Origin of the sequence: Pseudovibrio exalbescens DSM 16456 (assembly GCF_000422785.1) — a bacterium.
Lineage (GTDB): Bacteria > Pseudomonadota > Alphaproteobacteria > Rhizobiales > Stappiaceae > Pseudovibrio > Pseudovibrio exalbescens.
Window position 1 is genome coordinate 115,343 of record NZ_AUGS01000009.1, and the last position, 48,657, is coordinate 163,999.

General features: G+C 57.3%; 53 protein-coding genes, 1 tRNA gene, 2 rRNA genes and 1 riboswitch (1 of these 57 running past the window's edge). Of the genes, 26 read left to right on the forward strand and 30 right to left on the reverse strand.

The window, feature by feature from the left end; genetic code table 11:
• Window positions 1–26 carry the 3' portion of a DeoR/GlpR family DNA-binding transcription regulator gene (locus tag G512_RS20460; RefSeq protein WP_162143367.1) on the forward strand. 805 nt of this gene lie to the left of the window's left edge, so the window shows 26 of its 831 coding nt (coding positions 806–831); the start codon falls outside the window, past its left edge; it ends in the stop codon at window positions 24–26.
• Between the two features lie 232 nt (window positions 27–258).
• Here the strand turns inward: G512_RS20460 and G512_RS0108790 are convergent, their stop codons facing one another.
• The 3 genes from G512_RS0108790 to G512_RS20465 are packed head-to-tail and all read right to left on the reverse strand — an operon-like array spanning window position 259 to window position 3,224.
• Window positions 259–1,194: a prephenate/arogenate dehydrogenase family protein gene (locus tag G512_RS0108790; RefSeq protein ID WP_028481403.1), complete on the reverse strand. Its 936-nt coding sequence runs from the start codon at window positions 1,192–1,194 to the stop codon at window positions 259–261.
• A gap of 12 nt (window positions 1,195–1,206) precedes the next feature.
• Window positions 1,207–2,310 carry a histidinol-phosphate transaminase gene (gene hisC, locus G512_RS0108795; RefSeq protein WP_028481404.1) on the reverse strand — a complete coding sequence of 368 codons (1,104 nt, stop codon included), beginning with the start codon at window positions 2,308–2,310 and terminating at the stop codon, window positions 1,207–1,209.
• A gap of 5 nt (window positions 2,311–2,315) precedes the next feature.
• A complete protein-coding gene (locus tag G512_RS20465; protein ID WP_051269149.1) occupies window positions 2,316–3,224 on the reverse strand; it encodes a chorismate mutase in 909 nt (302 codons plus the stop codon).
• 171 nt (window positions 3,225–3,395) lie between these two features.
• Between G512_RS20465 and metX the strand changes: the two genes are divergently transcribed.
• Together metX and metW are read left to right on the forward strand one after the other, a co-directional pair.
• Window positions 3,396–4,613 carry a homoserine O-acetyltransferase MetX gene (gene metX / locus G512_RS0108805; RefSeq protein WP_028481405.1) on the forward strand — a complete coding sequence of 406 codons (1,218 nt, stop codon included), beginning with the start codon at window positions 3,396–3,398 and terminating at the stop codon, window positions 4,611–4,613.
• Window positions 4,614–4,676: 63 nt separating this feature from the next.
• Complete coding sequence (gene metW, locus G512_RS0108810) at window positions 4,677–5,288, forward strand: methionine biosynthesis protein MetW (RefSeq protein WP_228130493.1); 612 nt, start codon at window positions 4,677–4,679, stop codon at window positions 5,286–5,288.
• Between the two features lie 24 nt (window positions 5,289–5,312).
• Here the strand turns inward: metW and G512_RS20470 are convergent, their stop codons facing one another.
• Window positions 5,313–6,113, reverse strand: a complete 801-nt coding sequence (locus G512_RS20470; protein WP_051269150.1) for a methyltransferase domain-containing protein — start codon at window positions 6,111–6,113, stop codon at window positions 5,313–5,315.
• 175 nt (window positions 6,114–6,288) lie between these two features.
• On the opposite strand from G512_RS20470, the gene gloB reads away from it, so the two are divergent.
• The 4 genes from gloB (at window position 6,289) to G512_RS0108835 (ending at window position 10,665) form a co-directional block, all read left to right on the forward strand.
• Window positions 6,289–7,062 (forward strand): hydroxyacylglutathione hydrolase, encoded by a 774-nt coding sequence (gene gloB / locus G512_RS0108820; RefSeq protein ID WP_028481407.1) that lies wholly within the window; start codon window positions 6,289–6,291, stop codon window positions 7,060–7,062.
• Entirely contained in the window at window positions 7,062–7,478 is a 417-nt protein-coding gene (locus G512_RS0108825; protein ID WP_028481408.1) for a cupin domain-containing protein, read from the forward strand. Before gloB ends, G512_RS0108825 begins: the two co-directional genes overlap by 1 nt.
• A 467-nt stretch (window positions 7,479–7,945) precedes the next feature.
• Window positions 7,946–9,172, forward strand: coding sequence for an argininosuccinate synthase (locus G512_RS0108830; protein WP_178378239.1), 1,227 nt, complete (start codon window positions 7,946–7,948; stop codon window positions 9,170–9,172).
• A gap of 143 nt (window positions 9,173–9,315) precedes the next feature.
• Entirely contained in the window at window positions 9,316–10,665 is a 1,350-nt protein-coding gene (locus G512_RS0108835; RefSeq protein ID WP_028481410.1) for an anti-phage deoxyguanosine triphosphatase, read from the forward strand.
• A gap of 81 nt (window positions 10,666–10,746) precedes the next feature.
• On the opposite strand, the gene G512_RS0108840 is transcribed toward G512_RS0108835, so the two are convergent.
• Together G512_RS0108840 and G512_RS0108845 are read right to left on the reverse strand one after the other, a co-directional pair.
• Window positions 10,747–11,184 (reverse strand): glyoxalase superfamily protein, encoded by a 438-nt coding sequence (locus tag G512_RS0108840; RefSeq protein ID WP_028481411.1) that lies wholly within the window; start codon window positions 11,182–11,184, stop codon window positions 10,747–10,749.
• Between the two features lie 264 nt (window positions 11,185–11,448).
• On the reverse strand, window positions 11,449–12,639 hold the full coding sequence (locus tag G512_RS0108845; RefSeq protein WP_028481412.1) for an O-succinylhomoserine sulfhydrylase: 1,191 nt from the start codon (window positions 12,637–12,639) through the stop codon (window positions 11,449–11,451).
• 82 nt (window positions 12,640–12,721) lie between these two features.
• A riboswitch (SAM riboswitch) is annotated at window positions 12,722–12,800 on the reverse strand.
• 181 nt (window positions 12,801–12,981) lie between these two features.
• On the opposite strand from G512_RS0108845, the gene G512_RS0108850 reads away from it, so the two are divergent.
• From G512_RS0108850 to G512_RS22060, 3 genes are all read left to right on the forward strand, one after another.
• A complete protein-coding gene (locus G512_RS0108850; RefSeq protein WP_028481413.1) occupies window positions 12,982–14,076 on the forward strand; it encodes a 2'-deoxycytidine 5'-triphosphate deaminase in 1,095 nt (364 codons plus the stop codon).
• A gap of 14 nt (window positions 14,077–14,090) precedes the next feature.
• A complete protein-coding gene (locus G512_RS0108855) occupies window positions 14,091–14,639 on the forward strand; it encodes an IMPACT family protein (RefSeq protein ID WP_028481414.1) in 549 nt (182 codons plus the stop codon).
• Between the two features lie 208 nt (window positions 14,640–14,847).
• The gene (locus G512_RS22060; RefSeq protein WP_051269151.1) at window positions 14,848–15,228 is read left to right on the forward strand and encodes a hypothetical protein; all 381 of its coding nucleotides are present in this window, start codon (window positions 14,848–14,850) and stop codon (window positions 15,226–15,228) included.
• A 20-nt stretch (window positions 15,229–15,248) separates the two neighbouring features.
• Here the strand turns inward: G512_RS22060 and ggt are convergent, their stop codons facing one another.
• Entirely contained in the window at window positions 15,249–16,844 is a 1,596-nt protein-coding gene (gene ggt, locus G512_RS0108865) for a gamma-glutamyltransferase (protein ID WP_028481415.1), read from the reverse strand.
• 116 nt (window positions 16,845–16,960) lie between these two features.
• Here ggt and G512_RS0108870 point away from each other — a divergent pair, with 116 nt between their 5' ends.
• Window positions 16,961–17,395, forward strand: a complete 435-nt coding sequence (locus G512_RS0108870; RefSeq protein ID WP_028481416.1) for a GlcG/HbpS family heme-binding protein — start codon at window positions 16,961–16,963, stop codon at window positions 17,393–17,395.
• 128 nt (window positions 17,396–17,523) lie between these two features.
• Here G512_RS0108870 and phaR read toward each other — a convergent pair whose 3' ends face one another.
• On the reverse strand, window positions 17,524–18,135 hold the full coding sequence (phaR, locus tag G512_RS0108875; protein WP_028481417.1) for a polyhydroxyalkanoate synthesis repressor PhaR: 612 nt from the start codon (window positions 18,133–18,135) through the stop codon (window positions 17,524–17,526).
• A gap of 289 nt (window positions 18,136–18,424) precedes the next feature.
• Here phaR and G512_RS0108880 point away from each other — a divergent pair, with 289 nt between their 5' ends.
• On the forward strand, window positions 18,425–19,609 hold the full coding sequence (locus G512_RS0108880) for an acetyl-CoA C-acetyltransferase (RefSeq protein ID WP_028481418.1): 1,185 nt from the start codon (window positions 18,425–18,427) through the stop codon (window positions 19,607–19,609).
• 112 nt (window positions 19,610–19,721) lie between these two features.
• A complete protein-coding gene (gene phbB, locus G512_RS0108885; RefSeq protein ID WP_028481419.1) occupies window positions 19,722–20,450 on the forward strand; it encodes an acetoacetyl-CoA reductase in 729 nt (242 codons plus the stop codon).
• A gap of 142 nt (window positions 20,451–20,592) precedes the next feature.
• Here phbB and rpmF read toward each other — a convergent pair whose 3' ends face one another.
• The 3 genes from rpmF to G512_RS20485 all read right to left on the reverse strand — a co-directional run bounded on the left by rpmF (window position 20,593) and on the right by G512_RS20485 (window position 22,555).
• A complete protein-coding gene (rpmF, locus tag G512_RS0108890) occupies window positions 20,593–20,778 on the reverse strand; it encodes a 50S ribosomal protein L32 (RefSeq protein WP_028481420.1) in 186 nt (61 codons plus the stop codon).
• Between the two features lie 137 nt (window positions 20,779–20,915).
• Window positions 20,916–21,632, reverse strand: coding sequence for a monofunctional biosynthetic peptidoglycan transglycosylase (mtgA, locus tag G512_RS20480; protein WP_036489156.1), 717 nt, complete (start codon window positions 21,630–21,632; stop codon window positions 20,916–20,918).
• Window positions 21,629–22,555: a hydrogen peroxide-inducible genes activator gene (locus G512_RS20485; protein ID WP_051269153.1), complete on the reverse strand. Its 927-nt coding sequence runs from the start codon at window positions 22,553–22,555 to the stop codon at window positions 21,629–21,631. Before G512_RS20485 ends, mtgA begins: the two co-directional genes overlap by 4 nt.
• Before the next feature lie 249 nt (window positions 22,556–22,804).
• Here G512_RS20485 and G512_RS0108905 point away from each other — a divergent pair, with 249 nt between their 5' ends.
• Together G512_RS0108905 and G512_RS0108910 are read left to right on the forward strand one after the other, a co-directional pair.
• Window positions 22,805–23,356, forward strand: a complete 552-nt coding sequence (locus G512_RS0108905; protein ID WP_028481421.1) for a peroxiredoxin — start codon at window positions 22,805–22,807, stop codon at window positions 23,354–23,356.
• Between the two features lie 93 nt (window positions 23,357–23,449).
• Window positions 23,450–23,971, forward strand: coding sequence for a carboxymuconolactone decarboxylase family protein (locus G512_RS0108910; RefSeq protein WP_028481422.1), 522 nt, complete (start codon window positions 23,450–23,452; stop codon window positions 23,969–23,971).
• A 76-nt stretch (window positions 23,972–24,047) separates the two neighbouring features.
• Here G512_RS0108910 and G512_RS0108915 read toward each other — a convergent pair whose 3' ends face one another.
• The gene (locus tag G512_RS0108915) at window positions 24,048–25,295 is read right to left on the reverse strand and encodes an SAM-dependent methyltransferase (RefSeq protein ID WP_028481423.1); all 1,248 of its coding nucleotides are present in this window, start codon (window positions 25,293–25,295) and stop codon (window positions 24,048–24,050) included.
• A 181-nt stretch (window positions 25,296–25,476) separates the two neighbouring features.
• Between G512_RS0108915 and G512_RS0108920 the strand changes: the two genes are divergently transcribed.
• Entirely contained in the window at window positions 25,477–26,382 is a 906-nt protein-coding gene (locus G512_RS0108920) for a polyprenyl synthetase family protein (RefSeq protein ID WP_028481424.1), read from the forward strand.
• Here the strand turns inward: G512_RS0108920 and G512_RS0108925 are convergent.
• Complete coding sequence (locus tag G512_RS0108925; RefSeq protein WP_051269154.1) at window positions 26,379–27,041, reverse strand: alpha/beta hydrolase; 663 nt, start codon at window positions 27,039–27,041, stop codon at window positions 26,379–26,381. The two genes, G512_RS0108920 and G512_RS0108925, sit on opposite strands and share 4 nt — an antisense overlap.
• Before the next feature lie 16 nt (window positions 27,042–27,057).
• Entirely contained in the window at window positions 27,058–27,699 is a 642-nt protein-coding gene (locus G512_RS0108930; RefSeq protein WP_028481426.1) for a DNA-3-methyladenine glycosylase family protein, read from the reverse strand.
• Between the two features lie 81 nt (window positions 27,700–27,780).
• Between G512_RS0108930 and gluQRS the strand changes: the two genes are divergently transcribed.
• Window positions 27,781–28,638: a tRNA glutamyl-Q(34) synthetase GluQRS gene (gluQRS, locus tag G512_RS0108935; RefSeq protein ID WP_028481427.1), complete on the forward strand. Its 858-nt coding sequence runs from the start codon at window positions 27,781–27,783 to the stop codon at window positions 28,636–28,638.
• A 4-nt stretch (window positions 28,639–28,642) separates the two neighbouring features.
• Here the strand turns inward: gluQRS and G512_RS0108940 are convergent, their stop codons facing one another.
• Both G512_RS0108940 and G512_RS0108945 read right to left on the reverse strand, forming a co-directional pair.
• Entirely contained in the window at window positions 28,643–29,680 is a 1,038-nt protein-coding gene (locus tag G512_RS0108940; protein WP_208974982.1) for an AEC family transporter, read from the reverse strand.
• 90 nt (window positions 29,681–29,770) lie between these two features.
• The gene (locus G512_RS0108945; protein ID WP_028481429.1) at window positions 29,771–30,373 is read right to left on the reverse strand and encodes a 2-hydroxychromene-2-carboxylate isomerase; all 603 of its coding nucleotides are present in this window, start codon (window positions 30,371–30,373) and stop codon (window positions 29,771–29,773) included.
• 132 nt (window positions 30,374–30,505) lie between these two features.
• Here G512_RS0108945 and G512_RS20490 point away from each other — a divergent pair, with 132 nt between their 5' ends.
• Window positions 30,506–31,327: a phosphatase PAP2 family protein gene (locus G512_RS20490; RefSeq protein WP_143181354.1), complete on the forward strand. Its 822-nt coding sequence runs from the start codon at window positions 30,506–30,508 to the stop codon at window positions 31,325–31,327.
• Window positions 31,328–31,337: 10 nt separating this feature from the next.
• Here G512_RS20490 and G512_RS0108955 read toward each other — a convergent pair whose 3' ends face one another.
• Window positions 31,338–31,811 (reverse strand): low molecular weight protein-tyrosine-phosphatase, encoded by a 474-nt coding sequence (locus G512_RS0108955; RefSeq protein ID WP_028481430.1) that lies wholly within the window; start codon window positions 31,809–31,811, stop codon window positions 31,338–31,340.
• Between the two features lie 300 nt (window positions 31,812–32,111).
• On the opposite strand from G512_RS0108955, the gene G512_RS0108965 reads away from it, so the two are divergent.
• The gene (locus tag G512_RS0108965; protein ID WP_051269156.1) at window positions 32,112–32,402 is read left to right on the forward strand and encodes a 4a-hydroxytetrahydrobiopterin dehydratase; all 291 of its coding nucleotides are present in this window, start codon (window positions 32,112–32,114) and stop codon (window positions 32,400–32,402) included.
• A gap of 6 nt (window positions 32,403–32,408) precedes the next feature.
• On the opposite strand, the gene G512_RS0108970 is transcribed toward G512_RS0108965, so the two are convergent.
• Entirely contained in the window at window positions 32,409–32,636 is a 228-nt protein-coding gene (locus tag G512_RS0108970; protein ID WP_028481432.1) for a sulfurtransferase TusA family protein, read from the reverse strand.
• Window positions 32,637–32,763: 127 nt separating this feature from the next.
• Between G512_RS0108970 and G512_RS0108975 the strand changes: the two genes are divergently transcribed.
• The 3 genes from G512_RS0108975 (at window position 32,764) to G512_RS0108985 (ending at window position 35,333) form a co-directional block, all read left to right on the forward strand.
• A complete protein-coding gene (locus G512_RS0108975) occupies window positions 32,764–33,312 on the forward strand; it encodes a DUF924 family protein (RefSeq protein ID WP_028481433.1) in 549 nt (182 codons plus the stop codon).
• Window positions 33,313–33,648: 336 nt separating this feature from the next.
• The gene (locus G512_RS0108980) at window positions 33,649–33,987 is read left to right on the forward strand and encodes a P-II family nitrogen regulator (protein WP_028481434.1); all 339 of its coding nucleotides are present in this window, start codon (window positions 33,649–33,651) and stop codon (window positions 33,985–33,987) included.
• Window positions 33,988–34,013: 26 nt separating this feature from the next.
• Window positions 34,014–35,333, forward strand: coding sequence for an ammonium transporter (locus tag G512_RS0108985; protein ID WP_028481435.1), 1,320 nt, complete (start codon window positions 34,014–34,016; stop codon window positions 35,331–35,333).
• Window positions 35,334–35,449: 116 nt separating this feature from the next.
• On the opposite strand, the gene G512_RS0108990 is transcribed toward G512_RS0108985, so the two are convergent.
• From G512_RS0108990 to ccmA, 7 genes are all read right to left on the reverse strand, one after another.
• The gene (locus tag G512_RS0108990; RefSeq protein WP_028481436.1) at window positions 35,450–36,337 is read right to left on the reverse strand and encodes a cation diffusion facilitator family transporter; all 888 of its coding nucleotides are present in this window, start codon (window positions 36,335–36,337) and stop codon (window positions 35,450–35,452) included.
• A 133-nt stretch (window positions 36,338–36,470) separates the two neighbouring features.
• Complete coding sequence (locus G512_RS20495; protein WP_051269157.1) at window positions 36,471–37,223, reverse strand: DUF1223 domain-containing protein; 753 nt, start codon at window positions 37,221–37,223, stop codon at window positions 36,471–36,473.
• Between the two features lie 109 nt (window positions 37,224–37,332).
• Window positions 37,333–37,932, reverse strand: coding sequence for a DsbE family thiol:disulfide interchange protein (locus G512_RS0109000; RefSeq protein ID WP_036489160.1), 600 nt, complete (start codon window positions 37,930–37,932; stop codon window positions 37,333–37,335).
• 4 nt (window positions 37,933–37,936) lie between these two features.
• Window positions 37,937–38,119, reverse strand: coding sequence for a heme exporter protein CcmD (ccmD, locus tag G512_RS0109005; RefSeq protein ID WP_028481438.1), 183 nt, complete (start codon window positions 38,117–38,119; stop codon window positions 37,937–37,939).
• Window positions 38,120–38,129: 10 nt separating this feature from the next.
• A complete protein-coding gene (locus G512_RS0109010; protein WP_028481439.1) occupies window positions 38,130–38,891 on the reverse strand; it encodes a heme ABC transporter permease in 762 nt (253 codons plus the stop codon).
• 119 nt (window positions 38,892–39,010) lie between these two features.
• On the reverse strand, window positions 39,011–39,670 hold the full coding sequence (gene ccmB, locus G512_RS0109015; RefSeq protein WP_028481440.1) for a heme exporter protein CcmB: 660 nt from the start codon (window positions 39,668–39,670) through the stop codon (window positions 39,011–39,013).
• Window positions 39,671–39,678: 8 nt separating this feature from the next.
• A complete protein-coding gene (ccmA, locus tag G512_RS0109020; protein ID WP_081657424.1) occupies window positions 39,679–40,359 on the reverse strand; it encodes a heme ABC exporter ATP-binding protein CcmA in 681 nt (226 codons plus the stop codon).
• 608 nt (window positions 40,360–40,967) lie between these two features.
• Here ccmA and acnA point away from each other — a divergent pair.
• A complete protein-coding gene (gene acnA / locus G512_RS0109025) occupies window positions 40,968–43,646 on the forward strand; it encodes an aconitate hydratase AcnA (RefSeq protein WP_028481442.1) in 2,679 nt (892 codons plus the stop codon).
• An 820-nt stretch (window positions 43,647–44,466) separates the two neighbouring features.
• Here acnA and G512_RS0109030 read toward each other — a convergent pair.
• Entirely contained in the window at window positions 44,467–44,751 is a 285-nt protein-coding gene (locus tag G512_RS0109030; RefSeq protein ID WP_028481443.1) for a GIY-YIG nuclease family protein, read from the reverse strand.
• Window positions 44,752–45,275: 524 nt separating this feature from the next.
• Between G512_RS0109030 and G512_RS22550 the strand changes: the two genes are divergently transcribed.
• The gene (locus G512_RS22550) at window positions 45,276–45,413 is read left to right on the forward strand and encodes a hypothetical protein (protein ID WP_155943655.1); all 138 of its coding nucleotides are present in this window, start codon (window positions 45,276–45,278) and stop codon (window positions 45,411–45,413) included.
• Window positions 45,414–45,415: 2 nt separating this feature from the next.
• Here the strand turns inward: G512_RS22550 and G512_RS0109040 are convergent, their stop codons facing one another.
• Window positions 45,416–45,859 (reverse strand): GNAT family N-acetyltransferase, encoded by a 444-nt coding sequence (locus G512_RS0109040; RefSeq protein ID WP_028481444.1) that lies wholly within the window; start codon window positions 45,857–45,859, stop codon window positions 45,416–45,418.
• 253 nt (window positions 45,860–46,112) lie between these two features.
• On the opposite strand from G512_RS0109040, the gene G512_RS22555 reads away from it, so the two are divergent.
• Complete coding sequence (locus G512_RS22555) at window positions 46,113–46,436, forward strand: hypothetical protein (RefSeq protein ID WP_143181355.1); 324 nt, start codon at window positions 46,113–46,115, stop codon at window positions 46,434–46,436.
• A gap of 73 nt (window positions 46,437–46,509) precedes the next feature.
• Here G512_RS22555 and G512_RS0109045 read toward each other — a convergent pair.
• Window positions 46,510–46,585 (reverse strand) — tRNA-Phe (locus G512_RS0109045).
• A 248-nt stretch (window positions 46,586–46,833) separates the two neighbouring features.
• Between G512_RS0109045 and G512_RS20500 the strand changes: the two genes are divergently transcribed.
• The gene (locus G512_RS20500; protein WP_036489165.1) at window positions 46,834–48,042 is read left to right on the forward strand and encodes a cation:proton antiporter domain-containing protein; all 1,209 of its coding nucleotides are present in this window, start codon (window positions 46,834–46,836) and stop codon (window positions 48,040–48,042) included.
• 286 nt (window positions 48,043–48,328) lie between these two features.
• On the opposite strand, the gene rrf is transcribed toward G512_RS20500, so the two are convergent.
• Together rrf and G512_RS0109060 are read right to left on the reverse strand one after the other, a co-directional pair.
• A 5S ribosomal RNA gene (rrf, locus tag G512_RS0109055) occupies window positions 48,329–48,443 on the reverse strand.
• A gap of 55 nt (window positions 48,444–48,498) precedes the next feature.
• Window positions 48,499–48,657, reverse strand: a 23S ribosomal RNA gene (locus G512_RS0109060); the annotation flags it as partial.

Sequence of the window (48,657 nt, forward strand, 5' to 3'; positions counted from 1 at the left end):
CAAAGACCATGCGGAGGACCTCATGAGAGATCCCTTGGGGCACCGTTCAGAAAACATCGTTTGGGCAAGCTCCAGCACCCGTGTCCACACCGACCGCCAGAGCCACAACCAAACCCGATTTCACACTCGAAGCTTCCCAGAGAAAGAGTAGATCATCCCCGGCTACCCTACCGCTGCTTCAAGTGGCGGACCTCTTCGAGTTTGTGAAAGGCGCCCAGACTTCCCGGTCTGGGCGCATCTGTTTTAGGCATTTGCGAGCTATTCGCCCGGCTCGCCTCGATCATTCTGACGACCGAAGTTCGGCGCCGCAGATTCCTGACCGGCTTCAATAAGCTGCCGACGAATGACACGGGTGCGAGTGAACAGGTCAAACAATCTATCCCCATCCCCCCAACGGATCGCCCGCTGCAGCGCTGAAAGATCCTCGGAGAACCTGGCAAGCATTTCCAGAATCGCTTCCTTGTTGGTCAGACACACGTCCCGCCACATGGTTGGATCCGATGCCGCCAGACGAGTAAAGTCGCGAAACCCAGAGGCCGAGTACTTGATGACCTCCGACTTGGTCACCGTCTCCAGATCATCGGCTGTTCCCACAATGTTGTAGGCGATGATATGCGGCAAATGCGAGACCACAGCCAGTACCAGATCATGATGCTCCGCATCCATGATCTCGACGCTGGATCCGCAGGCCTCCCAAAATGCGGTCAGTTTGGCAAGCGCCTTTTCGTCGGTCCCCAGTTCCGGCGTCAACACGCACCAACGGTTTTCAAAGAGCGATGCAAAACCGGCATCAGGGCCGGAGTACTCCGTACCGGCGATCGGGTGACCCGCGATGAAATGCACATTGTCGGGAATGTACGGCTTCATGGCCTTGATAACGGCTCCTTTGACAGAACCCGCATCCGTGACAATCGCCCCGGGTGCAAGGCCCGGTGCGATTTGTTCAGCCACAGCTTCACATGCCCCAACCGGAACACACACGATCACGAGGTCTGCACCCTCCACGGCCTCCCGCGCGTCGCGATAATATCGGTCACCAAGGCCCAGTTCCTCGGCACGGTCGAGCGTTGCCTGAGAGCGAGTGGAGATGACGATTTCTTCCGCGATGGTCTCGCGGCGCATGACGCGGGCAAGGGAGGAGCCGATCAGACCGATGCCAATCAGCGCCACCCGTCGAAAGGAGGGTTCAGACATTTATGCTTTCTATCAGTTGGTTTTAAGAAATTCCGTCAGAAGTGCCACAACCTGACGATTTGCTTCTTCAGATCCGATGGACATGCGAAGCGCGTTGTCAAAGCCGTAAGCCGAGACCTGACGCAGGATACATCCACGTTCCAGCAGATAGCGGTCGGCATCCGCAGCACGTTTCCCCGTTTCCTGCGGAAAGTGAATGAGAATGAAGTTGCAAACGCTGGGCGTAACCTCAAGGCCGATCTTGGTTAGCTCATCGCTGACCCAAGGCAGCCATGTGGAGTTGTGCTCGATCGCGGAGCGAACAAACGCCTGATCGCGAACCCCTGCAGCACCGGCCGCAATAGCCGCACTGTTCATGTTGAAGGGGCCGCGAATCCGGTTCAACGCATCTATGATATGCTCAGATGCATACCCCCACCCGATGCGCAGCGCAGCTAGCCCGTAAATCTTGGAGAACGTCCGGGTCATGATGACATTCTCGGCCGTTGAAACCAGCTCCAAACCCGCCTCGTAGTCGTTGCGCTGGACATATTCAGCATATGCTGCGTCCAGAACCAGCAAAGTGGTTTTGGGCAGGCCAGCGTGAAGACGGCGCACCTCATCAAACGGCAAGTAGGTGCCGGTCGGATTATTCGGGTTTGCCAAAAAGACCATTTTTGTCTTGTCGGTTACACGCGCCAGAATGGCATCCACATCCGCCGTATTGTTGGTTTCTGGGGCCACGACAGGCGTCGCTCCGGCCGCAAGAATGGCGATCTTGTAAACAAGGAAACCGTGCTGCGAATAAATCGCCTCATCGCCATCTCCAAGGTAGGCATAGGCGGCCAGGCTCAGGATTTCGTCAGATCCGCAGCCACAAATCAGCCGGTCCGGATTAAGGCCATGAACCTCGGCGATCGCCTGCCGCAATTCCATAGCCCCCCCATCCGGGTACAGCTCCAGCTTGTCCAGCGAACGATAGGCCTCAAGCGCGGCGGGGCTTGCGCCCAACGGGGTTTCGTTGGAGGACAGCTTATGCAGCTTTCCATGACCCAGCGCCTTCGACTTACCAGGCACATACGGCGCAATTTCCATAACACCGGGGCGGGGAACAGGGCGTAGAACCGGCTGATCCATAAGACTTAGTCCTCTTCACTCACCCGAACAGACTGACCATCAGCCTCCGGGTCTGCATCAAATTCACCATGAATGTCGATTGGTGCTGCATAACCACCAACCAGCCGAAGCGTATCCGGCACGGCACCGGAGGCCACGAACGCCTCCTGCAGCTCACCTGAGCTTAAATCACCAGATACGGCAAGCAATGCATCAACGCCATCGTAAGTGCGATAAAAACTCAACACTTCAATACCCTGGCTCATCAATGAAGGCGGCGGTGTGCCGGTCCAGCGGGCGTCGAACACCTTAACATCACTTACAAATTCTGCATCATATCCGCCCGCAATCACCAACGCGGGCAAATCTGCCGCCCGTTCCTCCAGAACAAGGAACGGCAAACGAGCGACAATCAAAGGTCCACTGCTGCCATCCTCGCGCAGGCCCAGCCCGCGCCACCATGGCTGCTCCGCGCGTTCCTCAAGGCCGACAATACCCAGATCACCCGCATTGTCATGAACGGCCGATAGCACCGCAGATGGGTCAATCGCCTCTTTCAACGGCACATCAAAGCCAAAATAGAACCGGACGCTTTCCATCAAAGCGGCCGCCGGGCTTGTGTTGTCCATGTGCAGGGTGTAGCCGCCCAGCGCCGCTGCCGACCCGGCAATGATTTCTCGCCACAGGTGTTCAATGGTCAACAACGATAACTTGCCAGAGTGGGCTTCAACTCGCGCCCGCAGCACCTCTGCTTCTCGGGCCGGATGATGGAGTGGTTTACCCTGCACCGCCACACCCTCAAGGATATGCAGCTTTTCCACCAAAGCCGCGCGTTCGAGAAGAAGGTCATGCAGTTGCGTATCAACGGCATCGATGCGCACGCGCACATCTTCAAGTCCTTCGATTTCACGTTTCGGATCGCTTGGAAAAGACATTGAGTTCCATTCAGCTAGTGCCAGCTTTGTGCATAGGCATCAAAAAGGGTTCGCGCTTCATGTTAAAAGAAAACGTTGACAGCTCGAGCTTCGGCCCATAGCAAACTTTTAAAAATCTTGTCAAAGCAAAGATGATCAAAGACCTCATCTGTTTTCCGCAACGGAGCTGATATGACCGACACTGCAGGCGCAGCGCCTCATACATCCGGGGCCACAACCGGCCTTGGCGATGCCGACACCCAGACCCATCAGGACGAAATCAACAATCCGTCCAGCAAGGTCATGCGGTTCGGTATGGATGCGCCACTGCAACTGGATGAAGGCACAGAATTGGCTCCATGGCAAATCGCCTATGAAACCTACGGCGAGTTGAACGCTGACAAGTCCAATGCCATTTTGGTCTGCCATGCGCTCACCGGTGATCAGTATGTCGCCTCTCCAAATCCGATCACTGGCAAACCCGGCTGGTGGAACCTCATGGTCGGCCCCGGGAAGCCCGTTGATACGGACCGCTTTTTCGTCATCTGCGCCAATGTTCTGGGCGGTTGTTTGGGCACAACAGGTCCAGCCAGCACGAATCCGGAAACCGGCAAACCGTATGGGCTGAACATGCCGATTGTGACCATTGGCGATATGGTCCGCTCGCAATTGCGCCTCGTGGAAGCTCTCGGCATAGAAACCCTGTTTGCTGTCGTCGGCGGCTCCATGGGCGGCATGCAGGTGTTGCAATGGGCTGCGGCCTATCCTGACAAGGTGTTCGCCGCCGTGCCCATAGCCACTGCCGCACGCCATTCCTCGCAGAACATCGCATTTCACGAGGTGGGCCGTCAGGCCGTCATGGCCGATCCCAATTGGCACAATGGCGACTATGCCAGCTACAAGCAGCGCCCCACCAAGGGACTGGCCGTTGCCCGCATGGCCGCGCACATCACCTACATGTCGGATTCATCCCTGCATACCAAGTTCGGGCGCAACCTTCAGGATCGATCCAAGGTCACATTCGGATTCGATGCCGACTTCCAGATCGAAAGTTACTTGCGCCACCAGGGCATGACCTTTGTCGATCGGTTCGATGCCAACACCTATTTGTATGTCACCCGTGCCATGGATTACTTCGATCTTGCTGCACAACATGGCGGCAAACTGGCTCATGCCTTCCTGCACACGAAAACCCGATTCTGTGTGGTTTCCTTCACATCCGACTGGCTGTTCCCGACGTCGGAAAGCAAGGCGATCGTCAAGGCGCTTAATGCTGCGGCTGCAAACGTTTCCTTCGTGGAAATTGACAGTGATCGTGGCCACGATGCCTTTTTGCTGGATGAGCCGGAAATGTTCGAGACGATTACGGGCTTCCTGAACAGCGCAGCCTGGGCCCGCGGTCTGACCTGAGCCCGTCAGGTCCACCACCTGCTGCCCCGTTTCGCTTGAAAGGCCTATGAGATGAACAAACACATGAAACAGGACATTCGCGGCGACCACCGCCTGATTTGCGATTTCATTACACCAGGATCACGGGTCCTCGACATCGGCTGCGAGGATGGCACGCTGCTCAACCACCTCATGGGCACCTTGAACGTGGATGGCCGCGGTATTGAACTGTCACAAGCGGGCGTCAACACTTGTGTGGCCCGCGGTCTGTCTGTCGTACAAGGTGACGCCGATCTTGATCTGAGCGCCTACCCGGATGGTGCATTCGACTACGCAATCCTCAGCCAAACGCTGCAGGCGACGAAGGACCCCAAGCACGTTCTGGAAGAGCTGCTGCGAATTGGCAAAAAGGCTGTGGTATCGTTTCCGAACTTCGGGCATTGGCGCAACCGCCTGCAGCTGCTTACCAAAGGCCGCATGCCCGTCACGGACTATCTGCCTTACACGTGGTATGACACGCCGAACATTCACTTCTGCACCATTCGGGACTTCATGGAACTGGCCAAGGAAGTAGACGCGAAAGTCCTCAAGGCAGAAGCCATGAATGCCAGAGGAAAACCCATCACCATCAATGCGCCCTGGTGGGTATGGAATCTGATTGGCGATCAGGCCGTGTTTTTGCTGGAGCGCAACTGAAGTCGCGCTGCCAGCACGACCCGATCAAGAAGATGAGGGATGCGGGCTGCCGTAGATCACGGGTTCACGGCATCCGTCCATGGCTTGCACGCCAGCAGTCTTGCCCTCTGGCAAAAAAACCGGGCGCAGCACGCGAGCAGCCCGATTGCTGCGGTTGGTCAGCCCGCGATAGACTTTCTTCTCCGCTTCCACCACCAGAAGCCCGGCAAAGGCTGGCCACAGCACCTGCCCCACCCGCTCAAAGGAGCGCGCCGACTTCATGATCATGCGCGAGCGTGTTGGCGGAACGTAAAGCGCTTCTTCTTGTGAAACAACGGAGAGCATGTGACTGGTCAGGAAGCTTTCAAGTTGCGGCCGTGAGTACGGCCGTCCGTACCCGAACGGTGAAACTTCAGAGCGACACCATGCCCCGCGTCGATTGGGCACCACCACCAACAGCCGACCGCCGGGTGCCAGCACACGATACGCTTCACCCATCAACCCATCCGGGTCGTGGGCCATGTCCAATGCATGCACCAACATGATCCGATCGATGCTTGAATCCGGCAGAGGCAGGCAATCGTTCTCGGTGAGAAAAGCCGCGTTGGGCCGTTCCGCCTCCCGTGGCCACTTCATGACCCCTTGCGCCGCTGGCATCGCTGCGAAGATACGGTCGGTTTCCCGCAAATACGGTCTTAAAAACGGTGTTGCATATCCCATGCCCAGCAGGCTCTTGCCACGCATGTCCGGCCAGACTTCCCGCACACGCGCGCCGACGAGAACCCGCAGTGTCCGGCCCAGCGGCAAGTCGTAGAACGCGCGAAGATGTCGAACATCAAGATACATGCAGTCGTCCGTGAGTAGTGCAACACCCCTTTTATGGGGTCAGCTCCCAATTTGCGCAATGGGGCATCCTGTTAATGCCCCCAGCCCACATGCATTGGCGCAAACGGTTGAATTTACCCCACCAACCACCCATGATCGCGCCAGTACCAAAGACTCGCAACCGGGAGCGTCCGCAATGACCCAGACCCAATACCGACAGTTTGCCTGCCTTTCCGATAATTTTGGCGTGATCGTGCATGATCCGGATAGCGGCACCACAGTGGCCATCGACGTGCCAGAAGCAGCCCCATATCTGGCCGTCCTGAATGCCGAAGGCTGGACCTTGAGCGACATTCTCATCACGCACCACCATTGGGACCACGTTGGTGGCTTGGCTGAACTGCAGAAGAAAACCGGTGCCCGCGTCGTTGGTCCGGAACGCACACGGCAAAAACTGAGCGAGATCGAACTGGGAGTTGAAGACGGCGACCACATCTTTTGCGGCCCCATGAAGGTCAAGGCGCTGGCCACCCCCGGTCACACGCTTGATCATGTTACCTGGTGGTTTGAAGACGCGGGCATTGCCCACACAGGAGACACGCTGTTTGCGCTTGGATGCGGGCGCGTTTTCGAAGGAGATCCAGAAATGATGTGGGCCTCACTGACCCACATCATGGACACGCTTCCCGATGATACCGTGATCTTCTGTGGTCACGAATACACGCAGGCAAACGCGCGTTTTGCGTTGACCATTGATCCGGACAATGCCGATCTGCAAGCCCGCGCTCGCAAGATAGACGAACTGCGCGCCAACGGCACGGCCACACTGCCCACAACAATGGGCCTCGAACGCGCGACAAATCCGTTCTTGCGCGCGGATGATCCAACCATTCAAAAACGACTGGGCCTCGAAGGAGCTGCGCTCGCCGATGTCTTTGCCGAGATCCGCAAGCGCAAGGACAACGCCTGATGAACGCGCTGACCGCAGACACAATCATCACGCAGCTCAACATGCAGCCCCATCCCGAGGGCGGCTACTATGTTGAAACCTTTCGCGATGGGGGAGATCCCGAACCGCGCGGAGCCTGCACGGCTATCTACTACCTGCTCAAGGCAGGCGAAGTCTCGCATTGGCACACCGTGGACGCCTGCGAGATCTGGCACTACTACGCAGGCGACCCATTGGCACTGTCTCTCAGCGATGGCACTTCACCCGCAACAACGGTGACCCTCGGCGCCGATTTGCTGGCTGGACAGCGTCCGCAAGCCGTGGTGCCCAAAGGAGTTTGGCAATCAGCGCGTGCCCTGGGCAAGTGGACCCTAGTTGGCTGCACCGTTGCGCCTGGATTCCAGTTCGAAGGGTTTCAACTCGCCCCACCAGAGTGAACGCCTGGTCCGTCAAACTGAATCACGATTTCCCCCGGCCGACGCGTCGGGGGTATCAATCCACCAGAAAACCGTCGCTTGAAGAAAAGGCAAAACACCAAACGCCACCAACCATTTAGGGGAAACGACAGCTTTTATTCATGTTTTTTCGACTGGAGAGCCCGAAGTGATATGTCTTGAGCGCATAACTTCAGGATACTGAGGCCGTTATCGCCACGGCAAAGACCTCATTCTCAACAATTCAAAAACCTAAACTTTTCATACCATTAGTTTTTCACGGTTTTCTGCTCGCTCTTGCCCCGCACCCTCCGGCAACATGCTAGGCTGGCGCATTCACTGGCAAGGAGCGCCCAAGCGGCCCTGCGCGGCTTAGTGCCCCTCTTGCTTTACTGAGATGCCACGGTATTGTGCGCCGCGTTAGGTGTGGCATTCCGTGCACACTCAAGAATTTGAAACTGGAATCAATCATGGCCCAAGGCGACATCAAAAAGGTTGTGCTTGCCTATTCTGGCGGGCTCGACACCTCGATTATTCTCAAGTGGCTGCAGACAGAACTCGGCTGCGAGGTTGTTACGTTCACGGCTGACCTCGGTCAGGGCGAAGAACTGGGACCTGCCCGACGAAAAGCAGAAATGCTTGGGGTAAAAGAGATCTACGTTGATGATCTGCGCGAAGAATTCATCCGTGATTTCGTATTCCCGATGTTCCGCGCCAACGCGATCTATGAGGGCGAATACCTTCTTGGCACCTCGATCGCACGCCCGCTGATTTCCAAGCGCCTGATCGAGATCGCAGAAGAAACCGGCGCGGACGCCGTTGCTCATGGCGCAACAGGCAAGGGCAACGATCAGGTTCGGTTCGAGCTGGGCTGCTACGCCTTGAACCCGGACATCAAGGTTATTGCACCATGGCGCGACTGGCAGTTGAAGTCCCGGACGGAACTGCTCGAGTTTGCGCAAATGCACCAGATCCCGGTTCCCAAGGACAAGCGCGGCGAAGCGCCGTTCTCGGTGGACGCCAACATGTTGCACTCCTCTTCCGAGGGCAAGGTTCTGGAAGACCCTGCGGAAGAAGCACCGCAATACGTTTACCAGCGCACCGTTGATCCAATGGAAGCCCCGGACGAAGCCACCACACTGGAAATTGGCTTTGAGAAGGGCGACCCGGTCTCCTTGAACGGTGTTGCCATGTCCCCTGCTACCTTGTTCGCCAAGCTGAACGATTACGGGCGCGACAATGGCATCGGACGTCTCGATATGGTGGAGAACCGGTTTGTGGGCATGAAGTCCCGCGGCGTTTATGAAACACCGGGTGGCACCATCCTCTTGAAAGCGCACCGGGCCATGGAGTCCATCACGCTGGACCGTGACGCGGCCCACCTCAAGGATGAGTTGATGCCGCGCTATGCCAAGATCATCTACAACGGTTTCTGGTTCTCGCCAGAACGCGAGATGCTGCAGGCTGCCATTGACAAGAGCCAGGAGCATGTATGCGGCACGGTCAAGCTGAAGCTCTACAAGGGCAACGTGATGATTGTTGGCCGTGCGTCTCCAGCCTCGCTCTATTCCGAAGAGCTGGTAACCTTTGAAGACGACAACGGCGCTTATGACCAGAAAGATGCGGCGGGCTTCATTCGCCTGAATGCCCTGCGCCTGCGGACACTGGCAAAGCGCAAGCAGCTGTTGAACAAGTAAGACGAAGGGGCCTACCCTTTGATGGAACAAACACCCCGCCTTCTCACAGGGAAGGCGGGTTTATTTTTGCCCAAGCCTTGCCTTGCCGCCCCAACCCTTGCAAACAAAACGCATTCAATATGACGGGCCGGCGCGAGGACACCATGGACAGCATCTGGACACAGCGGAAAAGCGGAAAGATCGATTCACGTCTTAACGACGCGCGCGATCCGTTTGACAAGGACTATGCGCGCATCGTTCATTCCGCTTCGTTCCGCCGCTTGCAAGGCAAGACCCAGATCCTCAATCTGGGAGATAGCGATTTCTACCGCACGCGCCTGACCCATTCGCTTGAAGTGGAGCAAATCGCCAGCGGGCTGGTCAAACAGCTTCGAATGAAGCTGGCACGGGAAGACCATCCCATCCAAGACTGGCTACCCCCCGACAATCTGGTGCGCACGCTTGGTCTCGCCCACGATCTCGGGCATCCGCCGTTTGGCCACGGCGGCGAAGTCGCCCTCAACTATTGCATGCGAGACAACGGGGGCTTCGAGGGCAACGGACAAACCCTGCGGATCTTGTCGAGGCTGGAAGCCTATTCCTCTAACAACGGTACGGATCTGACACGCCGCACCCTGCTTGGCCTGTTGAAGTACCCGGTCTCGTTTTCCGCGGCCAGCAGCAAACAGCTCCGCCCTGCGCTTCATTCGCATACCACCGCCGTGTCCTTGATTGACACGAAGGCCTCGAAACCGCCCAAGGCCTATATGGACACGGAGCATGATATTGTCGAATGGCTGATCGAGCCATTTTCAGCTTCTGACCGTGCCGCATTTACCGCCGTCACATCGAAACCAGGCAAGCATGGCAAGGCCAAACACAAGACCTTCGATTGCTCCATCATGGATATTGCCGACGACATCGCCTACGGCGTGCATGATCTGGAAGATGCCATCGCACTGGGCCTGATTACCGAGAAGCAATTCAGGGCAGGTATCTCGGAAACGGTGTGTGCGTCGTTTCTCGACGAGCAGGCCGAACGGCATTCCGAGAAGATCGGCAATGACGCTTATGAAGACATGGTCAACTGCCTGTTCGGGTCAAAGCGGAAGATGTACATCTCCATGTTGGTATCCCACTTTATTACCAATATCGAGGTGGTCTCCCATGAGGATCTGCATCACCCCCTCCTCAAATACCGTTTGAGGATCAAGGAGCCACAGGCGCACTTTCTGGAGGCCCTGAAGCAGTTTGTTGCTCAGAAGGTAATCCTTTCGCCGCAAGTGCAGCATCTGGAGTTCAAGGGCCAGAAGATGGTGATCTCCGTATTCGAGGTCTTTGCCTCGAACCCGGAGACCTTTCTGCCTGAGGATGCACGGATCAGATGGCTGGAAAGCGACAAGGATAGCCGGGTAATCTGCGACTATATAGCTGGAATGACAGATAGCTTCCTGCTCAAGACCTATGACCGCCTCTTCAGTCCACGCATGGGTTCGGTGTTCGACCGCCTGTAACAGTGCGTCACAGATGCTGCAGCTCCATGGACACAGGAAACGTACGCCCATGGGCCGAAGCGGCAAACCAATGCGGGACGATCACAAATCAAGCACGAGATGCGGTTCGCCATCGCTCGTTTTGCTCCACGTCTCGCCTTGGGTGGAAACTGTTGCGTTTACCCTTTGACGAAACGACGAGAAGCTGTCGAAGGTTACAACGTCCACCGCCTCATCAAAGTGCAGTGTCACACGGTAAGCTTCGCCTTCAGCCATTTGCTGAACGGCCAGAACCGTCCCCTTGAAGGGTTGCTTGAGATAGCGCCCTGAAACGCGGTCTCCTACAGAAAGGCAGAGTTTCGGCCGATTGGACAACCGTGCGACCGCAACATTCCAGTTTCGGTAACCCAACTCACGGGCGACGCACTCAAGTGCGTGGCCATAAGAGACGAACTCCCCTTGTCGAGCCAAGTCCTGGCGCAACTCGCGCGCCCGTGCTTTTGCCGTTTGCAGCGTGGGGGAAGACAGAGATGCAGGCATGAAAGAATCCTCTCATCACATTCAGCATAACTCTGCGGGTGCTCACGTTACCGCAGACCACTGAACAGCAAGGATCTGCTTCAAATGCCAAAACGACAGAGAGTTTCACCTCAGCCCTGAGGGCTTGTGAGCGGCAGGCCTCTCAACCTTGTTTTGTTGATAGGCAGCACGACCGCCGCTGTCAACTGGCCATTTGTCAGCCTCAGCGCGGTGAAAAGGGCAGGTCACTGCCCTTTTTATTCGCGTAAAGGAAAGAAAGTCGGCTCAAACCTGTGCCAGCGCTTGCGTCACATCAGCCAACAGATCATCCGTATCTTCCAGCCCTACGGAAAAGCGAAGCGTCTTGTCCGTAATGCCCAGTTCCAGACGCGCGCTTTCATCAAGACTCTGGTGCGTTGTCGTTGCCGGGTGCGTGATCAAGCTCTTTGCATCACCAAGATTGTTGGAGAGCTGAACAATGTTGAGGGCGTTAGAGAATTTGAACGCAGCTTCCTTGCCGCCAGCCAGATCAAACGCAATCATTGTGGAGCCGCCACGCATCTGGCGGCGTGCAATTTCAGCCTGCGGGTGATCCTCACGGCCAGGGTAAATCAACCGGGAAACCGCAGCGTGATCTGCCAGCAAGTCGGCAATCTTGCTAGCCGTATGCGTTTGGCGCTCCACCCGCAGCGGTAGCGTTTCCAGGCCTTTCAGCAGTACCCATGCGTTGAACGGACTCATTGCCGGACCGGTATGTTTGTACGGATCATGGAATTCTTCGGTAATCCACTTCTCATCGGAAAGAACGATCCCGCCCAAACATCGCCCCTGCCCGTCAATGTGCTTGGTGGCTGAGTAAACAACAACATCGGCGCCAAGCTCCAGCGGCGATTGCCAGATCGCAGTCGCAAACACATTGTCCACGATCAGCCGTGCGCCGGCCTCGTGAAGAAGATCAGCAACGGCGCGCACATCAATCACTTCCAGAGTTGGATTTGTGGGGCTTTCCATGAAAGCCGCTTTTGTGTTGGGCCGAAGTGCCGCCTTCCATTGCGCCAGATCGGTCCCGTCGATCAACGTCGATTCGACACCGAAACGAGGAAGCAGTTTTTCGACGATATACCGGCAAGAGCCAAACAAGGCCTTGGGCGCAATCACATGATCGCCCGCGCGCACGCACGCCATCAGCGCCGAATGCACAGCGGCCATTCCTGAGGACGTTGCCCGCGCTGCTTCCGTGCCTTCAATCTCACACATGCGTTTTTCAAACATCGCCACGGTCGGATTGGCGTAGCGCGAGTAGATGTATCCGGGGTCCTCCCCGATAAAGCGCGCTTCCGCTGCTTCAGCGCTGTCGTATACGAAACCCTGCGTCAAATACATGGCCTCGGACGTTTCACCAAAGCTGGAGCGCGTCGTGCCGCCGTGAACGAGTTTTGTGGCGGGCTTCCAATTCTGTTTGTTGTCTGTGCTCATGTCGCGTCCTTGCCATTCAAGTTGTTTCAGGTCCTGCACCCAGCCCCAAAACAAAAAACCCCGGCCGATTGAGCCAGGGTCTTACGACAAGAACCCGGCCCTTTAGCAACTTCTTTAACGTGGCAGCAAGCCGGCCGGCCCAAATCACCACAAACTGGAGCTTTTGCTTAGTCCAATCCAAGCGAGCCGTCAAACAATTTGTCATCTCCGCTGAAAACCGAGAGTTACTTCTTGGCCTGTGGGATAATCTCCTATAATCACGAGGCAATCACGCTAAGACCGCTTGTCCGGCGCCAGCCTCAGACAATCAAGCGCCAGACACAAAAACGGGGGCCTTCTGGCATGGGTGGAATTCTGCCTGCAAAAACAATTGCAAACATGTTCGAGTCCGGTGCCATAACGGCAACGCGCACGCCGGATGAGGATCAAATTCAACCTGCAAGCCTGGATCTGCGTCTGGGCGCAACGGCATGGCGTGTTCGGGCCAGTTTCCTTCCCGGCCCAGGCACCCATGTGGAAGACCGGCTGGAAAAACTCATCCTGCATGAAATAGATCTCAGCAAAGGGGCCGTGCTCGAAACCGGCTGCGTCTACATCGTCAAACTTCAAGAGGGACTGGATCTGCCCCCGGAGTTGTCAGCGACCACAAACCCCAAAAGCTCCACCGGCAGAATTGACGTTTTCACCCGCGTGATCGCCGATGAGGGGCGAGCCTTTGACAGCATTACCGCTGGCTACAAAGGCCCGCTTTACGCGGAAATCTCTCCTCGAACCTTTCCCGTTCTGGTGCGTGAAGGCTCGCGCCTCTCCCAGATCCGGTTCCGTGAAGGTGATGCGCGTATCTCTGATACGGACCTGATGGAGATCCACCGCGACCAGACGCTGGTCTCCGGCGGGGATGAGGTCATCGGCGGCGGTGTGCAGCTGTCCATCGACTTGCAAGGTGGGGGGAGCGGCAGTCTGATAGGCTACAGAGCCAAGCGCCACACCGGAGTCATTGACGTTGACAAGAAGGACGCGCAAGACCCGCTGGACTTTTGGGAACCAATTTACAACCGAGGCGACGCCTCTTTGATCCTGGATCCCAATGAGTTCTATATCCTTGTGTCGCAAGAGGCAGTCCACGTACCCCCCCTTTACGCGGCAGAAATGGTCCCGTTTGATCCCCTCGTGGGTGAGTTTCGCGTGCATTATGCAGGTTTCTTCGATCCCGGTTTCGGCCACGCCACCGTTGGAGGCAGCGGGTCGCGTGCCGTTCTGGAGGTCCGCTCGCACGAGGTCCCCTTCCTTGTGGAACACGGACAAACCGTAGGCCGACTTGTATATGAAACCATGCAGGAACAACCCGACACCCTCTATGGTGACGGCATTGGCTCCAACTATCAGGGACAGGCACTGAAGCTTTCCAAGCACTTCAAAGCCGTGTCCTTCACATAAAATCAAAACAGCACATGGCCTTTTATACGATCACACAGGAGTTTCGGGCGGACACGGAAGAGAAGAAATCTCGGTTTCTGGCGTTCCTCGTACCCTATGATCAATTTGATGCTCGCCTTGCCGCCTTGCGGGAGCAACACCGCAAGGCCAACCACCATGTCACGGCCTTTCGGCGCATGCTGGATGAAGGGCGCGTGGATGAGGGTGCCAAGGATGATGGCGAACCGGCAGGCACCTCTGGCATGCCGATGCTCAAAGCCATGATCGGAGCCAATCTCATCAACTGCGGCGTCATTGTCGTGCGCTATTTTGGTGGCATCAAGCTGGGCACAGGCGGGTTGGCCCGCGCCTATGCCGGCGCCGCCAACGCCGTGATTTCCTGTGCCGATTTGGAACAGTGGCATCCCATGAAAACCAAAGTGATTTCAGTAGGCTTCGCTCAAAGCGCTGAAATCGAACGTCGCATCTCCGACCTCAACCTAACGGTATTGGACCGTACCTTCACCGAAGATGGAGCCGTATTGACGGTAGAAGGGCCGGAAGAGACAATCGACGCCTTGTAGCGGAAAGGCAAGGGCGGTATTTGCAGCGCTGCCCAAAACGCCATCAAAGCTCCCTCCCCCGAAAAACCATCCCCCTGCCCTTGGAGTTTGCATGAGGCAACGCCTCTGCAATCATTAAGAAACTCTTAAGGCTGGCATGGGCCTTGCGGTGCTTTCGGCAAAGCACTGTTAACTGACCCATTTCGGGACAGTGTGCCGGGGAGGATGTATGCGAGTAACCCGACCAACTGCCAGCACCGAATATCAGCCAGATCGCGCCGCCGTGCGCCGCGGCGCCACACGACGTCCGCTCAATGCCAAGCGCCAAAGTCAAGTGCCGCCTCGCTATGCCCGCAGCAAACGGGAACTCGTACCATTGGACACAGCACCAACGGAACGGACTTTCCCGGAAGAAGAAACGCTCGGGCGCATCGTCTCCTATCGCAGCAACGCGCCATTCATCGCCCACCTGATTGCAGTGCGCGACAAGGACCCACAAACACGGGAAAAACGGCGGGCGGACCCGGAAACCACCGCGACCACGTATAAGGCAACGTTCAAATCAACCCGCCGTTTCGGCTGTGGGCGCATCCTCACCCATATGGCCTGAGGACGCGCCATTCTGCGCCCTTAGTAACCAAGGGCGCAGCCATCCTTGCGGGGATCCGACCCGCCAATCAACCCGCCTGTTTGGCGATCAAACTGAATTGCCTGTGCCCCGCCTATAGGCTCGGCCGCGCGCTGCACCTCATGCCCCCTTGCCACCAGCCCTTGAACCGTTTTCTCCGGAACGTGAGTCTCCGCCCGCAACGCCAGTGTCTTTTCGTCCATGAACAGTCTCGGACAATCAATGGCGGCCTGAACGTCCATCTGGAAGTCGCAGATATTTGAGATTACGTGGGCATGACCACAGGGTTGATATCCGCCTCCCATCACCCCAAAAGACAGATACGGTTGCCCATCCTTCAGAGCCATCGCCGGAATGATCGTGTGCATGGGACGCTTGCCCCCAGCCAGTTCATTCACATGCCCTTCTTCAAGAGTAAAACAGGCGCCCCGGTTTTGAAACAGAACGCCAGTTTCCGGGTCTGTGATGCCGGACCCGAACCCATGATAAATTGAATTGATGAGGGACACCGCCATGCCTTCCTCATCCACAACCGTAAGATATACCGTGTCTGATTTCGGGGAGAGCATCTGCTCGCTTTGTCGCGGCAACGCCCGGTTAGGGTCGATCATCGCAGCCAACCGGTCAATGTAGTCCTCATGTAAAAATTCTTGCGGTGAAATCTGCATGTGTTCAGGATCTGCCAGAAACCGATCACGGCCTGAATAGGCAAGTTTGGCGGCCTCCATTTCCAGATGAAATCGTTCCGCGCTCAATGGATCCAACGCCTTTAAATCAAAGCGTTTCAAGATCTCCAGCATGACCAGTGCAATAATGCCCTGCCCGTTCGGCGGCAATTCCGCCACCTCTATACCACCATACTGGCAGGTGACGGGCGTGACCCGCAGCGGAGCCATGGCGGCAAAATCGTCCAGCGTCAGCGCACTGCCCTTGGCAGAAAGGGTCGCGACCATATCCTGAGCAATCGGGCCATGATAGAAAGCTGCAGCCCCTTGCGCAGCCACGGCTTTCAAGGTCTGTGCCAAAGCAGGTAGCCGCATTACATCCCCCGGACCGGGGGCCTTGCCATCTTTCAGGTAGAACCGAGCGGACCCTTCGTCTCGCTCCAGAAACGCCACCTTGTCCCGCCAGTCAAAGGCCGTTCGCGGCGACACCGCAAATCCGCGGTCCGCATAGTCAATCGCACGCGCCAAGACACGGTCGAAGCCGAAATGTCCATGCTCGCCGAGCAGCGCTTCCCAACCGCGCAATGCGCCGGGCACAGTCACAGCATGAACGCTGTCGGTGGCAATGCTGGACAGCCCTTGTGCTCGCAGCTTGGCTGCAGAAGCGCCCGCCGCGGCTCGCCCTGACGCGTTCAGGCCTGAAAGAGTGCCATCAGGTTTGGCTACAATGGCAAAGCAGTCGCCGCCGATCCCCGTCATGTGCGGCTCAACCACGCTGAGCACCGCAACCGCAGCCACCGCAGCATCGGCCGCGGTCCCTCCATCACGCAACAGCTCAAGTGCCGCCTGCGTCGCCAAAGGATGCGAGGTCGCCGCCATGGCGCGAGGCGCATAAACCGCCGATCGTCCCGGCGCTTGAAAGTCTCTGAACACGCTTGTCCCCCTGCTGCCAATCAGAGCAGCTGTTGTTTTTCTGCGCCCAGACTACTCATAACTACTTATTGGTGTTAAGCAGGGGGATACAAGACAATAGTTTAAGAGGAAACCCCATGAGCAATCTCGGTCTGGCCCAAGCTCGCACCATCATAACCAAGGCTATGGAAAAGGGGCGCAACAGCGCATTCAAGCCGCTTACGGTTGCGGTTCTGGACGACGGCGGTCACCTGATCGCTCTGGAACGGGAAGATGGCGCATCCTTCATGCGCCCGCAAATCGCCATGGGCAAGGCCTATGGCGCCGTTGCCTTGGGTGTTGGCTCCCGCTGGCTGAACGAAAACGCCCAAAGCCGGCCACACTTCGTTCAAGCCCTGAACGGCCTTTCGGATGGCAACATTGTCCCCGTTCCAGGTGGCGTACTGATCCGCAACCCGGAAGACGGCACGGTCATGGGTGCCGTTGGCATCACGGGTGACACCTCGGAAAACGACGAACTCTGTGCTGTTGCTGGGATTGAAGCGGCCGGCCTTTCAGCGGACGTGGGCTAAGCCGTGACGCCTGCCACGTTTTCGCTTCGACGCACGCCAGCCGCGGACCTGTCAGCCGGACGCCGTGTCGGGGCCGCTGCCGTTTAGAGGGACGACAGCGTGCCATGCACACGTATTGACGACGGGAGCTACTTTTTCGTTTCCGCCAGCGCAGCAATTTGCTTTTGCATATCGGCCAACTGCTGCTTCAGGTCATCCATATCCTTGTTGGCATGATCTGAAGCCGGCTCCCGCGTTGCTGTCCCGCTCTCCGGTTTGTGCGCGTGCGGGCCGGCAAACGGATTCCCGCTTGGATCAAACGGCGAGAACATGCGCATGGCACGTTCAAACATTTCCATGTTGCGCTTGGTCTGTTCCTCAATGGCCTCCAACGCTGATGAGCCGAATGCCTGCGTCATGTGCTGGCGCAGCTTGTCCTGTTCCTGTGTCAAAGACGACATGCTGTACTCCAGGTAACTGGGTACAAGCGTTTGCATGCTGTCACCGTAAAAGCGGATGAGCTGACGCAAGAACGCGATCGGTAGCAAGTTTTGCCCCTTGCTCTCTTGCTCGAAAATGATCTGGGTCAGCACCGACCGGGTAATATCATCCCCCGTCTTGGCATCATAAACCACGAAGTCCTCTTCGTCCTTCACCATCACGGCAAGGTCTTCAAGTGTCACGTATGTACTGGTGCCCGTGTTGTAGAGACGCCGATTGGCGTATTTCTTGATGATGGTCGGCTCGTCTGTTTTGGCCATCTGTAATACCGCGCTCCGGAGCTGGCGAGACCACCAGCTATTTTTCTTTTAAATGCCTGATGAAATGGCAAGTGTTCCCTCAAAACAATAGAGTACGTCAACTACCCCTGCGAGCGCTACCGTTTTCCGTGGTGCACTATAGTCGAAAGGAAATTGACGGATTTGCGCTGGAAAAACACGGATTACTCTAGGTATCATCCTTAGGTGTTTCTCATTAGCCGCACCTTCAACCTGTCATGTAATGAGCGTGCGCGCTGCTCTTTTCACCTTTTGAAGTATGGGTATTGTCATGAGCAATCCAAATGATGTGGTCATCGTGAGCGCGACCCGCTCGCCGGTCGGTTCTTTTGGTGGTTCTTTCGCCACCGTGCCAGCGCACGATCTGGGGACAGCCGTCATCCAGTCGGCTCTGAAGCGTGCTGGTGTCACACCGGATGAGGTCAACGAGGTCATTTTCGGGCAGGTCCTGACCGCAGGACAGGGCCAGAACCCGGCCCGGCAGGCTGCGATCAACGCCGGTCTTCCGGAAAGCTCCACCGCACTGGTGGTCAACCAAGTGTGCGGATCCGGTTTGCGCACGGTCGCCATGGGCATGCAACAAATCCAGTCCGGCGATGCGGATATCATTGTTGCGGGCGGTCAGGAAAACATGACCCTTGCCCCCCACTGCCAACACCTGCGCGCCGGCGTGAAGATGGGCGACTACAAGATGATCGACACCATGATCAAGGACGGTCTGTGGGATGCATTCCACGGTTACCACATGGGCCAGACTGCCGAAAACGTTGCCGAGAAATTCCAGATCACCCGCGAGCAACAGGACGAGTTCGCGGTAAAATCCCAGAACAAGGCCGAAGCAGCGCAAAAAGCGGGCAAGTTCAAGGAAGAAATCACACCCATCACCGTGAAGGAACGCAAGAGCGAGCGTATCGTGGAAGACGATGAGTACATCCGCCACGGAGCCACACTGGAAGGCATGCAGAAGCTGCGTCCGGCGTTTGCAAAAGACGGCACTGTTACGGCGGCCAACGCGTCAGGCCTGAACGATGGTGCCGCTGCACTGGTGCTCATGACAGCAGAAGCTGCAGAAAAGCGGGGCATCAAACCACTGGCCCGCATCGCATCATGGGCCACCGCGGGTGTCGACCCGGCCGTTATGGGCACCGGCCCAATCCCGGCCTCCAAGAAGGCCTTGGAAAAGGCCGGCTGGACCGTTGAGGATCTGGATCTGGTGGAAGCCAACGAAGCGTTCGCCGCGCAGGCCTGCTCCGTCAACATCGGGCTCGACCTTGACCCTGAGAAAGTCAATGTAAATGGCGGAGCCATTGCAATAGGCCATCCCATCGGCGCGTCAGGTGCAAGAATTCTTGTAACTCTTTTGCACGAAATGAAAAGATCTGAAGCCAGCAAAGGACTTGCAACACTTTGCATCGGCGGAGGAATGGGTGTTGCTATGTGCGTTGAACGCATTTGATAATCGATAAAGCCATACCAATAACTAATGGCGGAACAGCATAGGTTCCGCCATTATGCGTTTGTACTCTACGGTACTTTAAAAATTTCAATGAACGTTTGGGGATGCGTTGATGGGACAAGTTGCAATTGTAACTGGCGGCACACGTGGAATTGGCTCGGCGATCTCGAAAGGCCTGAAAGAAGCTGGCTACACAGTAGCGGCTACCTATGCTGGTAATGTGGAAAAGGCGGAGGCGTTCAGCGCTGAAACCGGGATCAACGTGTTCAAGTGGGACGTATCTGACCCTGAAGCCTGTGAAAAGGGCGTACAGCAGGTCAGCGAGGAATTGGGCGACATCGAAGTTCTCGTCAACAATGCAGGGATCACCCGCGACGGCTGGTTCCACAAGATGACCTATGATGATTGGTCAGCTGTTTTGCGCACCAATCTGGATTCCATGTTCACCATGACCAAACCTGTCATCGAGAGCATGCGCGCCCGCAGTTCCGGTCGCATCATCAATATTTCGTCCATCAACGGTCAGAAAGGCCAGATGGGCCAAACCAACTATTCAGCCGCCAAGGCAGGCGTCATCGGCTTTACAAAAGCTCTGGCTCAGGAAACCGCGCGCAAGGGCGTTACCGTCAATTGCATCTGCCCGGGCTATATCGATACTGATATGGTTGCTGCAGTTCCTGAAAAAGTCCTGGAAGGCATCATCGGCCAAATCCCCGTAGGGCGCCTTGGCAAGGCAGAGGAGATCGCCGGGCTGGTTCGGTATCTAACATCGCCGGAAGCTGCCTTCATGACCGGTGCCGTCCTGACCATCAATGGCGCCCAGTACATTGCAAACGGCTAAGCGGATCGCATCCGAAGAGAATACAAGGGCCGCTTGATATCAGGCGGCCTTTTTTGGTGCCTTTGGTCGAAGCCCAAAAAGAAAAGGCCGCTTCCTTTCGGAAACGGCCAATCTTTACCTTATCGCGGTTCGCGCTTCAGTCTTAGACGTCGTCCTTAGGCTGAAGTACCTGACGACCCCGATACATGCCGGTTTTCAGGTCGACATGGTGCGGACGACGCAGTTCGCCCGAATCCTTGTCTTCCACGTATGTCGGCTGGTTCAGGGCGTCCGCAGAACGGCGAAAGCCGCGCTTCATGCGCGAAACTTTTCTCTTAGGAACTGCCATCGTAGCTCTCTCTTTCGTCAACAGTCACGCGCCGGGGCGCGTAGCCTCAACGTGCGAAACACAAAAGTGTCAGAATGGCGGGCGTTATACAGGCAATTTCACCGGAACGCCAGTGCCTGCGCGAAATAAATTTCACATCACTGACGCTCGGCGGACGTGCATGCGATGACGTCCCCGGCCACTTTCATTCGCTGCTGATTTATACTGGCAAGGCGCTGATGTCCAGCCCCCGGACGCGCCGGATTACGTAAAATCGGATTCGGCAGTGCTGTAGCCAGCAATGCAGCCTCGCGCCGGGTCAAATCCTTGGCTGATTTCCCGAAATACGCCTGTGCAGCAGCTTCGGCACCAAAAATGCCATCTCCCCATTCCACAATGTTCAAATAGATTTCCAGAAGCCGGCGCTTTGTCAGCATGGCATCAAGCATGATTGCCAGCGGGGTTTCCATGGCCTTGCGCAGATAATTGCGCCCATTCCAGAGAAACAGATTCTTTGCCGTCTGCATGGGGATGGTGCTGGCCCCACGGGCCCGCTCCCCTTCCAGAAGCGATTCGACCTGCTTGTGCATGGCCTGCCAATCCACGCCGCCATGCTCGCAGTAGAGACTGTCCTCGGACACCACAACAGCGCGCTGCAAGTGTTCCGAGATAGCCTCAAGTGGCACATAGGTGCGGGCCACCGGTTGCAATGTCACGTAGCGGCTCACCATCAAGGTGGAAATCGGCGGAACCACCGAATAAAGGACAGTCAATACAACCGGTGCTAAAAGAACAAAGGCTAGACCCCACAGCACAAATCGCCGTATGCGCCCACCTTTGCGCCGTTTCCGCCGTGCAGAACGAGTTAGTGTCACGCCTCCTCCTGACCTTGTCGCGCGCCATTGTTGGCCAGGAAAGCGGCCAAAGCCTCTCCCAACACCCGAGCATTCGTGTCAAAAGCCGATTTTTTACGCCAAATCAGTCCAATATCCCGGTAAGCGGTTGGGCTGTCCAAGTGCAATAACTCAAGGCTGGTACCTGCCGTGACACCGGCCTTGGCAGCCAGCGCCGGAACCAGGGTCAGCCCCAATCCGTTATCCACCATCTGAATCAAAGTTGTCATGGATGTGGCCTGAAAATCCTCACCCCCAAGGCTCAAGCGCCCACCGGTAGCCGACAAGGCATGATCGCGCAGGCAATGGCCGTCTTCCAGCAGGAGAAGCGTCTCATCCTGCATCTGATCGAGCGGAATTTTCGGCAGCTGTGCCAAATCATGGTTTCTTGGAACGGCCAGCAACAGCTCATCCTTTCCAACGACAATCTTTTCAAAGCCCTCTGTATTATAAGGAAGGGCAATTAACGCTGCATCTACACGCCCCTCCTTGAGACCTGCAACCAGATTGCGCGTCAAATCCTCTCGCAAAAACAGTTTCAGACGCGGATACTGGGCACGCAGGCTCGGCAAGAAACGGGGCAGAAGATAGGGCGCAACCGAGGGAATCACCCCTAGACGAAACCGCCCATTGAGCGGCTGATCATCCGTTTGAGTGCCATTTACAAGATCTTCCGCATCCCGCAACAACTCGCAGGCCCGCTCAAGAACAGTCTCACCCGCCTCTGTCAGCACCAGCGTCCGACCGGATCGGTCCACCAACTCGCATCCCAGAATATCTTCGAGCTGGCGAATCGACGCGGAGAGCGTGGACTGGGTGATGTGACAGGCCTGTGCCGCTTTGGAAAAGGACAGATTATCGGCCAGTGCCTTGAAGTATTGGAGTTGTCTGAGTGTGGGTAACATCGTGCGTCAGCTTGTCACATAATTTCAGGTCTTGTTCAGAACGATTCTAAAAATGGCAGGTTTCTGCGATTTATATCCATTCTGACATGAACTATCGAATAAATCGATAGCAATGTTCGTTATTATCGTTTTGACCGAACAGGCAGGGTGGCGCATAAAAACGGTGTTTGCAGCGCGGTGCAGCGCAGCAAGAAAGATTTTCCAATGGTCACAACCGAACGGTGACCCATTCCAGTTTAGGAGACTACCATGCTCGGTATTGGCGATAAGCTTCCAGAATTTTCTGTAACCGGTGTTAAGCCAGGCTTCAACAAGCACGAAGAAAACGGTGAGTCCGCCTTCGAACCGATCACGGACAAGAGCTTTGAAGGCAAGTGGAAGGTCATCTTCTTCTACCCAAAGGACTTCACCTTTGTTTGCCCAACCGAAATCGCCGAGTTTGCCCGTCTGGCCGGTGAGTTCGAAGACCGCGACGCTGTCGTGATGGGTGGTTCCACCGACAACGAATTCGTCAAGCTTGCATGGCGCCGCGATCATCCGGATCTGGACAAGCTGCCGATCTGGTCGTTTGCCGACACCAACGGTTCGCTGGTTGACGGTCTGGGCGTTCGCGCACCAGAAGGCGTTGCTTACCGCTACACCTTCGTTGTCGACAACGAGAACACCATCCAGCACGTTTACGCAACCAACCTGAACGTTGGCCGTAACCCGAAGGACACCCTGCGCGTTCTCGACGCTCTTCAGACCGACGAGCTGTGCCCGTGTAACCGCGAAGTTGGCGGCGACACACTGGCTGCCTAAGGCAATAAGCCACTGAAAATTGGAGGGTCGCCCATGGCGGCCTTCCCGGCCCCGCCCCGTTTGCGGCGTTTCAAACATTGCAGAGTATTTCCCATGTCCATTGATAGCCTCAAATCCGCCCTCGGTGATTTCGCGAAGGATATCCGCCTAAACCTGGGCAGCATGGCCTCGGACGAGAGCCTGACTGCACAGCAGAAGTATGGCCTTATGGTTGCTTGCGGCATTGCTTCGCGCAACAAGACCGTGAAAGACGCCATGATTGCTGAAGCGACACCGCACCTGTCTGCGGAGGCGCTGACGGCCGCAAAGGCTGCTGCCAGCATCATGGGCATGAACAACATCTACTACCGTTTCGTGCACCTGTCGTCCAACGAGCAGTACGGCACCATGCCGGCCAAGCTCCGCATGAACGTCATTGGCAAGCCCGGCGTGGACAAGGCCGACTTCGAACTGTGGTCGCTGGCTGTTTCCGCCATCAACGGCTGTGGCATGTGCATCGACAGTCACGAAGCGATCCTGCGCAAGGAAGGCATGACAGCAGAGATGATCCAGACCGCCGTGCGGTTTGCCGCCATCATCCAGTCCGCCGCCATTGCCTTGGAAGCATCCGAATAACAGCGCCTCCCAAGCGTTGATGCCCGCACGGACCCGAAGAGGCACCCCACCTCTTCGGGTTTATGGTTTATGGTCGTCAGGCGGATTGAGACCGATTGCTGTCACTCTCGATTGCCTGCATCTGGCGCTCGTTATCCGTAATGAAGTCGCGAATGATGGGAACAGCATCGCGCTCACGCGAGACCAGAAGCTGCACCACCATGGTGCTGCCTTCCCGAAACCCGACTTCACATGCCCCCAGATACAGTTGCCACATGCGGCAGAAGCGCTCGTCATACAGCGCCTTGGCCTTGTCCCAGTTGGCTTCGAACCGACGACGCCAATCCCGCAAGGTGTAGTAGTAGTGCAAGCGCAGGATTTCCGCGTCGCACACCCAAAGGTCCTGTTTCTCGGTGGCCGCAAACACCTCCGACAATGCCGGCACATAGCCTCCGGGGAATATGTACTTCAGCAGGAACGGCCCGGTCGTGCCTGGTGGCGTGTAGCGGCCGATGGAATGAATCACGGCGTAGCCCGTTGGGGTCAGACACTCCTTGACCTTGGCAAAGTAGGCCTCGAAGTTCCCGATCCCCACATGCTCCATCATGCCAACGGAAATTATGCGGTCAAACTGGCCGTGAAACTCGTTGTAGTCCTTGCATATGAACTCCACGCTGTTTTGAAGGCCCAGCGCCGCCACCCTTTGTTCGGCAATCTTGATCTGCTCCGGCGACACATTCAGCACCTTCACCTTGGCTCCGGCTTGCGCAATGCGGATCGCCAATGATCCCCAGCCGCCGCCAATTTCCAGCACCTCCATGCCCGGTTTCAGGTCCAGCTTGGCGATCAGGTGATCCAGTTTTGCCGCCTGCGCCTGTTCCAGCGTATCTTCAGGCGAGCGATAGTACGCGCAGGAATAATTCAGCCCGTCATCGAGAAACAGACGGTACAGATCTGTGTTCAGATCATAGTGATGACGCACCTGAGCCTTGTTGCGATGCAGGTTGAGGCGCTGTTTCTTGCGCGTGTGTCCTTCCTTGAAAGACCACAGCATCTTCTGCAGCGGCGTGGCATTCAACGGCCCGCGGTTGACCGTGAACACGCTGACCAGATCGTTGACGTGCGTTCCTTCTTCCAGGGTCAAGCGCCCATCCATATAGGCTTCGGCGCCTTTCAGCTCCGGATCCCACATGAGTTTCATCGGCAGCCATCTGTCATGGAACCGGATCACGGCTTCGGGCCCTGGCGCACGACCACCCAATTCATACCGTGTATTCTGTGCATCAATGATGGTGAGACGGCCCTTCTCGAGAAAGGGCTCAAGCATTCTGGCTAGAGCGCGCATGACTTCCTTCCCAAGTATTCCACATCCAAGAGTATTGTAATGGCCAAATTTCGCAACTCCCGTAAGAAGCAGCCGCCTAATTTTAAGGGGCGACACGACGTCTCGTGCCTTGACCGCGATCAGTTTTCAGGTCACAGCAAGGCATGCCATCGGCCAAGAGCAAGGAATGGGGGAATTTTAAGTGAGTGACACGGCACGCAGTCTCATCGCCCAAACAGTTGAGCGCGTTGAGGGCACACTTCAGGAGGTGTTGAGCCCAACATCGCAAGCTGGAGAAGGGCCCCGCCCGGCGCGCCTCGTGGAAGCCATGCGATATGCCGCGCTGGCGGGCGGAAAACGCCTGCGCCCTGCACTGATGATTGAAAGCGCCCGTCTCCTGGGTCGCACGGACGATGGAGTTCTCGTTGCTGCTGCAGCGCTTGAATGCATCCATTGTTATTCACTGGTCCACGACGACCTGCCCGCGATGGATGACGACGAACTGCGCCGCGGTCGCCCGACGACTCACATCGCCTTTGATGAGGCCACTGCCATTCTGGCGGGAGACAGCCTGCTTACGCTGGCATTTGACTTGATTGCCCGGCCCGAAGTCTCTGACAGCACGCAGGTCCGCCTTACCTTGTCGCAGGAGCTGGCACGGGCAGCCGGCGTGGGCGGCATGGCCGGCGGTCAGATGATGGATCTGGAATCCGAACATCGCGCAAGAACGGAAGATGAAATCCGCCTGCTGCAATCCTTGAAGACGGGCGCGCTCATTCGCTATGCCTGCCGCTCCGGTGCGATCCTTGCGCAGGCTTCCCCCCAAACCGTTGAAACGCTGACGCGCTTTGGCGAAATCATTGGCTACGCCTTCCAGCTGGCCGATGACCTGCTTGATGCCTGCGGTGATGCCGAAGTGGTTGGCAAGGCCACGGGCAAGGACGCAGACAAGGGCAAGGCCACCCTGCTTGGCCTCATGGGCGAAGACAAGGCTCGCAAAATCCTTGCAGGTCTTATTGAGGAAGCCCTGTCACTGCTGGCGCCCTTTGAAGACAAGGCCGATAATTTGACGGCTCTGGCCAAGTTCGTGGCAGCTCGCTCCAACTAGTCACACGGGTCAGCCACGTAACCCAGCACGTCCATGAGAAACGTACGCGCCAGTTCAATGCCGCGTACGCTGATGCCATGCCCCAAATCCGGGATCGCCTGTGCCACCACCGGCACCTCGGCATTTTCCAGTGCCGACTGGGCCACCGACAGGTTCCAGAACGGCACCACATCATCTTCCGTTCCATGAACCAGCAGGACCGGCGGTTTGTGACCGTTCGGATCCAGTGGACACGGTGAGGCCAACGCACCGGAATACGCCATAACCCCGGCCCATTTCCGCTCACCGCAAAGCCCCACATGCAGCGCCATCATGGCGCCCTGTGAAAACCCGAAGAGAGCCACCTGCGACGACACAACGCCTGCATGGTTGATCTCCGCGGTCAGGGCCTGCTCCAGAAACGGCGCCGCGGTCTCGACCCCCAACCGATATTCCTTTGGATTGCGCTCGCTGAGCGGGAACCACTGCCGCCCGGCAGCCCAGACATCACAAACCTGCGGCGCTTCAATACCCACAAATGCGGTGTCCGGCAGGGTAAGCTTCAAATCATCCGCCAGCCCCATCAGGTCAGAGGCATCCGCACCATAGCCATGTAGCAGCACCACAAGACTACGCGCCTGCCCGGACTGCGCCGGTTGTCGGATCGCCTCGTGACCCATCGCACCTACTCCCGTCTCACACCGGCAGGGTTTCACGGCCTTCCCTGCGCGCTTTATAATAGGACCACCATAACCGCGCGGCCGTTCCCCGGTGCGGCGCCCACTGCGCCGCGATATCATCCAGTTCCCGCCCCTTGGGCCTGACACTTAGCGCAAACCCATCAGCGACGGCGTTCTGCAGCGCCACATCTCCCGACGGAAATACATCCGGATGGCCCGCACAGAATAGCAGGAAGATGTCGGCACTCCACCGTCCAATTCCCTTGATCTGGCAAAGACGCTCATGGGCTTCGAGCGCCGGCCGGGCCGCCAATGCGTCGAGTTCCAGCCCGCCCTCCATATGACGCGCGATCTCACGCAGCGTGTTCACCTTGGCGCGAGAAAGGCCCACACCGCGCAACTCCTCATCGCTCTTGCTCAACAGCACTTCAGGTGTGAAGGGATCAACAAGCGCTTCCAGACGCTTTGTAATGGCCGCTCCTGCACTCACTGAGATAAGCTGGGCCACGACGATATCGCTCAGCCCACGCAAATCCGCCGCGCGGCGCCGCAACGGCACCGCGCCTGCAACCGCCAGCACGGGTTCCAACCGTGGATCCAGCGCCAACAGACCTTCCAGCTCTCGTTGAATATCCGCTTCCGTTTCAATAGGTCTCACAACGCCCCCTTGCAGGCTCTTGGCAGTTCACTACACTCGCCAGCCAAAACTGCACAATCACGATACGAGATTATACGCCGGATGAGCGCGCCCGTCTTTCGTTTTGCCCCTTCGCCCAATGGCCACCTTCATCTGGGGCATGCCTATTCTGCTTTGTTGAACGCCCAAATGGCCCACGAGTGCGGCGGTCGCTTCCTCGTTCGCATTGAAGACATAGACACAGTCCGCTGTACGGACCAACTCTGCCACGACGCCTTGAATGATCTGGAATGGCTTGGTCTGCAGTGGGAACAGCCTGTACGCCGCCAATCCGAACACTTTGAGTACTACAAGAAACAGTTGGAGAAGCTGAAAGAACTTGGCGTTCTGTATCGCGCCTTTATGACGCGATCCCAAATCCGCAAGGCCATTGAAGCTGCAGAGTCCGTGCAAGGCACCCAATGGCCGCGCGACCCGGACGGCGCGCCCCTTTATCCCGGCGGGCCGCAGGAAACCGCAGCACCCGATACCCCGCATGCCTGGCGGCTTGACATGACCAAAGCACTCGCCTTGATCAATACACCGATGATTTGGCAGGAAGCCGGAAACGGGCCTGCCGGAGAAACCGCCGAGGTTGCTGTTGATGGAACAAGTTGGGGTGATGTGATCCTGGCCCGCAAAGACACGCCTACAAGCTATCACCTGTCCGTCGTCGTTGATGATGCCTTGCAAGGCATTACCCATGTGGTGCGTGGGCAGGATCTGTTTTACGCCACCAGCGTACACCGCATATTGCAACATTTGTTGAGCCTCACCCCACCTTGTTATCATCACCATGGACTGGTGCTGAATGACGAGGGTAAGAAACTGTCCAAGTCGGCGCGGGATACGTCACTACGCGACTTGCGGGCGGACGGCATGAGCGCTCGCGAAGTCCGCCGCCGGTTAGGCTTTTCCTGAGCGCTCAGTAACCCATCCACTGCAGGAAAGCGAGCCAACCGCTCACAGTGAAGATGGCTGAAAACGTGGTGATGGTGATGGCATTTGAGGACATGGCATGCCCGGTCCCGAACTGCACCGCCAGCAAATAGGCGTTGATGCCCGTGGGACACGCTGCTGCAATCGTGGCAACGGCAACCCAAAGCGGCGGCAGCGACACCAACTGTGTGGTGAACAAAAACACAAGCAGCGGCAACAAGATAATCTTCAGGACACTCAGCACGCCCGCAATTTTCAGCGTCCCGCGAATGCCATAATCCACAAGCCCCATTCCAACCGCAAACAAGGCGGCTGGCGTTGCTGCATTTGCCAAAGAAGCCAACACCGTGTTCACGACACCCGGCAGGGGCAGACCCGATAGATTGACAGCTATCCCGGCGAGGATGCCGATAATGATGGGATTGGTCAGCAAGCTGCGGGCAACGGACACCAGCACTTCCCTTATGGGCCGCGCTTCTTCATAGCCATCAATAACCACCGCCCGTGACATCAATGTCACCGACAATATGGTAACAAACGGCAAGTGCAGCGCGATCAGCAGGGATAATGGCACCAGTCCTTGTGTGCCGAAGATTGAGGTAATCAAGGGTATGCCAATAAGGCCGGTATTACCGAAGCCGGAGGTGAGCCCGGCGACTACGGCAGCACGTGCCTCGCGTTTGAAGGCCCAGCGCACCAGAATGGCAGCAGTCATGTAGACGGCAAACAGCGCAGAATAGTAGGCCGCCCACAACGGCCAAGGTGACACATCCCCCAGATCCGCGGCACTCAACGTGCGGAAAATCAGTGTCGGAACCAGAATGGTGATGCAAAACGAGCCGAGCGCAGGGCCAACCCCGTCTTTCAACAGCTTGAAAGAGGCGCACGCATAACCGAGGCCAATGATAATGAAGATCGGCAGCACAAGCTGCATCGTCTGCTGTAGCATACGGGTCTCGCGAACTGAGGTGACGGCGCAGAAGCGACCTGAAATTCCGTCATGGCCGAGGGCAAAATCGCTCATTCGTGCAGCCCTCGACTTAGCCCAGCTGCCCTGTGAAGCGCAAGGCCTTGCCTACGCCCTAACTCCTGTCAGGAAAACGCAAGAGGGCGCTCACCCCACACGCATGAACGCCGCATCCAGCGCTTCATCGAGCCGGTCATTCCCCCAGAAAAGCTCACCATGCTCGGTCACAAAGCTGGGAGCGCCGAAAATACCAAGGCGCTCCGCTTCCGCCACTTCGGCCCTTAACCCGATCTTGACCTCGGCACTTTCGATGTCGTGCATGATGTCCTTTGCTGGCGCACCCAACTCAAGCAGCAGCGCTGCCAACAATTCAGGATTGGATATGTCCTCGCCAAGTGCAAATTGCATGTGATAAACAGCGCGGGTAAATGCCCCTATCCACGTTTCGCGTCGACCATGATAGGCAATTCGTGCGGCAGGCAGGCTGTTTTGAGGAAACGGAATCGGTCGCACAAAAGGCAAACCAAGGCTCACGCATTGGCGCTCCATGTCGCGCCACATATAGGCGCCCTTGGCGCGATTCAGATTGAACGGCGAGGTGTCCCACCCTTGTTTTTTAAAGATTGGCCCCAGAAGAAAAGGATGCCATTCAATGCGAATGCCTCGATCAGCCGCAAGCGTTTCAATACGCATGGCACTGAGGTAACTGTATGTCGAGGCAAAGTCATACCAGAAGGACAGTTTCGGCATCCGCGCAACTCCGGGTCGGTCGTCATTAAAGTTTTATCAATACTTCATTTATCGATTGTATAGTATTGCTACGGTTATCGTGTTTCAGGTATACAGTTCATCGTATTCAGCGCTCGCTATGGGGGCAATAGAGTGAAGCGTACATTTATAGACATCACAGGGCTCCTTTTTAAAAGCCCGGTGTGTTTATCCCTAGTATATATTATAGGGATATCTGCATTCTTCCTCATCTACCCCACAGTAGATATTTGGGCCAGCCATCAATTCTACAATGAAAGTGGTGTCTTTCCAGCGACACAGAGCGTGTTTTGGAATGAAATACGTTATCTGAACAAGTACATCATCGCATGGATTGCCATCCTTTCCGTAGCGGTTTTGTTGCTCAAGCTGCTGCTGCCCCGCCTCAAGGCCATTGTCGATCTCAGAGCGCCGATTTTTCTGCTCTCAACCCTGATCATCGGGCCGGGCATCGTCGTCAACATGATCTTGAAGGACAACATCGGGCGTCCCCGACCGCGCAACATTGAAGAGTTTGGCGGCTCGTTTCCTTTTATCGGTGTTTGGGAAACCTCGCCCCATTGCGGCGCAAATTGCTCTTTCGTCTCTGGCGAAGCCTCGGTGGCCCTCTGGATCACAGCGCTTGCATTCTTGCTGCCCAAGGCGTGGCGGCTGCCCGTTGCCGGTCTCACCCTCACGGCCGGTCTCGTGTTCTCCATCAACCGTGTGGCGTTTGGCGGCCACTTCCTGTCGGACACGTTGCTGAGCTGGGGAATCACGTTCCTGGTGATCTGGCTGATGTATAGCCTGTTATACCGTCATACCCCCCGGTGGGCGCAGCCGGACGTGCTGGACAATGCGTTTACTTCTGCCGGCCTCTGGCTGCAGCAGCGGGTATGGGACGTGAGCACACTCGGCACCCGCCAACTGCGTTCATTCTCACAAAAGTTTCGATAGCGTCGGGCGTTCAGCGTTTGCGCTTGCTTTCAAGCTCATCCAGCAGGTCCTTGGTGCCTTTGAACACCATATCAAAAACCCGTTGGAAACCGTCATTTTCACCAAAATAGGGATCCGGCACGTCCTGACCGCTGTGCTCGAAAAGCATTCGAACGGTCGCGACACTGCCGGCTGGCGCCAAACGCTTCAAGCGGGCCACGTTGCTGTGATCCATGCCGACAAGATAGTCGAACTCGCTGAAATGAACATCTTCCACCTGTTGTGCCCGCTGCTGGGTAATGTCGACACCATTGACCGCCGCAACAGCGATGCTGCGCGGATCCGGCGGATTGCCAACATGCCACGCACCGGTGCCTGCGGAGTCCGCATCGTAGGCATCAAGCAAATTCGCGGTTTGAAGATGATGAAGGAAAAGGCCTTCTGCCAGCGGCGAGCGGCATATATTGCCAAGGCAAACGAAAAGAACACGGGTCTTGTCGGGCATGGATGGGTCTCGCAGGTCTCGTCATTATGCTGGGGCCGACCATAACCGGGATTGCCACGGCTGCAAAACCCATGAGTGCCCCATCCAGGCCATTTACGTGATGGTGATTATGCCACCGCCATGCTCAACCCGAGTGTCACCACAACAAGGCTGATGGCGGGCAGAAGCGAAAACGCAATCCACGTGTTGGACATTATGGGGTTTCCTTTATTCTTATCATTGCTTTCAATATACGCGCTTTCTAGGTCACAACCGCACAGCGCGGTAATATATCGAACACAAGGCTGTGAGGAAAAATCCATGTCTGACATACTTAGCCGCGACGAGATCGACGACGCGCTCGGCAAACTGGAAGGCTGGCACCACTTCCCTGATGAACCGAGCATAAAAAAGTCATTTGAATTCAAAAGCTTCGTCAGAGCTTTCGGTTTCATGTCACAGGTCGCGCTGCTTGCCGAAAAGCAAAATCACCATCCGGATTGGTCAAACAGCTACAACAAGCTGCAGATTTCGCTGAGCAGCCATGACGTGAATGCAATCACCACGCGTGATATCCGGCTGGCAACATCCATTGAAAAGCTGCCACGCTGAGCCGGCTTACGTGCCGCGAACGATCCGGAACACGAGACAGTCGGCGTCGCTCACCGTTTCCAGAAGCCGGTGCCCATCCTGATTGCACATGTGAGGGATGTCGATCTGCGACATGGGATCAGTCGCCCACACCTCCAGGTGCTCACCCGGTGCCATTCTGCCCAGCGCACGCCGGGTTTTCATCACCGGCAGCGGGCAGTTCAGCCCCTTCAGGTCCAGCTGTTTAAATTCCATCCCGGCAACCCCAAGTAACGCCCATCGACAATTCAAGATACGCTCTTACCATCGTTTCGCAGCGACGCAACAGCGTATCCATGCCATGATCCGTCGCATTCACTGACGAACAGGGGACCAAAACACAATGGCCGAACTGCACAAAGCACTTGAACTGCTGGATTTCTGGTGGAAGGCCGGACGCAAGAACTGGTTTGGAGGCGGCCCCAATTTTGACGAAGCCATCCGCGAGCGCTTCGTTTCGGACGTAGAGGCCGCCGGACGCGGGGACTATGATCCCTGGCAAGCGACACCGCACGGCTCCCTGGCCTTGCTGCTGCTGCTCGACCAGTTCCCACGAAACCTATTTCGCGGCTCTGCCGACAGCTATAAATTCGACACCAAAGCCCTGGACGTTGCACGGAGCGCATATGAGGCCCGCCAGTTCCTTGCCTATGGTCCAGAACACCGCCTGTTTTTCTTTCTGCCCTTTGAGCATTCGGAAAACATGGAGGACCAAACACTGGCTGTCGATGCGTTTCGACGCTGGGGCGATCAGGACGGCTATCACTGGGCCCTGGTTCATATGGACGTGATCCGCCGATTTGGCCGCTTCCCGCACCGCAATGCCGTGCTCGGCCGGGCCACGACACCAGAGGAACAACGCTTCCTTGATGAAGGCGGCTTCAGCGCCTGATCCCATATTTGCATACTTTTTAGGCAGGCCTGTTTTTTGTGCCTGCCTATTTTTTTATCAAGCCTTTTACCCGCCCAAACCACGGCCACTGGCTGCACCCAAAGGCCCAGTCTTCTCCCCTAATACACTGTTTTTAATTGTTTTTTAGGTGTTCTTTCGGCGCGAAAAACCGCAGAAATCCGCCAGAAAATCCAGTTGGCACACTCCTTGTATGTAGTAGACCGAACGCAACCTTGCTGCTCCTGAACTGAGCGCTGTCAGTTCCGGAGCATCAGGGAAGCGGGGAACAGCAGGGAACACTTTCCCGATTGGTCAACAGCAGAGCGGGAGCTGCATATGAAGATAGTCATGGCGATCATAAAGCCGTTCAAGCTTGACGAGGTGCGCGATGCCCTCACAAGCGTCGGAATTCAAGGCCTCACCGTCACCGAAGTCAAAGGCTACGGCCGGCAGAAGGGCCACACGGAAATCTATCGCGGCACGGAATACGCCGTGAGCTTCCTTCCAAAACTCAAGATCGAAGTCGCCGTAGATGCGGACATGGCCGACAAGGCGGTCGAGGTGATCTCCAACGCCGCCAAGACCGGTCAAATCGGCGACGGCAAGATCTTTGTTTACAGCATTGATCAGGTCGTTCGCATCCGTACCGGCGAAGCCGACGCTGACGCCATCTAATCAAAAATCGAGGGGAACTTAAGAAAATGAAACGTCTTTCACAGCTTTCCGGCCTCTGCGTAGCGGCGATCGCGCTGACCGCCGCTCCGGCTCTGGCTAAGGAAACCCCGCCGGTCTCGCCCGAGACCCAGTACATCTTCAACACCCTGCTGTTTCTCATTGGCGGCTTTCTGGTCATGTGGATGGCAGCGGGCTTTGCCATGCTCGAAGCCGGTCTTGTTCGTTCCAAGAACGTGTCCATGCAGTGCCTGAAAAACATCTCCCTGTATTCCATTGCAGGCCTGATGTTCTGGGTCACCGGCTACAACCTCATGTACAACGGCGTTGATGGTGGCTTTATCGGCTCTTTCGGTCCGTACTCCTTTGATCCGGTCGGCGGCGACGCCCTCGACACCGGCTACTCCACCGCCTCGGACTGGTTCTTCCAAATGGTGTTTGTGGCAACCGCTGCGTCGATCGTGTCCGGCACGCTTGCCGAGCGCATCAAGCTGTGGCCGTTCCTTGCCTTCGTTGTCGTGCTGACCGGCTTCATCTACCCAATCGCCGGCTCCTGGCAGTGGGGTGGCGGCTGGTTGTCTGAAGCTGGCTTCTCCGATTTTGCCGGCTCCACCCTCGTTCACTCCGTCGGCGGCTGGGCTGCGCTGGCCGGCGCGCTGATCCTCGGTGTCCGTAAAGGCAAATATGGTGCAGACGGTCAGGTGCATGTCATGCCCGGTTCTTCCATGCCGCTGGCAACGCTCGGCACCTTCATTTTGTGGCTTGGCTGGTTCGGCTTCAACGGCGCTTCCCAGCTTGCGATGGGTACCATCGGCGATGTCACCGACATCTCGCGCATCTTTGCCAACACCAACATGGCCGCAGCAGGTGGTGTCATCGTCGCCGTCATCCTGACGCAGATCCTCTACAAGAAGGTCGACGTCACCATGGCCCTGAACGGCGCGCTGGCCGGCCTCGTGTCCATCACCGCTGAACCGCTGGCCCCCACTGTGCTCCAGTCCATCATCATTGGTGGTATCGGCGGCGCACTGGTTGTCTTCACCGTTCCGATGCTGGACAAGCTGAAGATCGACGACGTGGTTGGCGCTATTCCGGTTCACCTGATCGCGGGCATCTGGGGCACCCTCATCGTGCCGCTGTCCAATGATGCCGCGTCCTACGGCACACAGGCGCTTGGTGTTGTTGCCTACGGTGCGTTCACCCTCGTTGCCTCCGGCATCGTCTGGTTTGCACTCAAGGCAACCGTTGGCATCCGTGTCGGCGAAGAAGAAGAAGCAATGGGACTGGACAAGGTCGAAATTGGCGTCGAAGCCTATCCGGAATTCGGCCAAGGCTCACAGCGTCTCTGAGCACCCATTAATACTCCAAAACAATCACCTTCCTGAAAAACGCAAAACCCCGGTGGCCTCCACCGGGGTTTTCTTGTTTCAAACTCTTTTGAGAGGCATCGGCAAACCGGCCGGGATCACAACACCACAATGCCCGAGTGCTTGGCATGGTTTTCCGGTTCCACGTGAATCGTCACCCTCGCGCCCGGCAACTTCTGGCCAATGCCTTCCTCGATCCTGTCACAAATTTCGTGGGCATCGCGCACGCTCATGTCCGCGGGCACAACCAGATGGAAGTCCACGAAAGTCACATGACCGGAATGGCGCGTGCGCAGATCATGGGCTTCAATTGCCCCATCCCCGTGCTGGGAAATCAAGGCCCGCAGCAGTTCCTGTTCTTCCTCCGGCGCAGCTTCATCCATCAACCCCCCAATGGACTCGCGCACCAGATGCCAACCCGACCACAAAATGTTGATGGCAACGACGATGGCCAGCAGTGGATCAAGGATCATCCAGCCGGTCACATAGGCGGCGCCCACACCCACGATCACCCCAACAGAGGTGTAAACATCGGTCATCAAGTGCTTGCCGTCCGCCACCAAGGCCGGCGAACGATGCTTGCGTCCCACCCGCATCAAGGCCACGGCCCATACGCAATTGACGATGGACGCGGCCCCGTTCAGCACAACCCCCAAGAGAGTGAACTCAATTTCCGGCCCTTCAATCAGGCTGAAATAGGCTTGGCGCAAAATGGTAACGGCCGCCAGGACAATCAGCACCCCTTCCAACACGGCGGCGAAATACTCCACCTTGGTATGGCCGTAGGGATGATTGTGATCTGCCGGTTTGCGGGCCAGATGCAGCGCACCAGCCGCCGCCATGGCCGAGGCAACGTTGATGATGGATTCCAGCGCATCGGAATAAAAGGCGATCGAGCCTGTATAGAGGTACGCGGCATACTTGGTTGCCAACACGATCAAGCCGACAACAATGCTGCCAAGCGCAAACCGCATACTTTCAGTCATGATTTCCGATCCGTCTGAACACCGATCAACCGCCGCCACCCTGGGCAGTTTCGAGCATGCCTAGCAGGTTTGGCAGGTATATCAAGGTACCGAGGTCGAAACCGGTAACAAAGCGTTCGTTTTTCGGATCAGATCAAAGGCCGAGCAAGCTGCACGTTGCGGCACCAAGCAGCGCCGCAGGTTTGCCGTCATTCATCGTCTGCACCAGCACAACCAGCCGCTCGACATCAGGCCCCTCCACATCGGACAATGGCAATTTGTAGCTCTGGCTGCCCCCATCCCACACGCCAATCGGCATGATGTCGCGTACGATATTGCGAAAGTCGCGTGTTGTACCGGCGTTTTCACCGCGTTTGATGGCTACCTGCGCCTGCTCGCTGACTTGAAGCACATACACGCTCGCCATGTCGTTGCCACGAGTGCCATCACCAGCGACATGCACTTTCAGCATGCCGTTCTCTACGGTTGTTTCTACATCCAACGGAAAACGGTTGGCCGCTTCCAGTTCGGCTTCAACCGCTGTTCGGTCGCTGCCCACAAGCCCACTTGTGCCGTTGACGATCATTTGCGGCGTATAAACGCTGCGCTCGCCGTGGCTTTCCGCATAAAGACGCTGACGTTTGCTGTTGGTTGGCGAGGCAAACGTGTCTTCCCAGCCAAGGTAGTCCCAATAGTCCACGTGAAACGCCAGCGCCAGAATGCCGGGGCGGTCCGCCAACTCCGACAACAGCGCATCTGCGGGCGGACAAGACGAGCACCCCTGACTGGTGAACAGTTCCACCACCGCTGTAATGGGCGCCTCTTGCGCCCGCACCGGGCCAGATATGGCCCACGATGCAATCACAAGGCTTGCAACCAGCCACCGTCGTGTCGAAGTCAGGATCATCTTCAAGTTTCAGTCCGCATCTTTTGGTAATGCAGAGCAACCTAGCCCTATCCCAGTTAAACTGACAGTCACATAACAGTGAGAAACTGGCTCGTCTCCCTTCACGGGATCACCGAGGAGTGGTGAGGATTTTTTCCAGTTCGGGCAAAAACACATTCTGATAGCTGTCAGCGCTCAACGGCCCCACGAATTTATAGCGGATTTGTCCCTTGGCATCGACGATGAAGGTCTCAGGTACACCATAGACGCCCCACTCGATTCCAATACGTCCGCTATCTACCCCAACCCGGTCATAAGGATTGCCAAGATCCTCCAGAAACCGCAGGGCTTTCGGGTCGCTGTCCTTGTAATTCAAGCCGGCGATCTGAAACCGATCATCCTTGGAAAGCTCCATGAGGAACGGGTGTTCTGCACGACAGGGTGCGCACCACGAAGCGAACACGTTCACCACGGAGACCTGACCTTTGAGATCCTCGGTCTTGAAACCCGGCACTGGCTCACCTTCTCGGGTCAGACCGCTTACCGGCGGCAGGTCGAATTGCGGTGCCGGTTTGTTGATCAGTGCTGACGGCAGCTTCTGCGGATCGTTGCCGGATACCAACTGATAGAAGAACAACAGCGCCAACGCGCCAAAAACGATTACGGGCAGCAGCACAAACGGGGAGAGACGCCGCCCCTGCGGTTTTTCCGTCTGCGAGTTATCGCTCACAAGCCTAATCCTTTTTCTGCGATCGGCGGCGCAGGCCCAGAGCTTCCAGCTCTTTCAGGTCCCGCTCCTGCTTTTTCTGATCGAGGCGAATGGCCAGAACCATGACGCCAATAATCACCGCCGTCATGACATAGGCGGCAATGACGTACTCTGAATGGCGCCCGAGGTCTGTCAACAAGCTTTCCATGGCAGGTCCTTCAAGCCTTGTTGGTTTCGGCAAGGCTGGCGCGAGCGCTAGGTGCGGCGGCAGCCCGCATACGCATGGCACGTACGCGGCGACGATAGATTTCATTGCGCATGGACATCAGATGCATCACCACGAAGAAAAAGGTGAAGGCCAAGGCCATGACCAGCAACGGCACGAGCAAAGCCGGGTGGATGGTCGGACCATCCATCCGAAACACGCTGGCAGGCTGATGGAGCGTGTTCCACAAATCCACGGAGAACTTGATGATGGGCAAGTTCAAGGCCCCCACCAGCGTCAGGATCGCAATGGGCCGGGCGGCCTTGTTGGGGTCATCCAGCGTTTTCCAAAGCGCGATGATACCCAGATACATGATGAACAGCACCAGAAACGAGGTCAGCCGTGCATCCCAGACCCACCATGTTCCCCACATTGGCTGTCCCCAGACAGCACCGGTGAACAGGGCAAGAAAGGTAAAGCAGGCACCAAGCGGCGCGGCCGCCTTTGCCGATACGTCCGCAAGCGGATGACGCCAGACCAACGAACCGATGGAGGCAATGGCCATCAAGCCATAACAGAACATGCCCAGCCAAGCCGCCGGCACATGAACGAACATGATGCGTACAGTAATTCCCTGCTGGTAGTCCTGCGGCGCTGTGAATGCCAGATACAGCCCTGCGGCAAACAGCAAGAGCGTAATCGCCACAAGCCACGGCAAGACCCGCGTCACAAGGCGGAGGAAAAAACTCGGATTGGCCAGATCATAAAAATTCATGGAGTTCTTCTAAACTGAGATGCTGCTCTCTTCAATCATATAGATAATCGGTCTCCCACACCAAGATAAGCCGGTGCGAAATCGTCGCAGGAAAGTGGCACAACCTCCTTCCCAGTTCATCAATCACTCGCATACCGTAAAGCAGCGGCGGCCGATACAGGGCCAACCACACCCGCAAACAATGTAACCGCGCCCAGGTAAAGCAGCGGCGTTGTAAAGGATGCCGTGGCCGACAAGACCGCGGTGGCCGAACTCACCCCAAAGATGAGCACCGGAATGGATAGCGGCACCACCAAAATTGCCAGAAGCACGCCGCCGCGGCGCAAGGATACGGTCACCCCTGCCCCCACGGCGCCAATGAGTGTGAGAGCTGGGGTCCCGATGACAAGGGTCAGGGTGACAGCCCCGATGGCAATGGGTTCCAGGTTCAAGAACAGCGCGAACAACGGGGTTGCAAGCACCAGCGGCAATCCGGTTGCCGCCCAGTGCGCGGCGCATTTCACCAAGACAACCAGTTCCATCGGCCGTCCCGCCAGAAGGTAAAGATCCAGCGTGCCATCATCCCTGTCCGCTTGAAACAACCGGTCCAGCCCCAGCAAGGTGGAGAGCAAGGCCCCGATCCAAAGCACGGCAGAGCCAATGCGCGCCAACAGTTTCAAATCAGGCCCAACGCCAAAGGGAAACACGGTCACCACGGCGAGGAAGAACAAAACGCCAATCAGGGCGCCGCCGCCCACGCGCACGGCCAGCTTGAAATCGCGCAGAAAAAGGGCGGTTATCCAGTGCATCAGATCCAGCCCTCCTCATCATCAAGAAACGCGGCATCGCCCTGCCCGTCGGTTGCAGACAGCGGCGCTGCGGGCTGCATATGCAACTCTCTTACCCGTTTGAGATGAAGGGCTAGATGGGTTGCCGCAATCACCAGCCCGCCCGCGTCCAGATGCGCTTCGATAAGATCATGCAGGGTTTGTTCGGCCACCTTGTCCAGCGCGGAACTGGGTTCGTCCAGCAGCCAGATGGGCCGCCACACCACCAGCAGACGCGCCAGAGCCAGGCGGCGCTTCTGCCCTGCGGACAAAAAGGCCGCTGGAAGGCTCTCGGTATGGGCAATGCCCAGTGTTTCCAGCGCTGCACGCGGATCCATTCCCTGCCCGCCCGGCATCAGTTCGCAAAACTGCTGCCAGAACGCCAGATTGTCGTAGGTGGACAAGGCCAGCTTCAATCCGTCCAGATGGCCAAAATAATGCGCATGTTCGGCAACCTTGCGATCTGGCAGGCCACCGGATAACCGAATAGCGCCGCTTCTCTTGGGCACCAATCCCGCCAGTACCCGAAGCAGGGTGGACTTGCCCACGCCGTTGGGTCCCTTGACCAACAAGGCTTCCCCGCTGGACAGATCAAACGACAGGCCGTTGAACACCTCACGACCACCACGCTCGCAGCTCAGCGCCTCGCAGCTCAGTGTCAGATCCTGCAGGCCGGGGGAAATCATCGAGGTTGCTGCCACAGTGTTTGTCCTGCCGGGCGCCCGATGGCCCGTATGTAAAGAAAAGGTCCGTTCGTCCGATACCACTGCTTTGGCCCCTGTTTCCAGAGCCGAATGGGGAAAACCACCACTTCAACACGGCAATAACGACGAATTGCTAACCCGCACGCCACAACACAGCATTTCGCGCAACCAAACTCACGTTTTCCACCCCGCTGCAAGCCGCGGGCAGCAGGCCCATCAAACGGGTCTGGACATATTGTATACACATGTATATAACGCACTCAAAACGTGACCCGCTGTTTTTATTGGCAATTTGGCTAAGGGTATGCAGATGGAGCCGAAAATCATCAGGTGACCCTGCGTCGCGCATCTGGCAACACCTGCGAAAAAACGCTATAGGGACAACAACTGACTCACGCACACTGTCTTGCGGCTCACACCACGCGGGCGCACGGCATGCTCAATAAAGAGCTCGTAAAAAACGGGCACGCACAACACTCCGATTTTCGGGGTGATCCAGAGATACCCGCTCTGCAGTCGGCCGCGCCCATGGGACCGGCTGTGAAACCATAAGGAGATCGCTCGTCATGACGACATCACTGGACAGCTTTGGCGCCAAGAAGACCCTCAAGGTCGGCGACAAGAGCTACACATACTTCTCCATTCCCGATGCCGAAAAAAATGGCCTTGAAGGTGTCTCCAAGCTGCCTTTCTCTTTGAAGGTGGTTCTGGAAAACCTGCTGCGCTTTGAAGATGGCCGCACGGTAACCAAGGAAGACATTCAGGCCGTTGCCCAATGGCTTGTGAACCGCAAGTCTTCCCACGAGATCTCCTATCGCCCGGCCCGCGTGCTGATGCAGGACTTCACCGGCGTTCCGGCCGTTGTGGACCTTGCGGCCATGCGCGATGCGGCAGTCAAGCTGGGCGGCGACCCGAAGAAGGTCAACCCGCTGGTCCCGGTGGATCTGGTCATCGACCACTCCGTCATGGTGGACTATTTCGGCACCGCCTCGTCGTTCGCGCTGAACGTGGAGAAGGAATACGAGCGTAACAAGGAGCGTTACGAGTTCCTGCGCTGGGGCCAGTCCGCGTTTGACAATTTCCGCGCTGTTCCTCCGGGAACCGGCATCTGTCACCAGGTCAACCTTGAGTATCTGGCCAAAACGGTCTGGACCAAGGAAGAGAACGGCGAAACGGTTGCCTATCCGGACACGCTGGTCGGCACCGACTCCCACACCACCATGGTCAACGGTCTGGCCGTTCTGGGCTGGGGCGTGGGCGGCATCGAGGCCGAAGCGGCCATGCTTGGCCAGCCGATCTCCATGCTGATTCCCGAGGTGGTCGGCTTCAAGCTCACCGGCGAGTTGAACGACGGCATCACCGCCACCGACCTTGTGCTGACCGTTGTTGAAATGCTGCGCAAGAAGGGCGTGGTTGGCAAGTTCGTGGAATTCTACGGTCCCGGCCTCGACAACCTGTCGCTGGAAGACGCCGCCACCATTGCCAACATGGCCCCGGAATACGGCGCAACCTGCGGCTTCTTCCCGGTTGACAACGATACCTTGAAGTATCTGGAATCCACCGGCCGCGAGAAGGACCGCATCGCTCTGGTGGAAGCCTACGCCAAGGCGCAAGGCATGTTCCGCGATTCAAGCGCGCCGGAACCGGTCTTCACCGACACGCTGGAACTGGACATCTCCACTGTTGTGCCTTCCATCGCCGGCCCGAAGCGTCCTCAGGACCGCATTTCGCTGGCCGACGCGGCACCCGGCTTTGCCAAGACCATGGCCGAGGAGTTCAACAAGGCGGGCGAAGAGTCCAAGCGCGTTGCCGTGGAAGGCCGCGACCACGATCTTGGCAACGGCGATGTTGTTATTGCCGCCATCACCTCGTGCACCAACACCTCCAACCCGTCGGTGCTTATCGGCGCGGGTCTGGTGGCGCGCAAGGCACGGGAAAAGGGTCTCACCGTCAAGCCATGGGTCAAGACCTCGCTGGCACCGGGCTCTCAGGTGGTTACCGACTATCTTGAAAAGGCCGGCGTACAGACCGACCTGGACGAACTGGGTTTCAACCTCACCGGTTATGGCTGCACCACCTGTATTGGTAACTCCGGCCCACTGCCCGATGAAATCTCCAAGGCCATCAACGACAACGACCTTGTGGCCTGTTCCGTCCTGTCCGGTAACCGCAACTTCGAAGGCCGCGTGAACCCTGATGTCCGGGCCAACTACCTGGCTTCGCCGCCACTGGTTGTGGCCTACGCCATTGCCGGTTCTCTGAACATCGACATCACGCGCGATGCTCTGGGCACGGACCAGGACGGCAACCCGGTGTACCTGAAGGATATCTGGCCATCCACGCAGGAAATCGCGGACCTCATCCGTACCTCCATCAACGAGGAAATGTTTGAACAGCGCTACGGCGACGTGTTCAAGGGCGATGAACACTGGCAGGCGATCAAGGTTGAAGGCGGCATGACCTACGGCTGGCCCGCAGGCTCCACCTATGTTCAAAACCCGCCTTACTTCGAAGACATGACCATGGAGCCCAAGCCGCTCGAAGACATCGAGAACGCGGCTGTCATGGGTCTGTTCCTCGACTCCATCACCACCGACCACATCTCTCCGGCCGGTGCCATCAAGGCCAACAGCCCGGCAGGTACCTATCTGGCAGAGCATCAGGTCGCGGTGAAGGACTTCAACTCCTTCGGCTCCCGCCGTGGTAACCACGAAGTCATGATGCGCGGCACCTTCGCCAACATCCGCATCAAGAACCAGATGGTGCCGGGCGTTGAAGGCGGCGTCACCATGAAGGACGGTGAACAGAAGTGGATCTACGACGCTTGCATGGAATACAAGGACGCCGGCACTCCGCTGGTCGTGTTTGCTGGCAAGGAATATGGCACCGGCTCCTCCCGTGACTGGGCGGCAAAGGGCACCAAGCTGCTTGGCGTGCAGGCCGTGATTGCTGAATCCTTCGAGCGTATCCACCGCTCCAACCTGGTTGGCATGGGCGTCCTGCCATTCACCTTCAAGGAAGGCGAAAGCTGGCAGTCCCACGGCATCACCGGTACGGAACGCGTCACCATCAAGGGTGTGGCCGACCTGAAGCCGCGCCAGATGGTGGACATGGAAGTGGTATACGAGTCCGGCGAGAAAAAGATCATCCAGGTCCTCAGCCGCATCGATACGGAAGACGAACTGGAGTACATCAAGGCCGGCGGCATCCTGCACTACGTGCTCCGCAACCTCGTTTCCAGCTAACGCTTTTTAGACAGTCTTCGGATCAAGAACGGGCCCTTTTGGGCCCGTTTTTTGTTGGCACCTCATCCCTCAAGGCCAACCAACCCGCTCATGTTATCTCGGATGCCAGCACATCCCTACAGGCGTCATCCCGCGCTTGACGCGGGATCCAGAGCGGCATGGAGAAACCTTTGCCACTCGCCTGAGCCCACAAGTGCGCGGCACCGTCGGCTGGATCCCGGCTCGGGGGCCGGGATGACCACTGTGCGGGGTGGAGGAGACGACGGGTCTCATTGATGCCCTACCTTGCGCCACCCCTCAAACGTCATCCCGCACTTGATGCGGGATCCAGAGCGACATGGAAAAACCTTCGCCACTCGCCTGAGCCCACAAGTGCGCGGCACCGTCCGCTGGATCCCGGCTCGGAGGCCGGGATGACGCTGGAAGGTAATGGAGAGGCCCTGAGGTCTCATGAACGTTGCTCAGTGAGGTGTTGGAAGAAGGGTAGCCTTGGCAACTCCTAGTAAATGAAGGCGCCTCACCTCACCGCTGGCGTCATCCCGCACTTGATGCGGGATCCAGAGCGACATGGAAAAACCTTCGCCACTCGCCTGAGCCCACAAGTGCGCGGCACCGTCCGCTGGATCCCGGCTCGGAGGCCGGGATGACGCTGGAAGGTAATGGAGAGGCCCTGAGGTCTCATGAACGTTGCTCAGTGAGGTGTTGGAAGAAGGGTAGCCTTGGCAACTCCTAGTAAATGAAAGTGCCTCACCTCCCAGCTGGCGTCATCCCGCACTTGATGCGGGATCCAGAGCCAAGCAAGCACACCTAGCCATTCCCTTTATGCCAACTCTTGGTACAAATCTCGCCAAGCCGGATTAAACCCCTCAATCAGCTCCACCTTCCATCCCCGCTTCCAACGCTTCAGCTTTTTCTCACGAGCAATTGCATCCCCAATCCGCTCGTATTCCTCATAGTAGACCAGTTGCGACACGCCATAGCGCGCCGTAAAGGACATCGCCACTTTCTCTCGGTGCTCGTAAAGTCGCCGGGCCAAATCGTTGGTCACACCCGTATACAGCGTCCCGTTCCGTCTACTTGCTGTCATGTACACATAATACGCCATGCCTTAGCCTGCGACCTGCATCGCAGAGCCACAACAACACGAAATTGCCAGTGTAAAATCAGTAGCGGCTTCCGCTGGATCCCGGCGCGGAGGCCGGGATGACGCTGGAAGGTAATGGAGAGGCCCTGAAGTTTCTTGAACGTTGCGCAGTGAGGTGATGCAAGACCAGCAGTCCTGCCATTGTGCAACAAGCACCCTCTGCATCATCGCCAAAACGCCCGTGAGACCCAACACCCGCGCCTAATATCAGCAACGCCTTTGAATCCCAACACGCTCACCTCCCCCTCGGACGTCATCCCGCGCTTGACGCGGGATCCAGAGCGACATGGAAAAACCTTTGCTTCATGCCTGACCACCCGAGCATGTCGCAATCGCCGGCTGGATCCCGGCTCGGGGGCCGGGATGACGACCGTGTGGGGTAGAGGCGACGGCGGGTCTCATTGGCTCACAGCCTTGCTCTTTATTAAAGCCGTCATCCCGCGCTTGATGCGGGATCCAGAGCGACATGGAGAAACCTTTGCTTCATGCCCGAGCGTCCGAACGCGACGCACAACCCGCTGGATCCCGGCGCGGGGGCCGGGATGACCACTGAGGCAAGCGGGACGGCTCTCAAACCCCTTTGGGGGTCAGGCTCCGAAACCCGCCATGGCTTGTTCTTCTGACATTACCACGTTTTCAAAAGGTGTAGGCGCTCGCCATCATCGCGCACCAGCTTGTACCCGCCCCGTTCCAGAAAAACACGCGCCGGGTGGGTGCTTACCGGTGCAAAGCAGCAGCGGTTGAACCCGGCTCGGGTAACCTGCTCCTCCGCTAGCTCGAGCAACCGGGCGGCCAGCCCGTAGCGGCGGAAGTCCTGCAACACATAAAGGGTTAAAAGCGTAGGCTCGTCCCGCACCAGCCCCCAGTTGCAATAGCCCACCACCTGCTCGCCCAGTTCCACCACATGGGTTTGCGGCAGGTGGTCGGTCAAGCGGCGCAGATTGGCAGCCTCCGCCTTCTTCCAATGCTCATAATGCTGCGGCTCCAGCTCTGCCATATAGCGCTCTTCAAGGGCAAGCAGAACAGGCAAATCCGCTTCGGTGGCCTTGCGATCTATGGGAACGGACATGGACATGGTCTCCCTGATGAATGCCGCGGTGATGCTGCCTTTTCAGGATAAACCAAATGCCGCGCGTGCCCAACTCGACCAAAGGCCCACAACCACAAGGTGTCCTCGCCTTGTGCGCTTTGCAGCGTCTGGCAGCACTTGCCGGAAAAAACTTGTCCCCGTTGAGCCGCGCGCGTCTAGGGTGAATGGGTTCCCGCGAAACCGGGCCTGCCGGCGGACCGCCCGCCGCAGAGTCGTGGGACGGACGGGGCCAATGGGCAGGGTAACGCATTGCCCAGACGGTCCGGCGCAGGAAAAGCCGAACGCGGCCGCATGGTTCGGTGGGGCAGAGCTGGCTTGGGGGGCGTCCAGCGGTGGCAGGCAACTGCCTTTCGCGTCTACCCGCAGCCGGAATCATTTCTGCGCACAAAGTGTCCGGGCAAGGCGAGTAGCCGATGCCGAAGAAACATTTAACCAAACAGCGCAGGCACCGCCTGCCCGCCTTGCCACACCCGCCCTGCGGCGGGAGTTCCTGCCACCCACTGCGGGCCACACCACGCCCGGCGGTGCTGTTGGCGCGTGTCTGCTCCGCGGCTGACGGCACACGACACTAGAGCAAGTTCTCACACTGTGAGACGCCGCACGAATGAATTTCAGGAAAAAAGAAGAGATGGTGCCCGGAGGCGGATTCGAACCACCGACACGCGGATTTTCAATCCGCTGCTCTACCAACTGAGCTATCCGGGCGCGCTGCCGACAAACGAAATGCTGTCACAGCGAAGTGACGGTCTTATAGGGAGGATCTGGCGCCTTGTCCAGAAGCAGCGGGGAATTTTTCGCAGTGGCGGCCAGTTTTCCCGCACAAGTTTTAGGGCAGGCCGGCACGCGTCGTTCAGCCCCCCAATCCGTCAGGTTGCATCCCCTTCCGCGAAGGCGCATGCTGGCCCGGTCGGCATGTTGGCGCATCTTCTGCGCCGCCCCACCGGAGATTGCGGATGTATTTGACCCTATCCATCCTGTTTGCTCTTGTGTTCCTCTACAGCATTCTGGCGGGCGGGCTGGAACGCAGTTCTTTCAGCGGCGCCCTGTTGTTCACCACGGCAGGCCTGGCACTGGGACCGATTGGCCTTGATGCGTTGGAGCTGAATATTCAGACAGAAGGGTTGAAGCTGTTAGCCGAGCTCACTCTGGCACTGGTGCTGTTCACCGATGCGGCAAATACCAACCTGACCGTATTGCGCCGGCACATTGGCTTGCCGCTACGCCTGTTGTTGATCGGCCTGCCCCTCACAATTTTCCTCGGCATTGGCGCTGGCCTGCTTGTGTTTCCCGGTGTCTCCGCCGTGGAGATCGCCCTTCTTGCCGCCTTGCTGGCCCCAACGGATGCCGCCCTTGGCAAGGCGGTCGTTACCTCGCCCCGCGTACCGCCCATGCTACGCGGCAGTCTCAACGTGGAAAGCGGCCTGAACGACGGTATTTGCGTGCCCGTGGTGCTCAGCCTGCTGATCATCGCCACCGAGCCCGAAACCGCCCAGAGCTTTCGCCAATTGGCGATCCCCTTGATTATTGAGGAGTTGGGTAAAGGCGCTGTCATTGGCGTTGTTCTCGCCTGGGGTGGCCATCATATGATTGAATTTGCGAACAAACGGGGCTGGATACGCGAGACCTGGCGGCAAATCACGATCATCGGCCTGGCGTTGTTGTGTTTTACCGCAGCGCAGGCATTTGGAGGGTCCGGCTTTATTGCCGCCTTTGTCGGCGGCCTTGTCTATGGCATTTACCGCAGGCCTTACAAGCACGAGTTTCTCGCCGCAGCCGAAGGCACGGGCGACGCCTTCGCCCTTGTCACCTGGGTCATCTTCGGAGCCGGGGTTATGGGGCCGGCGCTGTTTCTCATGACGCCGGAAATCGTTCTTTACGCCTTGCTCAGCCTCACGGTGGTGCGCCTCCTGCCGGTGTACCTGGCGCTGCTTGGCACAGACCTGCGTCCCGTGGAGCGCTTGTTTGTGGGCTGGTTTGGGCCGCGGGGGCTTGCCAGCGTCGTCTTTGCCATCATTGTGCTTGATGAAGCGCCAGACAATGTGGGCATTCTCACCGCAACGGCCGTAACCACCATATCTCTCAGCGTAGTGTTCCACGGTCTTACGGCGAAGTCCTTCACCCGCATTTTCAAAAAGAACCTGCCAAAACAGACAGAAACTTAATCCCGTTCTCGACGAACCGCTTAAGATGAGAAAGACAAGAAACCCGACCATCGCTGCCGGCTGGTGATCATGTGCAAAACGGGCGCTCGTAATTTGGTAAGGGGCCGGCGCTTGCGGGAGTTCATACCCCCGAGGGTGTTTTTGGTGTTTTGACGGCGCCGGATGAGTAGGCGTGTTTTAGATGGGTGTTTCAGACGCAAAAAGCCCCCGCGCGTTATGCGTCGGGGGCTTTTGGGATTGAGTTGTTCTGTTTGATGCTGGAGAGGTTTTTGTTTGTTGTTATCATGCCCGGCGGCGTCCTACTCTCCCGTGTCTTGAGACACAGTACCATTGGCGCTGGGGCGTTTCACTTCCGAGTTCGGGATGGGATCGGGTGGGGGCGCCCCGCTTTAGCCACCGGGCAGGATAACAACAATTTGAGAAGCTGGATTTTTAGTGATTATAGCTTAATGGGAGTGATCAAGATCGAACGAGCTATTAGTAAGGCTCAGCTTCGTGTGTTGCCACACTTCCACATGCCTCCTATCGACGTGGTGGTCTACCACGGCTCTTCAGGGAGAACTCGTTTTGAGGTAGGTTTCCCGCTTAGATGCCTTCAGCGGTTATCCTTTCCGT

Coding starts and splice junctions, on each gene's coding strand:
- G512_RS0108790 (WP_028481403.1), bottom strand. CDS start 1,194: ATGTCTGAACCCTCCTTTCGACGGGTGGCGCTGATTGGCATCGGTCTG.
- hisC (WP_028481404.1), bottom strand. CDS start 2,310: ATGGATCAGCCGGTTCTACGCCCTGTTCCCCGCCCCGGTGTTATGGAA.
- G512_RS20465 (WP_051269149.1), bottom strand. CDS start 3,224: ATGTCTTTTCCAAGCGATCCGAAACGTGAAATCGAAGGACTTGAAGAT.
- metX (WP_028481405.1), top strand. CDS start 3,396: ATGACCGACACTGCAGGCGCAGCGCCTCATACATCCGGGGCCACAACC.
- metW (WP_228130493.1), top strand. CDS start 4,677: ATGAAACAGGACATTCGCGGCGACCACCGCCTGATTTGCGATTTCATT.
- G512_RS20470 (WP_051269150.1), bottom strand. CDS start 6,113: ATGTATCTTGATGTTCGACATCTTCGCGCGTTCTACGACTTGCCGCTG.
- gloB (WP_028481407.1), top strand. CDS start 6,289: ATGACCCAGACCCAATACCGACAGTTTGCCTGCCTTTCCGATAATTTT.
- G512_RS0108825 (WP_028481408.1), top strand. CDS start 7,062: ATGAACGCGCTGACCGCAGACACAATCATCACGCAGCTCAACATGCAG.
- G512_RS0108830 (WP_178378239.1), top strand. CDS start 7,946: ATGGCCCAAGGCGACATCAAAAAGGTTGTGCTTGCCTATTCTGGCGGG.
- G512_RS0108835 (WP_028481410.1), top strand. CDS start 9,316: ATGGACAGCATCTGGACACAGCGGAAAAGCGGAAAGATCGATTCACGT.
- G512_RS0108840 (WP_028481411.1), bottom strand. CDS start 11,184: ATGCCTGCATCTCTGTCTTCCCCCACGCTGCAAACGGCAAAAGCACGG.
- G512_RS0108845 (WP_028481412.1), bottom strand. CDS start 12,639: ATGAGCACAGACAACAAACAGAATTGGAAGCCCGCCACAAAACTCGTT.
- G512_RS0108850 (WP_028481413.1), top strand. CDS start 12,982: ATGGGTGGAATTCTGCCTGCAAAAACAATTGCAAACATGTTCGAGTCC.
- G512_RS0108855 (WP_028481414.1), top strand. CDS start 14,091: ATGGCCTTTTATACGATCACACAGGAGTTTCGGGCGGACACGGAAGAG.
- G512_RS22060 (WP_051269151.1), top strand. CDS start 14,848: ATGCGAGTAACCCGACCAACTGCCAGCACCGAATATCAGCCAGATCGC.
- G512_RS0108870 (WP_028481416.1), top strand. CDS start 16,961: ATGAGCAATCTCGGTCTGGCCCAAGCTCGCACCATCATAACCAAGGCT.
- phaR (WP_028481417.1), bottom strand. CDS start 18,135: ATGGCCAAAACAGACGAGCCGACCATCATCAAGAAATACGCCAATCGG.
- G512_RS0108880 (WP_028481418.1), top strand. CDS start 18,425: ATGAGCAATCCAAATGATGTGGTCATCGTGAGCGCGACCCGCTCGCCG.
- phbB (WP_028481419.1), top strand. CDS start 19,722: ATGGGACAAGTTGCAATTGTAACTGGCGGCACACGTGGAATTGGCTCG.
- rpmF (WP_028481420.1), bottom strand. CDS start 20,778: ATGGCAGTTCCTAAGAGAAAAGTTTCGCGCATGAAGCGCGGCTTTCGC.
- G512_RS20485 (WP_051269153.1), bottom strand. CDS start 22,555: ATGTTACCCACACTCAGACAACTCCAATACTTCAAGGCACTGGCCGAT.
- G512_RS0108905 (WP_028481421.1), top strand. CDS start 22,805: ATGCTCGGTATTGGCGATAAGCTTCCAGAATTTTCTGTAACCGGTGTT.
- G512_RS0108910 (WP_028481422.1), top strand. CDS start 23,450: ATGTCCATTGATAGCCTCAAATCCGCCCTCGGTGATTTCGCGAAGGAT.
- G512_RS0108915 (WP_028481423.1), bottom strand. CDS start 25,295: ATGCGCGCTCTAGCCAGAATGCTTGAGCCCTTTCTCGAGAAGGGCCGT.
- G512_RS0108925 (WP_051269154.1), bottom strand. CDS start 27,041: ATGGGTCACGAGGCGATCCGACAACCGGCGCAGTCCGGGCAGGCGCGT.
- gluQRS (WP_028481427.1), top strand. CDS start 27,781: ATGAGCGCGCCCGTCTTTCGTTTTGCCCCTTCGCCCAATGGCCACCTT.
- G512_RS0108940 (WP_208974982.1), bottom strand. CDS start 29,680: ATGAGCGATTTTGCCCTCGGCCATGACGGAATTTCAGGTCGCTTCTGC.
- G512_RS0108945 (WP_028481429.1), bottom strand. CDS start 30,373: ATGCCGAAACTGTCCTTCTGGTATGACTTTGCCTCGACATACAGTTAC.
- G512_RS0108955 (WP_028481430.1), bottom strand. CDS start 31,811: ATGCCCGACAAGACCCGTGTTCTTTTCGTTTGCCTTGGCAATATATGC.
- G512_RS0108965 (WP_051269156.1), top strand. CDS start 32,112: ATGTCTGACATACTTAGCCGCGACGAGATCGACGACGCGCTCGGCAAA.
- G512_RS0108970 (WP_028481432.1), bottom strand. CDS start 32,636: ATGGAATTTAAACAGCTGGACCTGAAGGGGCTGAACTGCCCGCTGCCG.
- G512_RS0108975 (WP_028481433.1), top strand. CDS start 32,764: ATGGCCGAACTGCACAAAGCACTTGAACTGCTGGATTTCTGGTGGAAG.
- G512_RS0108980 (WP_028481434.1), top strand. CDS start 33,649: ATGAAGATAGTCATGGCGATCATAAAGCCGTTCAAGCTTGACGAGGTG.
- G512_RS0108985 (WP_028481435.1), top strand. CDS start 34,014: ATGAAACGTCTTTCACAGCTTTCCGGCCTCTGCGTAGCGGCGATCGCG.
- G512_RS0108990 (WP_028481436.1), bottom strand. CDS start 36,337: ATGACTGAAAGTATGCGGTTTGCGCTTGGCAGCATTGTTGTCGGCTTG.
- G512_RS20495 (WP_051269157.1), bottom strand. CDS start 37,223: ATGATCCTGACTTCGACACGACGGTGGCTGGTTGCAAGCCTTGTGATT.
- ccmD (WP_028481438.1), bottom strand. CDS start 38,119: ATGGAAAGCTTGTTGACAGACCTCGGGCGCCATTCAGAGTACGTCATT.
- G512_RS0109010 (WP_028481439.1), bottom strand. CDS start 38,891: ATGAATTTTTATGATCTGGCCAATCCGAGTTTTTTCCTCCGCCTTGTG.
- acnA (WP_028481442.1), top strand. CDS start 40,968: ATGACGACATCACTGGACAGCTTTGGCGCCAAGAAGACCCTCAAGGTC.
- G512_RS0109030 (WP_028481443.1), bottom strand. CDS start 44,751: ATGGCGTATTATGTGTACATGACAGCAAGTAGACGGAACGGGACGCTG.
- G512_RS22550 (WP_155943655.1), top strand. CDS start 45,276: ATGCCCGAGCGTCCGAACGCGACGCACAACCCGCTGGATCCCGGCGCG.
- G512_RS0109040 (WP_028481444.1), bottom strand. CDS start 45,859: ATGTCCGTTCCCATAGATCGCAAGGCCACCGAAGCGGATTTGCCTGTT.
- G512_RS22555 (WP_143181355.1), top strand. CDS start 46,113: ATGGGCAGGGTAACGCATTGCCCAGACGGTCCGGCGCAGGAAAAGCCG.
- G512_RS20500 (WP_036489165.1), top strand. CDS start 46,834: ATGTATTTGACCCTATCCATCCTGTTTGCTCTTGTGTTCCTCTACAGC.